This window comes from Chitinibacter tainanensis DSM 15459 (assembly GCF_000429785.1).
Lineage (GTDB): Bacteria > Pseudomonadota > Gammaproteobacteria > Burkholderiales > Chitinibacteraceae > Chitinibacter > Chitinibacter tainanensis.
Window position 1 is genome coordinate 148917 of record NZ_KE386952.1, and the last position, 55261, is coordinate 204177.

The window sequence follows — 55261 nt, forward strand, 5'->3', positions numbered from 1 at the left end:
TTCGGCTTCGGCTTCGGCTTCGGCTTCGGCTTCGGCAAATGCTGGCACAACCTCAGTATCAAATGCCAGAGCTGCAGGTGCGGCATCGGCAGCGATTTCCTCGCCATCGAGCGAGAGTTCGGCGCCACTTGCCTGCAATTCGCTCAACCGCGCCACTAAGCCCGGTGCAGTTGGTGGCACTTGCTGGTTGAAAATCATGCTCAGCATGATGTCGAGGGTGTTTACGGCATCGGCAAACAGGTCTTTATGCTCACCGGCTTCGGCACCCAGATTTTGCAGGCCATGCTCAACGGCGTAGGCCAGCTCACCCTGGGGGCGGAAGCCCGCTGTCGAAGCGATACCGCCCAGAGTATGGGCGGCTAGAATAAACTGTGGCTCGGTTTGATTGGTTTCCGCCAGCACGGCCACGCCATGCTGCAAGGCTGCGAGGTGTTTTTTGGCCTCATCGCAGAAGATGCCGAACAACACAGGCGACACAGCCACCACGCCAATTTGGATGTCGGTGTTTTCTTCGCTGAGCGCGGGCTCCTCGAGTGTTACTTCAGCCGCCGGCGCAGGCGCTTCATCTTCACCCGCTTCAGCCATACTCCGCAGGGTATTGGCCTCCAGCTCAATTGCGCTGCTCTCTACCGAGACATGCCCCTCTTTTTGCAACTGTTGTATCCAGTTACCAAAAGCGGTGTGGGTCAACTCCAGCAAGGCCAAGAGGCGTGGCGTGACTGGTTTTTCCAGCTGTAGCCATTTGTTCATCACCTGCTCGATCGACCAGGCCACTTCACCCAGTTGGAACAGTCCAACCATGCGGCCACTGCCCTTCAGGGTGTGGAAACTACGGCGGATGGTGGTGATGGCTTCGTGCTGCTGTGGATCGGTGCGCAGCACGTCAATATTCTGCTCAATGGCCGCCAGCACTTCGACCGCCTCTTCGAGATAGACCTCCAAGAGTTCGGCATCCATCGCCGCTTCAGAGACCGGCAGTGGTTTATTTTCAAGCACCGGCTCTGGCGCTTTCACTGCGACTGGCGCCTCAACAATACCCTGCACTTCCGGCTCGGCTTCCAGCGCCGCCAACGGGGCTTCTTCGATCAGAGCGGGCTGATCCTGCTCGCCTTGCAAGCGATGCAGCATCGGCAGCAATTGATTCTCTTCATCCCGTTTTTGCGCAAGATCATCGACATAGAAGCCCAATGCGGACAGCGCCTCAGCAAGCTCTTCGAGTTTGCTTTGTTCTGGCAGCTCTTCGGCTTCCATATAACTGGTGATCCGCAACAGACATTGATGGCATAGCTCAACCGCCTGCGGGCGATCCAGCATCATCAGTGCGCCTTGCACCTGATGCAGCATCGGCTCGATTTGCTCAAGCTGGTGGCGCTGCGCCGGGTCACGGAAGAATGCATCCAGAATTTCTTCGATGCTTTGCAGATTGCTGCGGATTTCATTCGACAGCTGACCCAGCAACATCCGCTCCTGAGCTTCGCGGCTCACTTCATCCAGCTGCGGTAATTCGTGGCTAGCCGCGGGGTCTTGCAAGCGTGCGAGCAGCGCATGAACTTGCTCGCTGAAATCTTCGGCCTGACTTGGGTAAATCAGCAGCGCATTTTCGGCCAGCAAGAGCCCGGTGGCGATTTCCAGCGCCAAGGTGTCGGCCGCTTGCGGGCTATCGCTTGCCGTTAGCAAACCTTGCAACAAACCTGCAAAGCCATCAATTTGCAGCGCTTCGCTCTTGGCCAACACTTGGCGCAAATGATGCTGCACTTGGCTGCGTTTTTCTTGATTACCGCTGGCTACCCGCGCCCACAGATCTTTGGCTTGGCCCAATTCGTCGCGCAAACTGCGCGCGAGCTGTTGCCCAGCAACGCTTTCGGCCGAGATGACGTCCTGCTCATTCGGCAGCATGGCCGCCAATTCAAACTGCTGCGCAAGACCTTTTGCCAGCGCGCTATCGGTATCGAGCTGGACCAGTACATACAGCAAATCACGGAATAAGCGCTCGGCCACCTTGCTTGAGCCATCGGCCAAACGCCGAATTTGCAAATTCAAGCGCAGCAGGAGCTGCTTAGGCTCAAGATCCAGCCCGGCGCGGTTAGTACCCAGGCCATCAATTACCGCCGCCGCGGTCCACCAGAAAGCACGCGGAATACTTGATGATTGGGCTTTGGCCAGCTCCGCCAAAGCGGCGGCCATCACTGGAGTAACCTGATTTTGCCCTTTCAGCCAGCGCAGCAGGCCGCTCTCATAGCGTTTGCGCTGCTCGCGGATCAGCGCGGTAAGCGCTTCGGCCGCCAGCGGATTGCTGGGCAAGCCCACGGGCAAATCCAGCATCAGTTGCGGAAAAAACAATTCCGCCCCTGAGGCACTGCCTTTGCGCAACTGTGCCAGCAGCCGGAAGGTTGGCAGCAGGCTCAGTGGAATATTCGGCATGCCAGCCATCAGCCGTTGCAGATACTGATTGATATCGGCCAGGCCTTGCTCAATGGTGGGCAAGCTTTCGGCGGTGAGATCGCCGCGCTCAAGGGCAAAAATCACCTGCTCAATTTCTTCGCAGAATCGCGCCACCCCAGTCAGCTCAACCAGCTCTAGCGCACCATAGGCTTGGTGCAAATAACTAGCGGCATGTTTGAGATGGGAAGCATCGGATTTATCCTTGAATTGCTGCAAGGATTGCCGGGCCTGAGCCAGCGTATTCTCGATTTCTGCGTTCACCCACAGCAACGAGCTTTTATCGAATTCAGTATGCATGCTCATGGCAGAATCCCATGAAAGAAGGGTTGAACCAATGGTTCAACCCTGTCAGATCAGAAAAAAATCAAGACAGCTTGAAGCCGGCCACCGAAGACTTCAGCTCAGAGGCCAGGCCAGTCAGCTCACCAACCGCTTCAGCCGACTGTTTGGTACCTTGGGTGGTTTGTTCAGTAATGGCCAAAATGTCACGCATGGTGTCGGTTACTTTGGCCGCCAGTGCAGTTTGACCCTCAGTTTCGTGGGCAATCGATTCAATCAGACGAGCCAGTTCACGTGATACGCGACCGATCTCTGCCAGCGCCGTACCGGCCGAGTCAGATAGTTTCGCCCCTTCCACTACCCCTTGCGTCGACACTTCCATCGCCGCTACCGCATCGTGGGTATCGGCCTGAATTGTTTTCACAATCGCGCCGATCTGTTTCGTTGCTTCACCAGAGCGCTCCGCCAGTCGCTGAACCTCTTCCGCTACCACCGAGAAGCCACGGCCAGCTTCGCCGGCGGCGGCAGCCTGAATCGCTGCATTCAAAGCCAGTACGTTGGTCTGTTCGGTAATGTCGGAGATCAACTCTACGATCTCACCAATCTCTTGCGACGATTCGCCCAGACGTTTAATCCGTTTTGCAGTTTCCTGAATCTGCTCGCGAATCTCGTTCATCCCTTTAATTTGGTTATTTACCGCATCCGCACCCTGCTCTGCGGCTTGCAGCGAGGTTTGGGCTACATCTGCCGATTGGGCGGCGGTGGATGATACGTCCTGAATCGACTGTACGATCTGCTCAACATTACGGTTAGTGGTTTCAATCTCGCGCGATTGACGCTCAGCGGCTTGCAGCAGCTGCTCAGAAATTTGCTGCGCCTGGGCGGTCGAAGAATTTACCTTGTCCGTCGCACGGTTAATCCCCGTAATCAGCGTCCGCAGCTCTTCAATCGTAAAGTTAATCGAGTCAGCAATCGCACCGGTCAGGTCCTCGGTTACCGAGGCACGAATCGTCAGATCACCATCGGCCAAGTCACCCATTTCATTCAGCAAGCGCAAAATCGCGTCCTGATTTTTGCGGTTCTCTGCCTCGGAGGCCAAACGACGTTTTACCGACTCTTGGTTGAATACCCGCACCAGTAACAGCAATGAGCCCAAAGCCAAACCAATCAACACCAGCTCCAAAGCACCCACAATAAAACCACCGGTTTTATTGTCATACTGGGTTGCAAGTTCAGCGGTATCGGTCAGCAGCTTATCCGAATCGCGCACAATCGCCTGATTAGCCAAGCGAGTATTCACCAAGGGCTGCATATTGGTAGAGAACGAAGCAACCACCACTTCAAAATCTTTAAACAGACTTTGAATCTGTTCGATTTTCTCTGCCAGTGCGGTGGTTTCTACCGCGCGAATTTGCAGCTCTTGATTGCCTTCGGCAAAGCCTTTCAGGATTTCTTTGAACGTCGATACGTCTTTACCCAAAAGGAATACCACCTCAGGGTTGATCAGCTCAGAAGCCAGCATCGCATTGGCGTTTTTCGACATCCGCTGCGACAACATCGACAGCTGATTGGCGTAATCAAGCTCCCGCGCGTTAGCACCGCCATCGGCCAGCATCGAAGTCAGCTGCTGGGTTTGCTCGAGTAGCTTGGCATCATTGACGTTAATACCATCCACACTCTTACCGATGGTAATCAGCTGGGGTTTTTGCTTAAGAATCGTATCTACCGTTGGCCGGCTTGGATTAGGGCGGTAAGACGCATTCCAAGTTTCGGTAATCTTGCCGATGAGCTCAGAGCCAGAAACTTGAAACAAATTCCAAGAGCCTTGGGCATCGGTCAGTTCGGTCAAGTTGGCATCGAACTTGGTATAGGCGTCTTGCAAAATGCCGAACGCTTCTTCATTACCTTGCACCGCCTGATTGGAAGCCCGTGCCAAACGCTGCGAAAGCATCTGCATTTCCGTCGCAATCGCTTGGTGGTTGGCATTGGTTTCCGCTGAGCGGAAAGACAAAAATGCGGTCAGTGCAAACAGCAGCAAACTGAGCACCATCACCAGCAGCAAGATGGCCATCTGTTGCCGTGATGGTAGATGCCCGATCAGCGGCAGCGGCTTAGCCAGCTGTGAAGTATCACCTTCCGGCAGGCGGATTTTGTCCAAGATCCACGTTGTTCTCGACGGATCGAACGATTGCTTTTTCGGTTCGGCCTTTCCAGCCTGATCGCTACCCGAAAAGAGCCCCTTGATTTTATCCACCACTCCCATTGCTGCCTCCCAAACCACACCCAATAGTGATCGTTTTTATGCAATACCTGTTTGCAAAAAGCTTGGCTGTTTCGCCAGCTCTTCAATAATTAGTGTTTTCCATTCTGCCCCTGCCGCATCTCGATACCGATCACCCAGCCAAGGTGGCGCATCGGTCGCCGCAGGCTCAGCGCTAAAATCGGCCAAGTGTTTCAAGCCCAGCATTTTATTGACTAGGATTGCCGCATGCGGCAAATGCCGAGGCTGCAACATTACCAGCCGCGACATATTGTTAAACCCAGGATGGCTCAAACCCAAAAACGCGGGCAGGTCAGTTACGCTGACCAAATTCCCGCGCACATTGGCGATACCCTTAAACCAAGGATGAGCCAGCGGCACCCCCGCGACCAAGGGCAGCGGCATCACTTCAGCGACGTCACCTAAATCCACCAGCCAGTTTTCCGTACCGATCTGAATCCCCAAGCGCGCATCGACCTGAGCCACTGCGGCAGCAGATTGCAAGCGGTCCATTACCCCTTGCTGGTACTCTCGCAAACTAATCCGTTTTGCCATGCTGAGCCCTACCTAGAATTACAGACTGGCAATTTTGCTAAGCAACTCTTGCGAATCCACAGGTTTTACTACGTACTCAACCGCTCCCTGGCGCTTCGCCCAGACCATATCGGTTTCTTGATTTTTCGAGGTACACATGATGATGGGGATATGCTTAGTCGCTTCATCGCGGCTGATGGTACGGGTAGCTTGAAAGCCATTCATGCCCGGCATTACCACATCCATCAGGATCAAATCAGGCATCAGGTCTTTGGTCTTGGCAACGGCTTCTTCACCCGATTCCAAAGTCATAATCTGAAAACCGTTTTTCGTTAGCAATTCACCCAAGAAATGACGTTCGGTTGGAGAATCATCAACGATCAGGATTTTTTTGATGGCCATTTCGGTTTATCCACAAAGTAAATTCAATCAACAAATTAGGCTAAGCCAGCGTGTGAGCGCACCGCAGTCAACAGGCTGTCTTTGGTAAATGGTTTGGTGAGGTATTCGTCAGAGCCCACCATGCGCCCACGTGCACGGTCAAACAAGCCATCCTTAGAAGACAGCATCACCACTGGGGTTGACTTAAAGCGCGGGTTCTTTTTGATCAAGGCGCAGGTCTGATAACCATCCAGACGCGGCATCATAACATCGACAAAAATGACATGCGGATGATGATCGGCAATTTTGGCCAAGGCATCAAACCCATCTTCAGCCAAGATCACTTCACATCCGGCCTGCCCTAGGAAGATCTCGGCACTGCGGCGGATGGTGTTGCTATCATCAATCACCATCACTTTAACACCCGCTAAACTCGACATCTCAACCTCCCCGATTCCATTGCCGCGCGCGGCACACGGCTGACACTGCAACGATAGCACAGGCGCTTTAAAGCGCGTGTTATCTAGTTGATTTTCTATTAAGGCTAAAATCTTATGCTGGCGGGAAGGATTTAGACAAGGCTAATACAGAAAGCGTAGAAAAAAAGAAACCCCAGCCGAAATTATCCTTGACTGGGGCCACATAGATGCTCCAAACGGAGCCCCGCTCAGGGAGGAAAAGCGGGAGGTGCAGGGGCGCACCTAGAGTTCAAAATAGCCGGACTGACTCATTAAGCAAGGAAATTTATTCCCCGTCCATCGGCTCTTTATCCTGCTCGGCTGCCATCGCAGCTGCAAACCAAGCCCCCACCACTTGCTCGACTTCATCAACACCCTGTTTTTTCAAACTAGAAAACAGCTGCACCGTGATATGCGGGTAATCGGCGAATTCTTTTTTCACCGTGCGCAGCGCTTGGGTTTTCTCTTGGTTATTGAGCTTATCAGCCTTGGTCAGCACGCAATGAATCGGTTTGCCGGTCGGCATAAAAAAATCGAGCATCAGCCGATCCAGCTCGGTCAACGGGCGGCGGCTATCCATAATCAGCACGAGGCCAATTAGATTCGGGCGGGTTTCCAGGTATTTACCCAAAAGTCCCTGCCAATGCAGGCGGATTTTTTCAGGCACAGCAGCATAACCATAGCCGGGCAAGTCCACCAGTCGCCGCAACTGGCCAAAATCGAAGTAATTGATATGCTGAGTACGACCTGGTGTTTTTGAAACATATGCAAGCCGAGTGTGATTGGCCAGCGTATTGATTGCACTGGATTTACCAGCATTAGAACGACCAGCAAAGGCCACTTCTAGCCCGTCGGGTGGAAGTGCTTTTAAATCATTGACGGTAGTGAGAAAAGTAAGGCCTTGAAATAGGGACATCTGAAAGCGCCATAGTGGTTTGTATCGGGGTCTTGCTATAGAATACCAGCATTTGATAGACCATCGTCGGCAACAACCGGACAAAAGTCCACCCAAAGCACCGACAAATACGCACAATTACGGGAGCGGATTTATGCGCAGCACGACTGTAGCAATCAAGCTAGCAGCACTTTTGATGATGGCGCCGGCAGTTTTCGCCGCCGGCAGCAAAGGCGACCCCAGCAAGGGCAAAGTGATCGTCGATCAAGTTTGTGCCGCCTGTCACGGCGTTGATGGCAACAGTGTCGCAAGTGCAAACCCGCGTCTGGCTGGCCAGCACCCAGAATACATTGTGAAGCAGCTACATGAATTCAAGACCCAAAAGCGTAAAAATGCCGTGATGCTGGGTATGGCTACCCCGCTGTCAGATGCCGATATGGCCAATGTGGCCGCTTATTTCAGCCAGCAAAAACCGAAAGCTCAAGGCGCTTCAAATAAAGAGTTGATCGAAGCCGGTAAGAAAATCTACCGCGGCGGCGTTGCCAGCAAAAACGTACCTGCCTGTATGGCCTGTCACGGCCCAGCAGGTTCAGGTATTCCTGGCCAATACCCACGCCTGAGTGGTCAACATGCGGCTTACACTGCGGCCCAGCTGACTGCATTCCGTGTCGGCGAGCGTAACAACAACCAGCCGATGAGCGAAATCGCCGCCAAATTGTCTGATCAAGAGATCAAAGCGGTTTCTGAGTACATTCAGGCACTTCATTAATCATTCGCGCAGGAACTTGCGGTTCCTGTTGCTTACCAAGAGGGGTCAAGGTCAGCACGACCTCTGCCCCTTTTTTAGTTTATGACCCAAGCTTCCCGCCATTTGCCCTTCCGCCGCGCCTTGTTTGACCTGCTGTCATCCATGCGCTTTGCCATCAGTCTGCTCACCATTCTGGCCATTGCGTCCATCATCGGCACCGTTTTAAAACAGAACGAGCCCTATGTGAATTACCGGGTGGAATTTGGTGAGTTCTGGTTCAGCATTTTCCAGCCTTTGGGGCTGTTTGATGTTTACCACGCCAGCTGGTTTCTGGTTATTCTGACCTTCCTCGTGGTATCGACCAGCTTATGCATCTGGCGTCACTGGCCGGGCGTTGTGCGCGACTTCAAAGGCTATCGCGAAAAAGCCAGCTTAAATTCGCTGCGCCTCATCAGCCACCACGCGGAACAAGCGAAGCGCCTAGAAACCAGCGCCGTTGAAAGTTACCTGCAACGCGAAGGTTATCGTTACAAAATCCGCCACGAGGGCGATACCACCCTGCTGGCGGCTAAAAAAGGCAGCTGGCAAAAACTGGGCTATCTTTTTGCCCACTTGGCGATTGTGGTGATTTGTATTGGTGGCTTGATGGATGGCAATTTGCCATTAAAACTACTGGAAACCTTTGGCCTGAAAGCCCCGGAAGTACGGGATATTCCACAAAGCCAGATTCCAGCCATCAGCCGGCTCGAGAGCAATAATCTGTCTTTCCGTGGCAATGTCACCTTAAGCGAAGGGAGCAGTGCTTCAGTCGTGTTTCTGAATGCCGGCAATGGCTATTTTGTGCAAGAGCTGCCCTTCGCGCTCAAACTCAAGAAATTCCATATCGAGCACTACTCCACCGGAATGCCCAAGCTGTTTGCCAGCGATATTGATGTGCTGGATCTACAAAGTGGCAAAGTCATCCAAAGCGGCACGGTGAAAGTGAATCACCCGCTGATCGTTGATGGGGTAGCCATCTATCAGGCCAGTTTTGGCGATGGCGGCTCGGGCCTGGAATTTATGCAATGGGATCTGGCCAGCGGCAAAACCAGCCCACTCAATACTCGCTCGCAAACCAATCAAGCCCTCACCTTAGCTGGCCGCAAATATCAACTGGAAGTCGGCGATCTGCGGCCGTTCAATATCGAAGATCTTGGCAAACCCGCCGAAGGCAGCACTTCGGCCGTCGCGGTGGATAAACTGCAAGAGCGGCTCGCCAGCGCGCAAGCCGTCACCAGCAGCAAAAATCTGCGCAACCTTGGCCCTATGGTGCAATTCAAATTGCGCGATGACACCGGCCAAGCGGTGGAATATCAAAATTATATGACTCCGTTTTTTGAAAATGGCGCCAGCTACTTTGTGACGGGTATACGTCGGGAAGTATCAGCACCATTTAGTTTCGTGCGTATACCCCTAGATAGCGACAATCAGATTGCCAGCTTTATCCGCCTGCGCCAAACCTTGCTCGACTCAAGCCTGCATGCCGAGATCGCTCGCCGCACCGCGGCCAAAGCCCAAGCGGGTGGAGGCGTGTCGGCACAAAGCCAAGCTCAGTTTGCCGAAGTCACCCAAACGGTACTCAGCCAATTTGCGCAAGGCGGCCTGCCAGCGATTGATCGCTTCTTGGCCGAAAAAGTCCCCGATGACAAACGCCAAGCCGTGGCGCAAACCTATTTAAAAGTCCTGCAGGGTGCGGTGATTGATGCCATGGATGTGGCCACCGGCCGCGCGGGCCTGCCACAGTTGCCGATGAATGAAGCCAACTATCGCTTTCTGATGGATAGCTTGGTGGCCACCAGCCAGCTGTTTGATTACGGCAGCCCGATTATCCTGCAACTGAATGGCTTTAACGAGGTCAAAGCCAGCGGCTTCCAGCTCACCCGCTCACCCGGCAAGAACGTGGTGTATCTGGGTTCGCTGCTGCTGATTCTGGGCGTATTCTGCATGTTCTACATCCGGGAAAACCGGCTGTGGGTGCATCTGAGCGAGCAAGGTACCTTGCTGGCGATGAGCAGCAATCGCAAAACCCCGGATCTGGATCGCGAATTTGCCCGCCACCAGCAACAACTGCTGGGGCAGAAACCTACCGAGCAAGAGTCTGACGCATGAATGCACTTACCCCCGCCCGCAACTGGGCCGACTATGGTTACGCGGCACTAATTGTGCTGGCTGGCTGCCTGACTTGGCAGCTCTATCACGGCTATCTGGATTATTACGAGCAAGGCATCTTGCTGGGGTCGGCCGCAGGCCTGATCTGGCTGGGCTGGTTCTGGAAACCCATGCGCTGGTACTTCCCGCTCACGGCCTTGCTGGCACTGGCGGCCATTGGCTTGTATCAGGGCGAGCTTGCCCGTGGGCAGAGCGCTTTCTGGCTCAAGTACATCCTGTCTAGCCAATCGGCGGTGATGTGGATGTGCGTGCTGTTTTTCTTGGCAATGTTTGTTTACTGGCTGGGCCTTTTTAAACGCTCGGCCACCGCGCTGCGGGTTGCCACTGGCCTAACCTGGGCCGCCGCCGTCATGGCCATGACTTCCAAGCTGGTACGCTGGTATGAAAGCTATTTGATCGGTGCCGACATTGGGCATATTCCGGTCTCGAACCTTTACGAAGTATTTATCCTGTTCTGCCTGATCACCGCGCTGATGTATCTGTATTACGAAGCGAAATTTCAGGCTCGCTCCATGGGCGCGTTTGTATTGCCGATTATCTGTGCGGCCGTCGCCTTTATCATCTGGTACACCTTTGATCGGCAGGCGCATGAAATTCAGCCGCTGATTCCGGCACTGCAATCGTGGTGGATGAAGATCCACGTGCCAGCGAACTTTGTTGGCTATGGTGCGTTCGCGATCGCCGCCATGTTGGGCATTGCTTGGCTGTTGGCCAGCCCGAAAGCCATCCAGCCCGCCACTCGCAAAGGCCTGCTGCTGGGCTCGCTGGCCGTGTTTGCACTCACGCTGCTTGCCCACCTGAATGCCGCCAGCCTCGCTAGCGACCCAAATAACCTCACCGGCGTTGGCTTTGCGGCGAAATTTGGCTATAGCATTGCCGGCCTGCTGCTGGTTGCCGCCAACCGTGGCCGCCTGCAACATGTCTTCCCTAAGCCCGACATGCTGGAAGAAGTGTCATACCAGGCCATTGCCGTCGGTTTTCTGTTTTTCACCATCGCCACCGTGCTGGGTGCAATGTGGGCGGCAGATGCCTGGGGCGGCTACTGGAGCTGGGATCCGAAAGAAACCTGGGCCCTAATCGTGTGGCTGAATTACGCCACCTGGCTGCATATCCGGCTGGTGAAAGGCTGGCGCGGTGAAGTGCTGGCTTGGTGGTCGGTGGTCGGGCTGTTTATTACCACTTTTGCCTTTATTGGCGTGAATATGTTCCTCTCCGGCCTGCACTCCTACGGCGGGCTGTAAACCAGAACCATTTGACGCCAACAGGCCACCCGCGGGTGGCCTGTTTCCATTTTGCAACAATCGTTTGAAACTGCCCGCCAGCCAAAAGCGCCAGCAAATCAGCGCAAAAGCCTTGTTAATACAGGCTTTGCATCATCATTTGCTTATTCTTGCGCCGCCGCAACATACCCCGGTAACATTTCCACACACCCACGGGTGCAAGGTCGGCGATAACATGTTCGCTCGCTATGCTGCTACGCCACAAAAAGGCATGTTTACACCATGGATAACAACACGCTATTCATCCGCACGGAACTCGGTAACCACGAGCTGCAAAACCGCTCGGCCGGCTTCCCGATCAAGCAGCGTCAACTGCTGTTTCTGATTGATGGCCAGAACCGGATCGCTGATCTGGCCGCTTTTAGCCCAAATCTAGAAGAGCTCAAACTCCGGCTGGTTAAGCTGATGGAGCTGGGTCTGATCGTTGAAGAAGGCGCGCGCCAGCCACCTGAGCGCCTGCCCAGCATCTTCGATCCAACGGTACAACCCACGATTCCACCGCCCGGCTCAACCCCGCTCAAAGGCCTGCCCAGCGCCAAAGCGCTACAGAATGTGCGCCGGATCATCAGCATGACCGACCAGACCTATCTGGGCGGCAAGCTGGAATTTATGCTGCAGGATGTATTTGATGTGATGAGCACACCGGAAGAGCTGCAGTTTTGTATTGACCGCTGGCAGCGCACCATGCGCGACGCCGGCCTCAACGACATGGCCGATTCGTATATGTGGCAGGTGCGCAGCGCGCTGAGCGATTAACGTTTAGCGACGCGGCGTCATGATCGCCGCCAAGAGTTGTGCTTCCAACAGCGCCCAATCGGGCGCTGTTGTGCTTTCTACGATCACCTCAAATCGACTATCGCGACGGTAGGCGCTAGGCGCGGCCCCCACCATTCCTTCCACCCAGTCAAAGCGATACCAGTCGCGCTCGGTCTGAAACACCCCTTTGGCCCGGCTCAAGCCCACCAGCCCAAGGTTATCGGGGGCTTGCAGCGCTTCAAACAAGCCCGCCACCTGAGCACTGGCAAACCAAGTCTCGGGCGAGAAAATCCAGCCGCAGCTATGCGAGCCAAGGCTGGATTGCGTTTTGCGCACCGGCCACACGAGGGGCTGCTCGCTGGCATCCGCAGCTGGAGCTGCCTTGCGGCGCGGCAGCAAACGATGCCCCTGCGGCGCTGCCACGGGCTCTGCTGGCCAGCGCTCGGGGTGCAATTCCAGATCCAACAAATCAGCCGCAAAAACGCCCTGCCGCGCTCGCTGTACAGCCAGTTTGGGCGGAAACTGGGCGGCCGCCATCTGCTCGGCCGCCGTGATTTGCGCCTCATCGGCCAGATCACATTTATTCAGCACCAGCACATCGGCCAATTGCAGCTGATCGCGCCACGTTTCGTGCGTGGTATAGCGGCTATCGGCCAGATGCCGCGGATCAAGCAAAGTGACAATCGCACGCAATTCAAAGGCGCTAGCGAGCATTGGGTCGCGCAATAAATCCACAATACCCGCGGGGTGTCCCAGCCCAGAAGGCTCGATTAATAAGCGCTGCGGACGAATACCCCTAGCTAACTTGGTGAGTGTGACCCGCAGCTGCGGGCTGGTGGTACAGCAAATACAGCCGCCAGGCACTTCCGCCACCTGCAAGCCCTCGCCCGCCGCCGACAGGCTCGCGCCATCAATCCCGACCTCACCAAATTCGTTCACCACAATGGCCCAATATTCATCGGCCGGTTTATTCGCCAGCAAATGCATGAGGGCGGTAGTTTTACCCACCCCGAGAAAACCGGTAACGATGTTGACAGGGATTGGGGCAGCGGTAGTGGACATAGCAGGCTCGGTGTTTATTCGGATTTCGGGGCCGGTTTGTGTTCGCGTTTCTTGCTTTCATCGGTATGCAAGAGGCTCATCGCTTGGCCACTTTGCCCGGCCAACAGCTTGGGCAACACGCTCAAGGCCTTGATCACGGCCTTATCGATTTCTTCCTGCTCTTCGCGCCGCGGCGGTTTCAGCACAAAATTAGCCACCTCGGCCTTATTGCCCGGATGCCCGATACCTAAGCGCAGGCGCCAGTAATTGGGCGTACCCAGATGGGCCTGAATATCGCGCAGACCATTGTGCCCGCCGTGGCCGCCGCCTTGCTTGAGCTTGGCCAGGCCAGGCGCCAGATCCAGCTCATCGTGTACGACCAAGATCTCGTCAGGCAGAATTTTATAAAACTGCGCCAGTGCCACCACCGCCAGGCCACTGCGATTCATATAGGTTTGCGGCTGCAATAGCCAAACATCATGGCCAGCCAGATTCACCCGCCCCACTTGGCCGTGAAACTTGCTGTCCTGTCGCAGCATAATTTTGCCGTCGCGGGCTAGCTCATCCACCAGCCAGAAGCCCGCATTGTGACGGGTGGCCGCGTATTCGGCGCCCGGGTTGCCCAGGCCCACAATCAATTTGATGCTCATGATTTCATACTCTTTGCACAGCCCGCCATCATAGCGCGAAGCGCCACGGCTCGCGATGCGAGCGAACATAAAAAAACCCCGCCGAGGCGGGGTGGGTTTGGCTACTGCCAACGGAGAAAAGCTTAGCCTTTCGCGCCGTTCAGCAGAGAAACCGCCAGGTCTGCACCGCGCAGCAGTGAAACCAGTTGTACGCCTTCTGGCAGAACCAGATCTGACAAGTGTACAGACAGGTTGCCTACAGCCAGGTTGGCTTGGTCAACAGTGATGTACTCTGGCAGTTTAGAAGCAGCACAACGAACCATTACTTCTTTCAGTACGTTGCTGATGCTACCGCCTTGCAGTTTAACGCCTTGGCAAGTATCGCCATTCACGAAGTGCAGAGGTACTTTCAGCTCAACAACGGTGTCGCTGTTTACGCGCTGGAAGTCAACGTGCAGTACTTGCTGTTTGAACGGGTGGTATTGCACCGCGCGCAGCAGAACTTGCTGAGCCGCTGCACCGTCAACTGACAGGTTGATCAGGGCAGTGTGGAATTTCTCGTCTTGCAGCGTGTAGTACATGCTGTTGTGATCGAGGGCGATAGCTTGAGGCTCGCCTGCACCGTAAACGATGGCTGGCAGTTGGCCAGCTTTACGCAGGCGGCGGCTCGCACCAGTACCCTGCAGTTCACGGGCTTTAGCTTGAATTTCGAAAGTCATTTTTAAAACTCCAGTTTGGATAACAACATACGCCCCCCGCGACCAGAGAAGCATATGATTCAGAGGGTATATCCTCAGAATGCTTTTACTACAAAGCCTGCAGGGCAATACCTACAGGCTGTATAAATCAATTAATCAACGAACAGGCTAGACACCGACTCTTCGTTATTGATGCGGCGCATGGTTTCCGCCAAGAGGCCCGCAATCGAAACAACGCGTACACGGCCGCTGGCTTGCGCTTCTTCCGACACCGGAATGGTGTCAGTCACTACGACTTCATCCAGCGCCGACTGCAAGATGCGCTCTACCGCCGCGCCCGAGAATACCGGGTGAGTGGCATAAGCCATGACCTTTTTCGCGCCGAATTTTTTCAGTGCTTCAGCGGCTTTACACAGGGTATTGGCGGTATCGATCATGTCGTCGATGATGATACAGGTGCGATCTTTCACATCACCGATGATGTGCATCACCTCAGCCACATTGGCTTTCGGGCGACGCTTGTCGATGATGGCCATATCCACACCCAGCTGTTTCGCCATCGCACGCGCGCGCAATACACCGCCCACGTCAGGAGAAACAATCATCAGGTCTTCGTGGTTTTTCGCGCGGATATCAGCCAGCAATACCGGTGTGGAATAAATATTATCCACCGGAATATCGAAGAAGCCTTGAATCTGGTCGGCGTGAACATCGACCGTCAACACGCGATCAACGCCGGCCACTTGCAGCATATTGGCTACGACTTTAGCCGAAATCGGTACCCGGGCTGAGCGCGGACGACGATCCTGGCGGGCATAACCGAAATAAGGGATAGCGGCGGTAATCCGGCCGGCCGAAGCCCGTTTCAGCGCATCCACCATCAGCATCATTTCCATGATGTTGTCGTTGGTCGGCACACAAGTGGATTGCAATACAAATACGTCACGACCACGGACGTTTTCCAGCAACTCCACCGTCACTTCTCCATCCGAGAAGCGGCCAACAGTGGCGCGCCCCAGAGAGATGTCCAGGTGATTCACTACACGCTCAGCAAGCCTTGGGTTGGCATTGCCGGTAAAAACCATGAGGCTGTCGTAAGCCATTTTCGATTCCTGAAAAACGAAAAGCGTGTAACCGGTGATTACACGCTTTTCTTTTTATAGGTGGCAGGGGAAGAAGGATTCGAACCTTCGCATGCCGGAATCAAAATCCGGTGCCTTAACCAACTTGGCGACTCCCCTAACGAATTTGCCGCTGACTTAGTCAGTCGCAAAATCGAGTAACTGGTGCTGACTTATTGAAGAGCAGGTAAACCCGGTCATCCCTTCAAGAAGGCAGGATATTACTGCATCCGCCTGATTTTGTGAAGCGTTTTTTTGCGCACTTTGCCGCGCAAACGCTGCAAACACACAACTGCCCGACCCCGTCATTCTAGCGGGCGCAAACTGATTGAGCCAGTCTAACTGCGCGCCAATCAGAGGGAATTTTGCCACCGCAACGGCTTGCAAATCGTTGTGCAATTGCATCCAGTCGACTTCACCTGCCAGTAGCGCCGCCTTCACCGAGGCCGTATTCCGCGGCAAATCCGGGGCGCCGAAAATCGCGGGAGTGGGAACATGCACGGCCGGGTGCAGCACCACGAATTGCTGCTCGGGCACCGCTATCGGCGTCATAATTTCGCCAATGCCTTCTACCAGCGCCGTGCGCCCAAACAGAAAAAACGGCACATCAGCGCCCAGCTGCACGCCCAGCGCCATTAAGGCCGCGCGGGATAAATTCAGCTGCCAGAGCCGATTGAGCGCCAGCAACACCGTGGCCGCATCGGAGCTGCCGCCGCCCATGCCACCGCCCATCGGCAGCACTTTATCCACCCGCAGATCCACCCCTAACTGACAGCCCGTGTGTTGCTGCAACAGGCGCGCCGCGCGCACGGTGAGATCACTCTCGGCCGGCACCCCCGGCAGTGGGTTGTGATGCACTACGGCAGTATCGGGCCGCACGCGCAGCCAGATCGTGTCTTGCCGATCAACCAGCTGAAAAATCGATTCCAGCAAATGATAACCATCGGCGCGACGCCCAGTGACGTGCAAAAACAGGTTTAACTTGGCAGGGGCCGGATAGGCCTGAAAGCCCGCCGCATCAACGACGGGAAGATAAGAAGCTGTGCTCATGGTTGTGCGGCGACGCTCGCCTGCTGCCATTCATTGATCAAAACGCGGATTTTAATCGCATCCTGCGCGCTGTCGAGCCGTTGTAACTCGATCCGATAGGGCCATTGGCCGCCCCGGTAATCGCTAGGGCTAATCCGCCAGCCAGCCTGCACGAGGGTGTCGCCCTCGCGGCTAAATGCTGCCGTGGGCGCAGGCAAGCCACGCAACCACCAGCGCATACCACTAACTGGCAACTGTACGCCGGTCAATTCCAGCAATAATGCTTCAGGGTCGCGAGCCGTGCGGCGCTCGGTGCCGCGATCGAGCTCAGCCTCGACCACCACATCACGCTCATAGCGCAAACGCAACTCGGCTAGGGTATTACCCAACGGGGTATTCAGCGCCAGCGTGTCACGCTCGGCGCTGGCCTGCCAGACAAACTGCACGGTATCCGCCCGCTCTGCCTGGCGAATATTCACCCGCCCACTGGCGGCAAAGCCTTGCGATGGCGGCGCCAGCGGCGTCGAACTACAGGCTGCCAAGCACAAAGCCAGCAGCGCCAATCCTAGTTCTTTCATCCGCTCAAAGCCCCAGGCGCTGGCGAGTTTCCAGCGCAACCTCATCATCCGGCTGGCGCGCCAGCGCTTCATCCAGCAGCGCTTTGGCACGCGCGGTGTCGCCTTGCTGCGCCAGCACTTCAGCCAGGTGGGCGGCGACTTCAGCATCCGGCATCTGCCGGTAGGCGCGCTCTAATAATTGCTGCGCCTCGGCCACCTTACCCTGCTTAAAGCGCAACCAGCCCAGCGAATCCAGAATCACCGGATTATCCGGCTGCATCGCAATGGCTTGCCCCAGGTAGGTATCCGCTTCAACGAGACGATCAGTACGGTTCGCCAGGATATACCCCAGGGCATTGAGCCCATTCACGCTATTGGGCTGCTGGCGCAGAAATTCGCGCAAATCCGCTTCTGCTCCGGCGTAATCGCCAGCTAGATCACGATACAGCGAGCGATCATAAAATAGCTCGGCCTCATCGGGCTGCGCCGCAACGGCTTTATCCAGCGCGGCCAATGCTTTATTCAGTTGCCGGCGCTCGCGCCAAACCTGCGCCTCGATTTGCGCTTTGCTGGCCTGCTCTTTCGCGGTGGCGACCGGTAGCGCCGCCAGCGCCTGATCGGCCTTGGCCTGCTGGCCGAGCTTGGCATACAGCCGCGGCAAGCGTGGCTGCAGCAAGGCTTGCTTATCGGCGCCCGCTTTCAAATACCAATCCACCGCATCTTGATATTGGTGTTGCTGCTCGGCCACCTGCCCCAGATACGGGGCCAGCTGGCTGGTGGCCGCGGGGTTGAGCGTGACCGAGCGCAGCAGGCTGCGCTGCGCCTTAGCCACTTCATTGAGTTGCATGGCCACCAAACCATGGCCGATCAGCGCTTCGAGCTGATCCGGGTTTTTCGCCAGCACTTGCTCGTAGGCGCTCAGGGCCGGCACTAATTCGCCACTATCTGCCGCCAAGCGCGCTTGCGCGAGTACCACGCCCAGCGATTGCGGATTATTTTTTGCAGCCTGCGCCAGTAGTTGGGCTGAGGCTTGCGGGTCTTTGCCTTCCAGCAGCTGCACTTTATACAGCACCGCTGGCTCCCAATCTGGCCGCTGCTTCAGGGCCAGATTCAGCTCGGCCAGCGCCGGGTCGATTTGCTTGGCGCCACCATAGCCAACCGCGCGCGCAAAATGCGCCTCGGGCAGATTATCGTAGCGTGCAGTTAGCTCGAGCGTGAGATCGAGTACGGCTTGGCGATCCACTTCTTTGGGCCACAGCTGATGCATTTGCAGGAAAAAGGGCGCCACTTCGCTGGGCTTAGCTGCAAACATCGCTTGCAGATGCGGCTTGGCTTCAATCAGCCGGCCACTACGCAGTAATAAGCTCACCATCAGCTGCCGTGCCGCGAGCGCCTCGGGGGCGGCGGCAATCCAGATTTCGGTCGCTTCCTGTGCCAACACCAATTGCCCCGACGCCACGGCAAGCTGAGCCGCTCGCTGCGCCACGCGTGGGTCTTTGGATTTGCGCGCCAGATCCACCCAGGCTTCGGCGGCGAGGCCAAATTGACCACGTTGCGCTGCGATATCACCCACTAGGAAGCGCAACATCAGCTCATCGCTCATTTCCAGCTTGGGTAGCTGCGCTTCGCTGTATTGGGGCAGCGCATCGGCATCATTATCGGCGGCAGCCGGCGTCGGGCTGGGGGTGGCCGCTGGCGGCAAGGTACTGGCGCAGCCACCCAGCCATAAACTCAGGGAAACCAGGACAGCACGAAGGGGGAAAGTCATGAATGCTCCAACAGTGAGCGGCGACAAACGGAATGTCGATATTAGGTAAACTAGGCAGCAAAGTCCAACTGCAGGCCCTGCCCATGCCCGAACTCCCCGAAGTAGAAACCACCCGCCGCGGAATTGAGCATCATCTTTTACAGCAAACCATTGCTGACATCATAGTGCGCAACCCGCGGCTACGCTGGCCTGTGCCGGCCGAGCTGGCGCAGATTTTGCCCGGGCAAACGATTTTATCGGTGCGCCGGCGTGCCAAATATTTACTACTCGAAGTAGAGCGCGGCACCGTGCTCATTCACCTCGGCATGTCGGGCAATCTGCGGGTATTAACCGAAAACTATCCGGCCGAAAAACACGACCATATCGATCTGATGCTCGCTAATGGCCATTTGCTGCGCTATCGCGACCCTCGGCGTTTTGGTGCCTGGCTGTGGCTAACTGGCGATCCGCTGCTGCACCCGCAGCTCGCGGCACTCGGCCCCGAGCCACTAAGTGCAGCGTTTGATGCCACTTATCTGGCTAGCCAGCTTGCCAATAAGCGCACCCCGATCAAACCCAATTTGATGGATAACCACATCGTGGTCGGCGTCGGCAATATTTATGCCTCCGAATCACTGTTTCGCGCCCGCATCAACCCGCAGCGCCCGGCCAACAGCCTGACCGCAGCCGAAATCAGTCGCCTAGTAAATGAGATCAAGCACACACTTACCGAGGCGATTACTGCTGGCGGCAGCACTTTAAGGGATTATGTGGATACCGATGGCAAGGCCGGATACTTCATGATTAATAGCTATGTCTATGGCCGCGCGGGCCAACCTTGCCGGGTGTGTAGTACTGCAATTACAACAATCCGGCAGGCGCAGAGGGCGACTTTCTATTGTCCGCGCTGCCAAGATTGACAAGCGCCAGAGGGCGCGGCATAAACAGAGAATAATTAAGGCAAGCTGCCAGATGCGCCCGGCGCACAAGGGGACAAAATGAGCACCGATTATCTGCACCAGGAAGAAGTCGCGGCCAACGATCATCTGATCGCCAATTTTCAGGCCTATAGCCAATGGCGCGGCACGCTGACGCATTCGATTGCCCAGCTGTCCCGCTGGCTGAGCGATCAAGACCTGAATGACACGCAAACCACGCTGCGCATTCAGGCCATGATTGAGCGGCTGAAAGAAGACAAACTCAATATCGCCTTCGTGGCCGAGTTTTCGCGCGGGAAATCCGAGCTGATTAACGCGATCTTCTTTGCCCATTATCGCAAGCGGATTTTGCCATCCAGCGCTGGCCGGACCACCATGTGTCCGACCGAGCTGCTGTTTGATGCCAGCAAACCACCTTGCCTGCAGCTACTGCCGATTGAAACCCGCGCCGATAACGTCACCACGGTGGAATACCGCCGCTATCAAGACGAATGGCACACCATCGCGCTGAATATCGACGATGCCGATTCGATGCAGGAAGCCTTCAAAGAAATCGGCCGCACCCAGCGCGTCAACATCGAAACCGCCAAGAAATTCGGCCTGTACGATGAAAACGACCCGGATCAGGTGATTACGGTTGACCAACGTGGTGAAGTAGAAATCCCCTGCTGGCGCCACGCGGTGATTAACTTCCCGCACCCGCTGCTGGAGCAAGGTCTGGTCATTCTCGATACCCCAGGGCTGAACGCCATCGGTACCGAGCCTGAGCTGACGCTGAACCTGCTGCCTAACGCCCACGCTATTCTGTTTATTCTGGCTGCCGATACTGGCGTCACCAAATCGGATATCGAAGTATGGCGCAACCACATTGTGCGCAACCAGAGCGGCAAACGTGGTCGCTTGGTCGTGCTGAACAAGATTGATGGCCTGTGGGACGACCTGAAAACCAGCGCCGAAATCGAGCAGGAAATCGCCAAACAGGTTAAAACCACCGCGGATCTACTGAGCCTGCCACCGCAGCAGGTGTACCCTGTGTCAGCACAAAAAGCGCTGGTGGCCAAAGTTCAGAACGATGACGCCCTGCTGGTGCAATCCCGCCTCACCGCGCTAGAAAAAGCGCTTTCGGATGATCTGCTGCCCGGCAAGCAAGATATCGTGCGCGATGCCACGCAAAGCGAAGTGGAAGACGTGGTCTCTGCCGTGCGGGCGATTTTGCAAGCCCGCCAGGAAGGCGTGAGCGAACAGCTCACCGAGCTCACCGGGCTGCGCGGCAAGAACCAAGATGTCATCTTGCAGATGATGGACAAAGTACAACTGGATAAAAAACAGTTCGAGCAAGGCTTGGTGCGCTTTCAAGCGCTGCGCTCGGTCTTTACCCAGCAAACCAACAAGCTGTTTTCGCTCTTGGGCAAAGACGCACTGAAAGCCGAAATCGACCGCATTCGCGACCAGATGGAGCGCAGCCTGTTCTCGTTTGGGGATGGCGGCTTGTCGGCCACGATGGATAAATTCTTTATCGATGTGAATGGTTCGATTTCCAAATCTGCGGAGCAGATCGCCGAAATTCAGGCCATGATGGCCGCGATGTATAAGAAATTCAGCGAAGAACACGGCTTGGGCACCGCCACGCCGCCACCGTTCTCAACCCTGAAATACCACAAAGAGTTGGCCCGCCTCGAGAAATCATTCCGCGAGCATTTCAATACCGTGGGCAATCTGCTCACCACCAGCCGTGGTCGCCTCACGCATAAATTCTTTGAAACGGTGGCCAGCCGGGTGGTGTATGTGTTTGAAGTGGCCAATCGCGACGTGGAAAACTGGCTGAAAGCCGTGATGGCACCGATGGAAACGCAGGTACGCGAGCATCAATTGCAGCTGCGCCGCCGGCTGGAATCGATCAAACGCATCCACAAAGCTACCGACACGCTGGAGGATCGTATCCTCGAGCTAGAAGAAATCGATCGCCAGTTGGCCGAGCAAATGGGTGAGCTCAACGGCCAATTGCGAAATGTTTACACTGCGCTGCAGGCCGAAATGCAGAGCAAAGTGGCATAATCAACCCACGCATTGACCCCAACGCCGCAGCAATGCGGCGTTTTTTATGGGCGCTCGCGCCCACACGAGGAGGAACGCATGGATGATCTGCAACTGGAAATTTGCGCCGGCTCGGTCACATCGTGTCTAGCGGCACAGGAAGGCGGCGCGCACCGGGTCGAATTTTGCGACAACCTACTTGAAGGTGGCACCACGCCCTCTTATGGCCAGCTGGCAGCCGCGCGCGATCGGCTCTGGATCACGCTGAATGTTATTATCCGCCCACGCGGCGGCGATTTCCTGTACAGCGATCTGGAATTCGAAGTGATGGAGCGCGATGTGCTGATGTGCAAGAAGATAGGGGTGGATGGTATTGTCATCGGGCTCTTAAACGCCGATGGCTCCGTCGATATACCCCGTACTCAGCGCCTGGTTGAATTGGCCGGGCCGTTGCCGGTGACCTTCCATCGTGCCTTTGATGTTGCGCGCGATCCGCAGCAAGCGCTGGAAGACATTATCCGCTGCGGCTGCACCAAACTGCTGTCGAGTGGGCAAGCGCCCACGGCGCTGGAAGGCGCGGCATTGCTACGCGAATTACAGCTGCAGGCTGGCACGCGCCTGCAGGTCATGCCGGGGGCGGGCGTGCGGGCCCACAATATTGCCGAGCTGGTGCGCGCCACCGGCTGCCGCGAATTTCATAGCTCCGGCCGCGCCGCCGCTGCCAGTGGCATGCAGTATTTCAACCCGCAGGTCAAAATGGGCGCACCGGGCCAAGATGAATACAGCCTAGTGGAAACCCGCGCCGATCTGGTACGCGAATTACTCGCCAATGCGCGCAGCGCGCTGAGCGCCGCCTAAACCTTAAATTACGGCGATGCGGCGCCCTTCGGCGCTGCTTTGCCGAGCCAGATCGAGGATATGCATCACCTCACGGGCTTGATGCCCGGGCACCGGATTAGGCGCCTCGCCCAGAATCGCCTGGCGGATCTGGCGGTAGTAGGCCAGATAATCGCCGGCCGGCAATGGCAATTTATCTACCAGGGTATCGTCGCCTGAGGCTTGTAGAATATCGGCCTGGCGCGTATCCCTACCCCAGGTATCTTGATCTGGCCGGGCGCCGTCTTTGAGCCAGCCTTCCTGATGGTCAAGACCATTGACCTTAAATGCCGCCTGACTACCCTGCACCAAAAAGCGCGGGGTACCGCCATGCACCAAGGTACCGGCCGAGAGCACGGCGCGCATGGTCTTGTAATGCAGCACCACGTGAAAATCATCGACCGTGAGCGCGCCTTCACGGCGCAAGCTTAAGTCGGCGCTCACCGCCTCGGGGGGGCCAAATAATTGCAGCGCCTGATCCACCAGATGCGGGCCTAAGTCATACCAAAGCCCGGCGCCCGGCACATCGGCCTCGCGCCAGCGCGACCGCACCTGTGGGCGGAAACGATCAAAATGGCTGGTAAACGAGACAATATGCCCCAAGCGACCCGCCCGTACGCAGGCGGCCAACGCCAGATAATCGCTATCCCAACGGCGATTGTGAAACACCGACAGCAAGAGTCCGGCGGCATCGGCTCGCGCCACCAGATCATCGGCTTCGCGCAAATCCAGCGTAAATGGCTTATCGATCACCACATGCTTGCCCGCCGCCAGTGCGGCGCGAGCCAGCGGATAATGGGTTTCATTGGGGGTGGCAATCACAATCAGATCGAGCCCCGGATGCGTAATCAGGCGATCGGGCTCGGTTTTGATCACGCAATCGGGCCAGTCGGCGATCACATCGGCGGGGCGGGAGCTGGCAATCGCCGTGAGCTGCAAACCGGGGCAACTATCAATCAGCGGCGCGTGGATCGTTTTTCCGGCATAGCCATAGCCAATCAATCCGACTTTCAATACTGCGGCATCCGTCACAGCCAACTCCTGCATCAAAACAGCCGCCACTGTATAGCGATTCAGGGCGTGTGTCAGTAAGGTGTTTACGGTGTTTTGCTGCACCGCAACCCCTCTTCAAACCCGCAATGTGATGTAGTTCAAACAAAAACAAGGCTTTAGCTTTCTTTACAATCACAAGCAATGCCAAGCAAAGCTTACGCCACGTCAGGATTTCATCGCCTCGGACTCGCGCAGCATATCCACATGCTCAATGCCATCTTCATCGTAAAGCGCCGAAATCGTCACAAAACCATGCCGACCATAAAAACCTTGCAAGTGGGCTTGCGCGCCGATTCGATTGCCTTGCCCCGGATAGCGCTGGGCAGCAAAACGCAGCCCTTCGGCGATCAGCGCGTGGCCAGCGCCAGTGCCGCGCCAAGCCGGGGCCACCACCACGCGCCCCAGGGAAGGCTCGGCAAATTTCTCGCCAGGCGGCACTAGCCGCAAGCAGGCGGCCAGCTGCTCACCATCCCACCCCAGCAAATGATCTGCACTCAGATCGAGCGCATCCAAGTCGGGGTAGGCGCAGGCCTGCTCCACCACAAACACGGCCTGACGAAGTTGCAAATAGTGATAGAGGGTTAGCGAATCGAACTCAGGCCAGCGTCGCCATTGCCATTGCAAATCCATCTCGCGCTCCGGGCAAAAGGCTTATTCTACGCGGGTGGCGCCGCTGCCGCAGCCTTAGTGTGCGCGTTGCGGGGCGGCCACCGGCAAGCGCAGGATAAAGCGGGTGCCCTCACCCAGCGTACTTTCCACCCGGATATCGCCACCGAGCACCGAATGCACAATGTTGTAGACAATATTCAGCCCGAGGCCCGACCCCCCTTGCCCCAGTTTGGTGGTAAAGAAGGGCTCGAAAATCCGTGAAAGATGCTCGGCGGGGATGCCACAGCCATTGTCCGCCACCACCATTTCCAGCTCGCTAGGGCTCACCCGCCGCGCCGTCACCGTCACCCTGCCATCATCGCGGCCGGCAAAGGCGTGGTTTTCGGCATTGGCGATCAGGTTATTCAGCACCTGCGCCAGTGCCCCGGGGTAGCTATCCAGCCACAATTCGGCCGGCACTTCGCTAGACAGCCGCTCGGCCGAATACAGCACGCTCATGGTTTGCATCACCTGCTGCACAGATTCGGCCAGCTCGAAGCGCCGACGCTGATCGCTGGTTTGATCCACCGCCACCTGCTTAAAGCTACTGACCAATTGCGCCGCCTGCTGCAGATTGCGCATCAAGATCTGCAAGCCCTGCTCGGTAACCTCAACATATTCGGTGAGGGCTGCTTTGCGCAGCGTTTGCTGCGACAGCTGCTCGGCCAGCTCGCGATTTTTCTCCTGCAAGGTTGAGCCCATGGTGACCCCGACCCCAATCGGGGTATTGAGCTCATGCGCCACCCCGGCCACCAGATTGCCCAGCGCGGCCATTTTCTCTGATTCCACCAGCATGCGCTGGGTGGCTTTGAGCTGGGCGATGGTGTCTTGCAAGACAGCATTGGCCTCGACCAGCTCCCGCGTGCGCTGGGCGACAGTTTCTTCCAGATGCTCGGCATGGTGAGTGACCGCATGCAGATAGCTGGCCCGCTCGCGAGCCGTGGCTGCCACTTGGTGAAAACTATCCTGCCAAGCTCGCGACACGGATGGCGCTTCGCTGTCGGGCGCGTTTTGTACCCGCCCCACAAAATCCACCAACCGTAGTGCCGGCCAGGCAAAAAAGTAAGAAATCGCCCACGCTGCACACAACAGCAAGGCCAGTAGCCCCACCATCACCAGCGAGGTGGCTTGCTGGGTGCGGGCATTGGCTTGCTGCAATTCCAGCGCCGAAAAATACACCAGCAGATGCCATTGCTTGCCCTTCACCGGCAGCCCCAGCCAATACCAGTTACCGGCCTGCTGAAAGCTGCTGCGCTTGCCAGCCACTAGGCTAGCCAGCGGAATCTGCCGCAAATCCGCCGGGAGTATATCGCCCAACTTGAGGATATCCTTGGCATTCAGCACCATACCCTCATCATCGGCCAGTACATTGCCCACCGAATCAACGACCAGCGCGTGCCCGAGCAGGTTTTGCTCATGCCGCAACACATTGGCGAACATCTTGAGCGTGACATCGGTGCCCACCACCCCGGCATACTGCTGCTCGACGTACAGCGGGTGCAATAAGCTCACCATCGCGCCCTTGCCGCCCGCATCGTAATACGGCGTCGTCCAGCGCATTTCGCGGTTGGGATTGCGGGTGGGCGACATCAGCTGGACCGGGCGAGTGCCACCGGCATCAAACACCACTTTGAGCATGCTGGCGGTATCTTTGGTGCCTGTGGCCTGCCATAGCTCAGGCTCGGCGATATGCGGATAAATTGAAGAAAAATCTTCGCGTGGCGAGTAGTAATACGACCACTGAAAAAAGGGGTGAGCCTGATGCGTCGCATGCATCAGCGCAAAGGCGCTCATGGCGGCGTCTACTTCCCGCGCCAACTGCGGCTGGCTAAGCGCTTGTGGCGCCACCAGCGCCTCACCCAGTCGTTCACGCCACCAGGGTTTGAGCTTTTCCCCAATCAACGCCCCGCTACCACTGCGGCGCACCCCCTGGCTGCTGAGCTCTTGCCACACAGCGGGCGACCAGCCGAGCGCGGGCTTTTGCAACACATCGGTCATTTGCTGACCCAAGCGCTGCAAATGACTGGTGGCCACCTCGGTTAGCTGCTCGAACGACAGCCGTTGCTGCTCGGCCCGCGCCTGCGTCAGCGCCAGTAGCCGCGCCTCGCCGGCGGCTTCGGTGTGTTGCTGGTAATACCACAGGCCTGCCAGCACGGGCAGTACCATCGCCAGCAAAGAGAGCACAAATTGCCGCTGCAAGCGCCGCAACGGCCGGCCGCTGGCCGGGGCAATGGCAGGAGAGGAAGGGGTATGCATGGCCAGCTCACCAGTGACGGGTCGAACAGCTCAGTTATAGACCGCCCACCTGCCGCGGCCAATAAAAAACCCGGCCAAGGCCGGGTTGGTCGCACAAGGCATCAGCTTAGCCGCCAATGCGCTCGCGCCATTTAGCGACTTGCACCAAGACCTGGAATGGCGCAGTACCGCCCACGTGGTTGCGGGCGTCGAGCGAGCCTTGCAACGTCAGCACTTGCTGCACGTCGTCTTCGATCAGTGGCGAGAAGGATTTAAGCTCCACCAAGGTCAGATCAGCCAAATCTTTTTTCTTCTCTTCGGCATACCGCACCGCCAGTGCAACCGCTTCGTGCGCGTCACGGAATGGCAGGCCGCGTTTCACCAGGTAATCGGCCAGGTCAGTTGCGGTGGCAAAGCCTTGTTTCGCAGCGCGTTCCATCGCTTCCGGTTTCACAGTAATGCCACGCATCATGTCGGCGTAAATACGCAATGTGTCGGTCAGCGTATCAACGGTGTCAAACAGACCTTCTTTGTCTTCCTGATTGTCTTTGTTATACGCCAGCGGCTGGCCTTTCATCAGCGTGAGCAAGGCAATCAAATGGCCATTTACACGGCCAGTTTTCCCGCGCACGAGCTCAGGCACGTCGGGGTTTTTCTTTTGCGGCATGATCGAGCTGCCGGTACAGAAACGATCAGCAATATCGATAAAGCCGTAGCGTGGGCTCATCCACAAAATCAATTCTTCTGACAGGCGCGACAAATGCGTCATGATCAGTGCGCCAGCGGCGGTAAATTCAATCGCGAAGTCACGATCTGACACAGCATCGAGCGAGTTTTCGCAAATGCCTTCAAAGCCCAGCAATTTCGCGGTAATGCTGCGATCGATCGGGAAAGTGGTCCCTGCCAGTGCCGCAGAGCCCAACGGCATGCGGTTCACGCGTTTGCGCGCGTCGGCCAAACGCTCAGCATCACGGCCCAGCATCTCAACATAGGCGAGCATATGGTGGCCAAACGTCACCGGCTGCGCTACCTGCAAATGGGTAAAACCGGGCATAACGGTGCTGGCGTTTTTCTCGGCCAGATCCACCAATGAGTGCTGCAGATCACGTACCAAGCCCAAAATCAAATCAATCGCGCCGCGCAGATACAGGCGGATATCGGTGGCCACTTGGTCATTGCGGGAACGGCCAGTGTGCAGGCGTTTACCAGCGTCGCCGATTTTATCGGTCAGGCGGCGCTCGATATTCATGTGCACGTCTTCCAGATCCAGGCTCCACTCGAAGCGGCCGGCGCGGATATCATCCAGAATGTCGGCCATGCCGCTTTGGATGGCGCGCAGATCTTCATCCGACAACACGCCCACCTGATTAAGCATGCCGGCGTGCGCCAGTGAGCCCTGAATATCGACTTCCGCCATGCGGTTATCAAAAAAGACCGACGCGGTATAGCGTTTCACCAGCTCAGAAACGGGCTCGTTAAAACGGCCAGACCAGGTTTTATTGGCGGAATCAGACATTGCAAGGTTTCCGGAAAATAGATATGAGAAATCAGTGGCGATTATACGGGAAAATCCTGCCCCTCGCGCAGCCGGCGCAGTACGCGCCCATGCCGACGTGTCGACACCAATACTGCCACAGGTATTAAGCTGCAAAGCAAGATAATCATAGCCTTGGCAGCAATACCCCTAGCCCTGCCGTTGCAAAATCGCCAGCTCGGCCTCGGAGAGAAAACGCCATTCGCCCTCGGCCAGATCAAGATCGGCCAGCTGCAGCTCGCCAATCGCGGTACGCGTCAGCGCCGCACAGTGATTGCCCGCGGCGGCCAGCATGCGTTTCACCTGATGATATTTGCCTTGTTCGAGCACGATTTCAATCTCGAACTCGCCCAGCTGGCGCGCGCTCAGCGCCGCAATTGGCGCGGGCTCGTCAATCAGTTGCACGCCTTTCAGTAGGCTTTGCACGAGTGTCTCATCCACCGGGCGGGCGGTGGTGGCGCGGTAGGTTTTCGGCTGATGGCGCTTGGGCGAGCTTTGCGCATGAATAAACGCGCCATCGTCTGATAGCAGCAACAGCCCAGTGGTGTCGTGATCCAGCCGGCCTACTGGCTGCACATCGCGCCATTCCATGTTTTCGGGAAACAAATTCAAAATCGGCGGGTGATGGCTGGGCTTGCGCGAACATTCGTAACCGCTGGGCTTATTGAGCACCAGATACACTTGCGCGCGGTATTCCCACTCTTCGTCAAACACGGTGAATTTCAGCCCTTCGGGGATAAATTCGGTTTTCCAGCTGGTGACCGTTTCGCCATTTACGGTGACTTCACCGTCTTCGATCAGCTCACGACAGCCTTTGCGCGAACCAAAGCCCTGGCTTTGCAAAATCCGGTCTAAGGAAAGTTTTTTCATACCCTGCATCCTGAATAGTCTGCCGCCATTGTAAAGCAGCCACGCGTGGCTTACGACCACGCCGATCGGGGTGATCCCGACTGGTCTGGCGGCGCCGCGCCGCTTAGACTGAGGCTTTGCCGATTCAGCGAGTGCACCATGCCGGTAGTTCACTGCACCCTTGAGCGCCATGGCGCCGCCATTTTGGCCATTTTGAACGACGCCATCCTGCACAGTACGGCGCTGTATGACTATCAGCCGCGCAGCAGCGAGCAGATGGCCAGCTGGTTTGCCGCCAAAATCGCCGGCGGCTATCCGGTATTGGGGCTGGAAAACAGCGCTGGCGAATTACTGGGCTTTGCCAGCTATGGGCCGTTTCGGGCTTTTCCGGCGTTTAAATACACGGTAGAGCACGCGATTTATGTGGCGCCCGGGCAGCGTGGGCAAGGCATCGGCGAGCAATTATTGCGGCTGATTATCGCCGCTGCCGAAGCCGACCAGCGCCACACCCTGATCGGCGCAATCGATGCCGCGAACCACGCCAGCCTCGCGTTGCATCAGAAACTGGGCTTTGTCGAAACTGGGCGCCTGCCGCAGGTGGGGTTTAAATTTGGCCGCTGGCTCGATCTGGTGTTGTGCCAGCTCACACTCAGCACCCCGGCGCAGCCGCAAGACGGTTAAATATCACGAAAGCATATTGAAATCGTGGCGCAATCTCTGCATGCTATCAGGTTGTTTGTGAGAAAACCTGCAGGACACCCTAGCATGCCGCACCCCACGCGCCGCTGGCATCCAAAAAAATTGCTACGCAGCAAATGGACCGCCGTACAGCCGAAAGAAAAAGAGAAGCACTTTATCGTTGTGCGGGTCGAAACCGACCCGAATAATATCCAGCGCATGACCGACATTACGCTGGAGGCGGTGTTTACCCGCCGGCACTTTACCGTGCACTGGAGCGAGCTGAGCAACACCGAGCACTGGAAGGTAGGCTGGGTATAAGCCCATCGGCCTTTAAAATAAAAGCCTAGAGGCCTATACCCTCAACACAAGATAGCTTAGCCGCGGGTTTCCACGATCAGCAAGTGGTAGCCAAACTGGGTTTGCACCGGGCCTTGTACTTCATTCAGCGGCGCGCTAAACACCACTTTATCGAATTCCGGCACCATCATCCCCGGGCCAAATGAGCCCAGATAGCCGCCTTGGGCGCTAGATGGGCAGCTAGAATGCTCGCTGGCCACCGCGGCAAAATCCGCCCCGGCCAGAATTTGCTCTTTCAGCGCCAGACATTGGGCTTCGGTATTCACCAGCAGGTGACGGGCGGTAGCTTGAACCATGAAATACTCCTGAGTAGATAGAAAAACAGCGGCACAAGGCCGCTGCGGTTAGGGAATGTATATGGGCGCAGGGCGGTTTTTCAAGCCAAGGCGCGCCTAGGCGCAGTGCGGCTCAAACAAATTCATCGGGCTCAATGGCCGGATCGAAATGATGCAGCACCAGATAATCATCCCAGCCCTCATCACCCTGGGCGATCGCCATGCTGGCACGCTGCAGCTGAAAAGCCAGCAGCGAACCATCATAAATACTGCTTTTCACCTCATCCCACAGCGCCGCCAGATCGTCGGTTTTGTATTCAAAATTCAGATACGGGCCTTCTTCTTCGCCCTCGGTGACCCGCGAGCCACGCACCAGCGGGTGCTGCGCCAGCTTGGCAAAAGCCGCCCGCGCCTGCTCCAGATTCAGCGTTGGCACGCGCTGCGGGTGAAGTTGAATCAGCAAAATGCGGGGTTCCATGAGGCATCCTTGGCGGGCGAAGCAAAACCGACATCCTACCCCAAGCCGCCATCGCTGTGCTTGCCGCCGCGCCGCGCGCATCGCAGAATAAGCCGCATCAATCCGGGAGCAAGCCATGGCACAGTTTCAGTTTTTCATCATTGGGGATGAAATCCTCAGCGGCCGTCGCCAAGACCAACATTTTACTCAGGGGCTACAGGCGCTCCAGCGCCATGGCCATCAGCTGGCGGGTGCGCGCTATTTGCCCGATGATCCGGCCGTGATCGAGGCGGCCTTTGCCGCCACGCTGGCCTCCGGGGCCAATGTAATCAGCTTTGGCGGTATTGGCGCCACCCCCGATGACCACACCCGCGCGGCGCTGGCCCGCGCCGCTGGCGTAGCGCTCAGCCCGCAACCCGAAGCAGTAGCGCTGATTGAGGCGCGCTTTGGCAGCGACGCCTACCCGCATCGCATCCGCATGGCCGAGTTTCCGGCTGGCAGTAGCCTGATTCCCAATCCGGTCAATCAGGTTGCCGGGGCGTGGTTTCGCCAGCATGCCTTGCTACCGGGGTTTCCCAGCATGGCCTGGCCGATGCTGGAATGGGTGCTGAGCACGCATTTCAGTGATGGCGAGCTGGCCACCGTGTGTAGCGTGGTCGTGCCCGATGCGCGCGAGGGCGATCTGATTACCCTGATGGAAGAATGGGTGCAGCGATATCCGGCGCTGGGCTTTAGCAGCCTGCCCAGCTTTGGCAATGCGCGCCACCCTAGCCCGCATATCGAATTCAGCTTTAGCGGGCCGGCCGAGCAAGCCGAAGCGGCGCTGGCGAGCTGGTGTGAGGCGCTGGATGCGCGTGGCCTGGCCTGGTTCCGGCCGGCCCCGGCGCAATAGCGCTGCCCATGTTTCCAACTTGGGCTATTCGTTTTTGCCCCTTCTGCGATGGGGGGCAAGGGGAATTAAAGCCCTCATCCATCGGCGAGGCATGAATCAACACGGGTGGATTACATCACTAACAATCAGTGGGTATCCAGCCACAAGCCTTATAGTTAAAAGCGTAGCCGCGCATACCCGAGCCCAATAGCACCACTTCACACGGATTTCATTTGTGCATCGCAGCACATAGGCTTACAGTCAGCTTTTTACTTGCAGAGAACATCATGTCAGCCCCCCATGCCAAACGTGCCCTGATCATCAGCGGCGGTGCGCCCAATGCCACACTGGTGGCGGGGGCACTGGAAGCCTTTTATGAGCTGGGGGTGCAATTTGATGTGATTTCGATGGCCGGCGCGGGCGCGCTATTGGGCCTGATGTATACCGCGCCGAAAAACGGCGACCCGGTCAGCACTCTGCGCGGGCTGCAGGAAATGGGCATTGCCGACTGGCTATACCGTGCGTTTCCGGTCAATTTCAAAGTCTTTAACAAACCCGGCCCAATGGCGGCGTGGTATCGCTCGCTATTAAGCAGCAACCCTTTTCTGCAAGCCGCCCAGCATTGGCCGACCAGCGATCCGCTGAGCCAGCTGGCCAAAGACAGCGCCAACCTCATGCTCGCCAGTGCCTGCCCCAGCGATCTCACGCCCAATTCGCTGGGCCTGTGCGCCCATGTGCCCTTCGCCGAGCAGCTGATCGATTTTAGCCAGCTGGCGAAGAGTCCCACCGCCTTGTGGATCAATGCCTACAACCTGAGCCAGCGGCGGATGGAAAACTGGTCGCAGATGGAAATCGACCCACCGCGCCTGCAGGCGGCGCTGTCCTTCCCGCTGATTTATCCGCCCACCCAGCTGGGGGATGATTTTTACATCGAGGGCGCGGCGATTGATTGCCTGAATTTCAAAGCGCTGATCGAGCATTACCCCGGCGGCATTGATGAGATTGTGATTTTTGATTTACTCGGCGCCGAGCAACTATTGCGCCAGCCGCGCGATTTGTACGATGCGTGGGTGATGTCGATCATCACCCCGCTGGTGGAAATCGCCCGCGATGATGTGAAGCTCTTTGAAGCGCTACACAACCCGCACGGGCAGATTCGCCTGCATAAGGTGCCGCTGCTGGAAGCGATTGCGCCACAAGATTTGCCGGATGTGTTTGACTGGTCGCGCAGCAACCTCAGCCGCCTGTATCAAACGGGCTATGCCACCGCCAAGCAATACGCGCAGGCGCAGCTTAGCCACGCTATGACACCGCTTTAATCCGCGCCGCGATCCAGATGCCCACCAGCCCAGCCAGACAGCTCAGCAGCCCTACCCAGCCGTAGTGGGCCAGATAGCCATTGGGCTGCTGGGTAATGATCAGCCCGGCCAACAGCGAAGCGCAGCCCGAGGCGAAATTTTGCACGGCCGAATTAAATGCCATCAGCCGGCCGCGTAAATGCGGCCGTGTGGCGCCGGTAACCAGCGCCGTGGCCGGGATAAAGCGCCCGCTCACAAACACAAAAAACAGCAAGCTAATCGCCAGATGCCAGCCCAGTGGCGCATGGAAAGATTGCGTCACCAGCACAATCGGCAAGAAGCTCAGCACAATTAACGCGGCCACCACATGCCGCTTGGGGTAGCGATCACTCAGGCGACCAATCAGCGGGCGGCTGAAAATCGTGCCCGCGCCACCTACCAAATACACAAACATCAGCTCGCTTTGCGCGATACCGCTGTTGGCAATCATCGTGGGTGCGATAAAGGGGATCACCAGAAAGCCGGACACCATCAGCATCGCGGTGAGCCCCACGGCCCACCAGTGATTGATATCGGCCAACAGCTCACGGTAGTTATCCAGCCAGTTGGCATTCGGGTCGAGCCGGGCCAGATGAGCGCGCACCGGCGGCACCCACACCAGCGCCGCCAGCAACACCACAACACAAATCCCCGCCAGCGCATAAAACGGCAAACGCCAGCCCGCATGCGCTGCCAGCCACAGGCCCAGCGGCACGCCAGCAACGGCCGAAAGTGAAAAACCCAGCATCACCCAGCTCATAGCCTGCCCGCGCCGCTCGGGCGGAATCACATCGCCCACAATGGCCATACAGATCGAGCCGAGTACCCCACCAAAAATCCCGGCCAGCACTCGCGCCAACAAGAGCCAGTGAAAGTCGGTCGCCAAACCGCAGGCCAGCGTGGCCACAATCAGCCCGGCATAGCAGCCGAGCAAGCTATGGCGACGATCAAAACGATCGGCCTGCGACGAGGCCAGCAAAGACGAGGCCCCCGCGGCCAGCGAATAGGCCGAAACCAGCAAACCAAATTGCGCGGTGCTGATTTTCAGTTCGGCCATCAGGTAGGACGCCAGCGGCATCATGATCATGAAGTCGGCAATGCAGGTAAACATCACCAGCATCAGCACCAGCAAGAGGCCCAGCTCTTGGCGCGCATTCATCGGTCTTGGCATCGCGTACTCCTGATGAGGTTGGCAGGGTATCTTAACAGAAGCCAATCAGATTAAAGATTACAAGGGCATACTACTTGGATGTATCGGAGGCTAGCTGATCAAGACTGCCTTGGATCCAAGCGAGTGACCAAGAGCTGATCAATGCGGTGCTGATCAATATCGACCACCTCGAATTTAAACCCGGCATGCTCAACCGCATCGGTACGCTTGGGCACTTTGCGCAGCATATACATCATAAAACCGGCGATGGTTTCGTATTGCTCGTCATCGGGAAAATCGATCATCAATACCCGTTCCAGATCGCCAATCGCGGTCACCCCATCCACCAGCCAAGAGTGCTGATCACGCTGCACGATCAGCTCTTCATCCAGCGCCACGCGCTGATCGCCCATGATGGCGCCGGTGACATCATTGAGGGTAATCAGCCCCACCACCAGCGCATATTCATTGATGATGACGGCAAAGTCTTCTTTGGCGGCACGCAGCTGGGTCAGGATTTCGGCCAGCGACAGTGCCTCGGGCAGCACCAGCACATTGCGCAGCAAACCATCGCCGCGCAGGGTAATGGGCTGGCCTTCCAAGAGGCGTTGCAAGATATCGCGCGAATCCACATAGCCCAAAATCTGGTCAATCTGCCCCAGACACACCGGGTATTTATCATGCGGATGACTCAAGAGCTTGCGCTTGATGGTTTCTTCGCTGTCTTGGCGGTCAAACCAGATAATGCTGTCGCGCACGGTCATGGTCGATGGCGCGGTGCGCTCTTCCAGTTCGAACACGTTTTCGATCAGCTGCTGCTCTTGCGCCGCCACCCGACCGGTTTTGGCGCCTGCCGCCGCCATGGCCAGAATATCATCGGCGGTAATGTCATTGCCGCGCGCGGCCGGTAAGCCCAGCAAACCCATTACCCGGTTGGCCAGGCCATCAAAAATGATAATCAGCGGCCGCAAGAGCCAGACGCACCATAAAATCGGCCGCACCACCCGCACCGCCATTTGCTCGGAAATCACCATGCCGATGCGTTTGGGCAGCAAATCGGCCAGCAGTACAAAACCGGCGGTGACCAGCAAAAAGGCCCCCAGCGAGCCAAACGTTTGTGCCTGCTCGGCGGGTAAAAACTGCCCGAACCAGCGGGTGAAGGTGGCCGAATACACGCTCTCGCCCAAGACACCGGCCAAAATCGCCACGGCGTTCACACCGATCTGTACCGCAGTAAAAAAGTGCCCGGGTTGAGCCAAGAGCTCGAGCACTTGCGCGGCGCGTGGGTCGCCCTCATCGCGCATTTGCTCCAGTTTGACTTTACGACTGGCGGCCAGTGAAATTTCGGCCACCGAAAAAAACGCGCTGCAGCTAATCAGCAGCAAAATAATCAGGGTGCTTCCCAGCATGAGTCAGACTCAGTAATGACGATGCTTTCAGCATACCGCAGCGATGATGGCTTTTCTGTGTAATTAGTCCAGCGGCACCAAGGTCAATGGGGGCTTGACGCTAGCCTGCGCCAGCGGGCGCAGCTGCAATAGCATCCGCTCATAGCAGGCGCGCAGCGGGCAATCAGGCGCCAGCCGCGCCATCAACCGGCATAATTGGGCCACAAATTCTTCGCGGCTCAGCTCGCGCACATCTACCGCGCGCTCATCACCCCACGGATCGCGCGCAGGGCGCACGGGGGCCACAGTTTGCGGGCCTTGCAACGGTTCATCATCACCCGCCAGTAATTTATCGAGCCAGGTACGCATGGGTTCATTTCCAGTTTTTTCTGTTTATCCCCAAGATGTTAACCAAGCTCGCCGCCCACGACTGTCAACAATTGTCATCGCCTAGCGCAAGAAAAAGCCGCCGCCGGGGTAGTCAGCCGGCGGGTGGCCTGCTACACCAAAAGAGAGGCAGCCCGCAGAGCTTGCCCTATCTGCCAGGAGAACATCATGACCCAGCCGCATGGCCGTATTACCATTTCTTCCCGTATCGATTTTGTCCGGCTGGCCTCGGAACAAATCAGCGATACCATCTTGGTGCTGCTGTACGACGTCACCGACGAGCGGACCAGCAAAGGGCGCAGCACCTTGGTGACCTATCTGAAAGACATCGGCATGAATACCGTAGCCGAAGCGATTGAAGCGCATAAATCGATTGTGATGTTTGAGCTGGCCGCCGAGGCGGTGAATGTGTGGCAACAGATCAATGACCACACCAATGCTATTGGCGCACATATCTTCTGGCGCGGCCTGCAAGACGACGCCGTGCATCATGCGCTGCTGCAAGCGCGGCCAAAGGAAATCAGCCCATTGGTGCATGCCCATTAATACCCCTGCCGGGTATTAACCCCACAGGGCGTACTGACAATCCCCAGCTGACAATACCCTTGTAAGGTAGCAAGATGCAGCATTCTCAACAGGGTGAGCGATCACCCTGTTGTCATTTTTGCCGCTGATGAACGTGTCATTGTTACTTCACCAGTTGTACATCCACCCCGTACGCTATTACACAAGGTTGCAATAGCGATCGTTCTTTTCATCCACGCGCCGGCGCTGGCCGGAAAGCAGGTTAACCATGCTGAAAGCACACCCCCGCGGGCTTTATCTTTTGTTTGCCACCGAAATGTGGGAGCGTTTTTCCTACTACGGCAATCGTGCCCTGTTAACGCTCTTTATGCTGTCGGCCCTTTCGTTCGACAAACACTTCACCGCCGCCCTGTATGGCCAATACACCGGGCTGGTTTTTCTCACCCCGCTGATCGGTGGCTATATCGCCGACCGTTTCTGGGGAAACCGCCGCTCGATTATGGTGGGCGGGATTTTAATGGCCGCCGGCCAGTTTTCGCTGTTTGCCGCCGGTAGCGTTTACCAGCAGCTCAATCTCGCCATCCCGCTGTTTTATCTGGGCTTGGGGCTGATTATTCTGGGCAATGGCCTGTTCAAACCCAATATTTCCACCATGGTCGGCCAGTTGTATAGCGCGCAAGATCAGCGCAAAGACGCGGCCTACACCATTTTTTATATGGGGATTAATCTGGGCTCGTTTATGGCACCGCTGATTTGCGGCACGCTGGGCGACACGGGCAATCCGGCGGATTTCCGCTGGGGCTTTTTCGCCGCCGGCACCGGGATGCTGCTGAGCCTGCTGATCTTTGGTCTGCTGCAAAATCGCTATCTGCGCGACCCGGAAGGCCACGCCATTGGGATGGCGCCAGCCCAACGCAGCCAAACACAAACCGCCAACCATCAAGAGCCACTCACCCGTGCCGACTATGATCGGATGCTGGTGATCGGGGTAATTTCCTTCTTTGTGATCTTCTTCTGGGCCGCATTTGAGCAGGCTGGGGTATCACTGACTTTCTTTGCCAATGAAAGCCTGGACCGCGAGATTATGGGCTGGACCGTCCCCACCTCATGGTTCCAATCGCTGAACCCGGTGTTTGTCCTGCTGTTTGCGCCTTTGCTGGCGCAGCTGTGGGTGAAGCTGGCCAAACACGATCGCGAGCCGGCCTCGCCGACCAAAATGGCCTATGGTCTGTTGCTGCTGGCTGCGGGTTTTCTGGTGATTGCGCAAGCGGTTGATCATGTCGGGCCGGGGGTTAAAATTTCGCTGTTCTGGTTGGTAGCGATGTACTGGCTGCATTCGATGGGTGAGCTGTGCCTGTCACCGATTGGCCTATCTTTGGTCAATAAACTTGCCCCAGCCAAATTTGCCTCGCTGCTGATGGGGGTGTGGTTTCTCTCCACCGCGGCCGCGAACTGGTTTGCCGGTGTATTGGCTGGGTTCTATCCAGAAGCCGGCAAAGCCGCACCGAGCTTTTTGGGTTGGGAAATTCACTCGCTGAATGATTTCTTTATGCTGTTTGTGATTATGTCGTTCACCGCCGGGGCGCTGCTGCTGCTGACCACCGGCCAGCTGCAAAAACGCATGCACGGCGTAAACTAAGCCGCGCCAGCGGTAATCTTCCCGGCAGGGGCGGGTACTATGTCACGGCATAGCCCCCGCCCCTGCGGCATTATCGGGGTATGCGCGCCGTTCTATTGACCCTCCTTCTGCTCACTCTGCCTGCCGCCGCGCAGGCCAGCTGCAAAGCCTTGCACGGGCGAGATTTCCGCCTGAGCAATGGCATCCTTTTAAGCCATTTGCACGGTGATTTGTTTCGCGCCCCGGGTTTAAGCGCCGACACCTATAACGTCCAAATCAAGTCGCGCAAATATGTGTTGATGCGGGTGAGCTACGAACAGTTCAAGTGCTTTGACTAATCATCTTTCGGTTATATCGACATAACCAATCCGTCTAATTCCATCTAAAGACTCTGGCTATACTGCGCAGCATTGCTTTGCGAGCCCTAGCCATGAAAATCCGCCACCCCGATTTACGCGATACCGCCGAAAACCGCGAACACGCCGCACTCGGCCTACCACCGCTGGATACCGCCATCGAAGTAGAGCGCCGTTTCTGGCAGAGTAAGCGCTACCTTGGTCTGGCTTTACTGATTCTCGTGAGCCTGATCGGCTACACCCTGCAGCACGCCGAATTAGGCTGGCAAACCAGCTTTGCCAGCGGTGCCGAGCGGGTGCTGACCTCGCCCATGTTCTGGGCGGCGGTGGGGGTTGGCTTTGCCGCGCAGGCCATCGATGGCGCGCTGGGCATGGCTTATGGGATTAGCTCGAATACATTTTTGATCGGCATTGGCGCCACGCCTGCCTCGGCCTCGGCGGCCGTGCATGTGGCCGAAGTCTTCACCACTGGTTTTTCCGGGCTGTCGCACCTTAAATTTGGCAATATCGATCGGGCGCTGTTTAAGCGGCTGGTCATCCCCGGCGTACTGGGCGGCGTATTTGGCGCCTACCTGCTCACCAGTATTGATGGCAAGGCCATCAAACCTTTTATTGCAGCGTATTTGCTGCTGATGGGGCTGTATATCCTGCGCAAAGCATGGCTAGCGGCCAAGCCGAAAGCCAGCTCCGGCGAAATCCGTCATGTGAGCAAACTGGCGCTGCTAGGCGGTTTTGTTGATGCGGTTGGGGGTGGCGGCTGGGGGCCGGTTGTAACCAGCACCCTGGTGGGCCGTGGCAACGATCCGCGCCGCACCATCGGCACCGTAAATGCCGCCGAGTTTTTCATTGCCTTTAGCACGGCCGGTGCATTTTTGCTGTGGGCCGAGATGGATCATTGGCTGCTGGTGGCCGGCCTGATCGTGGGCGGCCTGTTTGCCGCGCCATTTGCCGCTTGGCTATGCCACAAGCTGCCTGCCCGCAGCCTGCTCTGGCTGGTGGGTACGCTGATTTCTGCGCTGAGCGTGTTTAATCTGTATCAGGCGCTGCGCTAAGCGGCACGGGCGAGCGGGCGGCCAGCTCGGCAGCCAAACAGGCGGGGCACCAACAGCTTGCCGCTGCGCTAGGCACCGCCAGCACCGGTGGATATTGCTGGCACCAGCATGGCTGCTCCGCTACGACCCCACAGCTAAACTCCGCCCCGCAGCGGCTACACTCGCTCACTGGCCGGCCTCAGCAAGTAAATCATCCACTAGCTGAGTAACTGCGCCGGTCAAGGCCTGGATCGAACCGGCAAAATCCCAGGCCTCGTCACTGATTGCGACCGGATTGGATACCGCCCGCAGCTCAAAAAAACGCACCTGCTCTGCCAAGCAAACCTGAAAAAAAGCCGCGCCTTCCATGTTTTCTAAATCAACCCCGCTCGTCTTCACAAACGGCGCCATCGCGGCATTGAGCGAATTACTGTGCGCTAGAGGCCAGCGCGGCTGCGGCGGCTGATGTGGCGACACCCAGCGCGGCATACGGATGAAATCCATCTCTAGGGGCAGATCGGCCAACTGCATAAAGCCTTGTGGGGTAAAAAAGCCCAAGTCGGCCTCACATTCACTCTGCACCAGCGCCACTTCGCCCAGCTGCAAAGCCGAGACCGGGTACACCCCAGCAATCCCCGCCAAAATCAGGCAATCGGGCTGTGCACGCATAATTACCCGCAGCGTATTGGCCGCTGCCGCACTATGGCCCACCCCGCAAATCGCGACGTCCACCCGAGAGTCGGCAAAAAACTGCGCCTCGGTGGCAGTGGGAAACAAAACCGTGATTTTCATGCTGAGCACACCTTGGCAAGGCTATTGCGAGAGCTGCATTTTAACGAGACGGCTTGCTGCGCAGCAAACGCAACAAGCGTGCGACATTCATCAGAAAAAAGTAATTATTAAGAAATCTTTAACGTAAGATAAGCGGTACTAAGCAATAACCCTAGGTGTGCGTATGGATCGGAAAGCCGCGTTGCAGGATTTTTTTGAAGCATTTGGGCTGGCCTACTCGGCCTTGAATGTGGAGGCCACCTGTGCCACCTTTGTGATGCCATTTACCACCAATGTGCAAGGCGATATCACGCACTGGAGCGAATTCGAGCCGCTGCGACAAACCACCGAAGCGCTGTTCATGTGGTACTACCAGCAAGGCTTTCGCAGTGCGCGCTACAAGGTGCTAGAGCAGGTGATGGTGGGCAGCGATCACGCCACCGTGCAATTGCGCTGGTATGTGGCGCGTGAAGATCGTCATTACTGGGTGCACGAAACCGGCTACCAGCTGCGCTGGGTGAATGAGGGCTGGAAAATCTGCGGCATTATGCAAATCACCAGCCCCGAGCGCAGCGACCTACTGCTGGATGAACAAACCGCCGAAGCCTGGAGCCCACTCGCGCTAGCCGATGAAGCCATTGGCGGCCATCTACCCATCCCGGGCCGCGAAATCAATCAGCTGCAATAGCGCGGCCTTGGCGTAAAAAAACGCAGTCATACCCGCCTAGGTATTGCTGCGTAACGCGCATTGAGTAAGGGCTGTGGCCTTATACGCTATCGCTAGTGCCTAGCGCAGTTAGAATCGTCTCGGGCGATTCATGCTCGATCAGCACTTCGCGCAAACGATTAAAAGCGCGGGCGGCTTCCTCTGGGTATTTGCCAAACGAAGTCAGGTTGCTGTGCTTCCAGCCGGCGGCATGCAAGACCTGATTGCGAAACTTTGGCCCATCCATCCGTCCCTCGGCCATCTGTAGCAGCGCCCGCTCGATCAGCACATGGGGAAAGGGGTCGCGCGAAATGGTGCTGAAATGTTGTGGCAGAACTTCATTGAATTGCATACGGCACCTTCGTGGATTCAGTGAACTGGTTTATCCATCTAAGGCGATATGGCGCACTTTTGCCAGCCGATTTGCAAATAAATCATCCGAATCTTACATTTTGTCCTGTGGCCAACGCCAAGCCAGCAAGCGGCTGACTTTTTGCCCCTGACTCATTGGCAACACCCGGACTTCGGCCGCGCTATGCAGCGCGCGCTGTAGGGCAGGTAAATGCTCGCTTTTTGCCACCAGCGTGGTAAACCAGCCCACTTGGCGGGCAAATTGCCGGCTCTCTTCGATCATCCGGCCAATAAAGGCCAGCTCGCCCCCGGCGCACCACAGCTCATTGCTCTGGCCGGCAAAATTTAGCGGCGCGGCGCCCGCCTTGGTCTGCTCCAAATTGCGCACTTTGCGCGCCGTCCCGGCATTGGCTTCGGCGGCATTGCGGTGAAACGGCGGGTTGCAGAGGGTAAAGGCAAAATACTCGCCGGGCTCAATCACGCCCCGGAAGATCTGCTTGGGCTCACGTTGCCAGCGGGTGACTAAGCCATCCGCCAGCACCGGATTCGCGGCAAAGATGCGCGCCGCATTACTGAGCGCCGCGCGATCGATATCAGCGCCGACAAACGACCAGCCATAGCTCACGCGCCCTAAGAGGGGATAAATGGCATTGGCCCCTACGCCGACATCCAGCACCCGCACCGTTGGGCCGCGTTGCGGCTTGCCAGCAGAATCCAGCAATAGATCAGCCAGGGTATGGATGTAGTCAGCGCGACCAGGAATGGGTGGGCACAGATACCCCGGGGGGATATCCCATTCGCCAATCCCGTAATGCAGCGCCAGCAAGGCGCGGTTGAGGGTCTTTACGGCATTCGGGTCGGCAAAATCTATGGTCGGCTCCCCGCGCGGATTGGTGCGCACCAGCGCGGCGAGCTCGGGTAGGCAGGCGGTGAGCGCAGCAAAGTCATAGCGCCCTTGATGCGGATTGCGTGGATGCAGCTGCCCTTTGGGTGCAGAGCGGGCCGACAGTGGAGCCCGCGAACGGGGCTTGGGGGCAGTGGAGCGAGACATGAATACCAACCAGAAAAACCCGTTACGGGCACAGCTGCCGCCAGCCTAGCAGAAAAACCACGCCCGCCGGCCAATTCTTGCGCCAAAACACACACACGCCGCAGCGGTGCTGCTAGACTTGCCGGCTTGAATTGATTGTCTTGCAGGAAACTCACATCATGCGCAGCACCCGTGTTTTAACCGGCATTACCACCACCGGCACCCCGCATCTGGGCAACTATGTGGGCGCGATTCGCCCGGCCATCGAGGCCAGCCGCAATCCCAACACCGATGGTTTCTTTTTCCTTGCCGATTACCACGCCCTGATCAAATGTGACGACCCTGCCCGCATCGAACGCTCGCGCCTCGAAATCGCCGCCACCTGGCTGGCCGCCGGGTTGGATACCGAGCGCGTTACGTTCTATCGCCAATCGGATATCCCGGAAGTCAGCGAGCTCAATTGGCTGCTGACCTGTGTGACCGCCAAAGGCCAGATGAACCGGGCTCACGCCTACAAAGCCAGCACCGATGCCAACGAAGCCGCTGGCGAAGATCTGGATCATGGCGTGACCATGGGGCTCTTTTGCTACCCGATCCTGATGGCGGCCGATATTCTGCTGTTTAATCCGCACTTGGTGCCGGTAGGCCGCGATCAGATTCAACACATCGAAATGGCCCGCGATGTGGCCGCGCGCTTTAATCATCTCTTTGGCGCCGGCAAAGAGCTATTTGTGCTGCCCGAAGCGCACATCGAAGAACACGTGGCCACCCTGCCGGGGCTGGATGGCCGCAAGATGAGCAAGTCCTACGACAACACCATTCCGCTGTTTGAAGGCGGGCCGAAAGGGCTGAAAGACGCTGTTGCCCGCATTGTTACCAACAGCCTGCTGCCGGGCGAACCGAAAGACCCAGATTGCCATCTGGTTACCATTTACGAAGCGTTTGCCAGCGCCGAGCAGGCCAAACAGTTCCGCGCCGATCTGGTTGCGGGCCTGGGTTGGGGCGACGCCAAGAAGCAACTGGTGGAGCTGATCGAAGCCCACGTGGGCCCAATGCGCGAGCGCTATGCCGAGCTGATGGCCCACCCAGAACGCATCGAAGAATTGCTGCAAGCCGGTGCAGCCAAAGCCCGTGCCACCGCCACCCCTTTCATCCAAGAGCTGCGCGAAGCCGTCGGCTTGCGCCGCATGGTGGCGATTGCCCAGCCAGCAGCCAAAGCCGCCAAAACCAAAGTGGCCTTGCCGCTGTTTAAGCAATACCGGCTGGCCGATGGCCTGTTCTACTTCAATTTCAGCGATGCCAATGGCCGTTTGCTGCTGGAAAGCCAAGGCTTTGCGCAGGGCAAAGAAGCCGGCCAATGGATTGGCCAGCTCAAACGCGAGGCCAGCATTCCCGCCGACGCACCGCTGCAACTGGCCGAGGGCGTCAGTGCCGCCGAGGTGATCGCCGCACTACAGGCACTGCAGGCTGAATAAACAGTAGCCGGGTATCTACCCCAAAGCCCTAATTAGAAAGGCACGCGACCAGATACCCACCCCTTAGCGCCGAACACTGAAAACCCGTACAGCAAAACGCACCGGGCAGGTCTAGATTGTCGACAGGTACCGGAGGGGAATATGCTGGGGCGCAGCTGGCTACTGATTTGCTACTTCAGCGGTTTGGCGGCCAGCCAAGCCGCCGAGCCACTGCGAGTGGCGATGGGGATCAGCAAAATGCCCTATGTGTCGATGGAAGCGCAAAACGGCATCGAATACGAGCTGATTACCCGCCCTCTGCTGGCCGCCGGCTATACGCTGGATGTGCAGCACATGCCCAACAAACGCGCCCAAACCCTGCTCGAGCGCGGCGAGCTTGATGCCGTGATCAGCCTGAGCGGCAACTATCTTTCCCAGCCCTATATTCGCTACCAGAACATGGCCATTAGTCGCTGCGCCAATCAGGTCAAGCTACCTGACATAGCCGCGCTAAGCCGCTATCAGGTGGGGGCATTTCACGGGGCGAGCCGTTTTCTGGGGCCGGAGCTGGCTCAAATCGCAGAAAACCGTTTGCGCTATCAGGAATTGGCCGATCAGAAACTACTAAACCGGATGCTGGCGATTGGCCATCTGGATGTCGTGATTAGCGATATCAACATCTTCCGGCATTTTGAAGCGGGCGTGCAGCCCACAGGGCCGATTTGCCCAGTAGCGCTGTTTGCCCCCACCGACTACCGGCTGGCCTTTCGCCAGGCACCAGTGCGAGATGCATTTGATCGGGAGCTGGCCAAGCTGCGCCGGCAAGGCCTGTATGAAGAACTGAACTGGCGCTATTTGCGCAGCAAAGATGCCGCGCCATTCAAACCCCAATAACCGGGGTATGGCGCGTCAGCACTGAATAGATATCGCACTCAGGGCAATACCTAATGGGGTATTTGGCTTAGACCACCAAAATGGCAGCACAGAAACGGAAAAAGCCCAGCACTAGGCTGGGCTTTTCGGATCTTGGTGCCGACGGCAGGAATCGAACTCGCGACCCCCTGATTACAAGTCAGGTGCTCTACCAACTGAGCTACATCGGCGTCAGAAGCTGCGCATTTTACCAGAGCCGTTTGAATCTGCAAGCCCCTTGTGCGAAATTTTAGCCTCCCCCTGTTTGTGCCAAAAAACACAGCCCCGCTGCACAGCGGCGCGGCTGGCCAAGTATTCGGCTGGACAAGCCCCGCCCGCAGGGAGAGAATCACGCCTCAGTAGTTTTTCCACGGTTCGCGCACGGAGATAGTATGAGCCGCGACATGAAGTCGAGTCGAAACAATTCACGCAGCAGCAGCGCCCCCAAAAGTGGCGGCAGCTCAATGCTCACCGGCCTCTTGGTCGGGCTGTTTGTTGGGATCGCCATTGCCATCGCAGTGGCGCTGTTTTTAAACGCGCGTGGTAATCCCTTCGCCAAAGATCAAACAGTACCTAGCGATGCTCTCGCCAGTGGGCCGGAAACCACCACCAGCGGCCCGGAAATCCTGCAGCCGGGCAATGGTAAAGACGCAGTGCCGGTGATCACAACGCCGCCCAAAGCCTCTGCCGCCAGCGCGGTCGCCAAGCCAGAGAGCGCCAACGCCAGCGAAGACCGTTTTGATTTCTATAAAGTCTTGCCCGAAGCTGGGGAAAAAGGCCCTGCGGCCACTCCAACTAGCAAACCTAAACCCAGCAGCAGCCCAGTGCCCGATGCAAGCAAACCAGGCTTACTGCAAGTGGGCGCCTTTCAGAATGAAAACGATGCCGACAATCTGAAAGCCAAGCTGGCGCTGATCGGGATTGAATCGCGCATTCAAACCACCGAAGTGGCCGATAAAGGCGTGTGGCACCGCGTGCGCGTAGGGCCTTTCCACGATCAAAGTGAACTTGAACGCATTCGTGCGGTCTTGAAAACCAACGGGATTGACAGCACGATCGTCAAAGTCAATTAATAATACCTGCTGGCCGCCCGCCGCCAGGGATAGAGGAGCTGAAACCAGATGTTGAAACAATGGATTAAAACCTGCCTGTTGACTGCCACCTTGCTCGCTGCTGGCACGGCCAGCGCCGCCATCACCGAAGGCAAAGAATACAAAGCCCTCGCCAAGCCACAACCGGTGGCTGTAGCGGGCAAACAAGAAGTGATCGAGTTTTTCTGGTACGGCTGCCCACACTGCTTTGCCATCGAGCCGCATGTGGAAGCGTGGGAAGCCAAGCTGCCGAAAAACGTGAATTTCCGCCGTGTGCACGTGATGTGGGATGGCCGCAATGATCTGGAAGGCCACGCCAAAATCTTCCTCGCACTGGAAGCCATGGGCCTGACCCGCAAGCACCAGATGGCCGTATTCAAAGCCATTCAGCAAGATCGCATCGAGCTGCGCCGCGAAGAAGCCCTGTTTGAGTGGATCGGCAAGCAAGGCATTGATGTGAATAAATTCAAAGCCAATTACAACGGCTTCTCCACCAAAGCTCAGCTGAACAAACTGAGCGCAATGAGCCGTGATTACAATGTGGATGGCGTACCGATGTTTGTCGTGAATGGCAAATGGGTGACCAGCCCATCGATGGTGGGTAAAGAAGACGACACCATTACCAAGGTGATCAACGAGCTGCTGGCCAAAGACAAAACCGCGCCAAAATCAGCTCCGGCTAAAAAATAAGCCCAAGCTCACGCCAAACAAAAGCCACCGCATGCGGTGGCTTTTGTGTTTTCAGGCTCACGGCAAGAGCCTTGACCTATACCTCGCGGTAGGTTTTCTTATCAGCCGATTTCATTTTTTCGTATTCATTGCGCAAGATGCACACCAGCTCGCCCTCACCGATCCCCCGCACTGTCACTTCGCGGGTTAACAGGTAATCGGTAAAAAACGGTGTGGTACGCTCATCATCCAGATCAAAACCGCGGCGATTAAAGGCAAAGGTAATACCGGGTAGCTTTTGCAGCCGCGCAGCCATATTGATGCACGAGCCCACATAATCATTGCCTTCCCCGACCGAATACACAGTGCCTCGCGCTAAACCGACACGCAAGCGGTGCGGTGGCTCGGCTACTTTGGATTTCAGATTGGGCAGAAATTCGTGATGGTATTTTTTGCAAATACTGTAGCTACTGGCAACCACATTGCGCATGGCCGCTTGCGAGAGGCCACGGCAGCCCCATAAAACCAGCAGGCCATCGCCCAGAAACTTGGTAAAGAACGGCAAGGGGCACCACAGCGCCACGCCTTCGGCCTCATCTTTTTGCTTCATTTCATTGCGCAGCTCATTCATCAGCCAGCTGAGAAACGGGTGCAAGAAACTGGGTACGGATAAGTGTGGGTCAATCTGGTTGCAGAATTGGGTAAAGCCTTCCAGATCAAACACCGCCGCGATCGCGTCGGTGGATTTAGATTCCAGCGACAAATCGCCCAAGCCCAGCATCGAGGCATTAAATTGCTCGAAAGATTCATGCTTCAGCAGTTTACGCCGCTGGCCATCAATCTCGGTGCGGACATAATCACTGCTGCGGGGCTTGTAGGTGGGCATAGCAGATCATGCAGAACGTGTAACAGCCGTTGATGATAAAGCCTGCGCAGCGGAATCGAAAGTCATTCCAGCGCACTGTGCTAAACACCTGCACCGCTGAATGCCACGAAGCCACCGCGGCGATGGCCAGCTTGGCAAATAGGGTATTGCCCCCTAAACATTATTTGATAATAGCTAGCGAGCGATACCCTGCCATACACTCACCTAAACCTGCGTCTCAACCATATTGCCACGGGGGCCGCCGGTAGGCAGCTGGCTTTGAAAAGCGGAGAGGAAATCCTGCAACGAAGCCTGGCTACTATCGCCTCCCAAGGCCTGCACCAGCGCACTAAAGCTGCTTTGCAACTCACTCACGCTGTCGTCGCTACTGCCCGCGCTTACCTTTTGCAGCAGGCTTTGCAGATCAGCCGCCATATCGGGCTTGCCGCCCCCCATTCTGCCCGCCACGGACATCGAGTCGCCCTCCGCCTCTGCGCCTTGGCTTTGTGCGCGCATCGACTGCATCAGCGTTTGCATAAACTGCCCCAGCGCCTGCTGGACGCTGCTGGTGGCGCTACTGCTGTCGGTGCTGTCACTACTGCTGGCAGCACTGGTGGAGCTACTGGTACTGCTGGCCCCATCCAGATTCAGCCCCAACTGCTGTAGCGCCGAACTAATGGCCGACTGCAGCTTGCCGCCCCGCTCGCCCGCCGGCGGTGGGCCGGGTGGGGGTGCTGGGCGGGAGCCACGGGTTTCACTGCTGCTACTGACCGAACTGAGCTGACTTAGCCAGCTACTATTACTCACACTGGAGATACTCATGATGAACTCCCAAAAAATAAACACAGCCCGCCGGGCATGGCCGCCCGGCCTAGGCAGCCAGGCCTAAGCAAATCATCGGCCAAAACCTGCCAAATTCAGCCCTGCAAGGTGTAAAAGCGGGTAAAGCTGGGTTAAGGTCACGCGGCCTGCTCCTGTTTGGGCCGGGCATAATCTGCTACGACGCCCGTTCAAACCGCTATTTCAGGCCCATGCTGCGGCGCTAGCCCGCCCGCGGCAGCAAGGCGGCAAGGCGGAGCGGCAACTTTGCCGCCCCGTCTACCCCAGCGCCAACAGCGCTTGGCCCGCCGAAATAAAAAAAGCAGCGGCAAAATTCACCGCTGCCCAAGGTCGCCAAGCGACCACACGAAGAAAACCAGCCCTGCCGACGTATCAATGCCCGCGCGCTTGTGGCGGGCGCGCCAAATTGGCACGGGCTTGCTCTTGCTGCGCGGGGGTCAGCAAGGCATAAATCTGCTGCTCTAGCGCCAGATGAGCCAGCATGGCCCCGGCCTGCTTGGCTTGGTGCTGGGCGATCAGCACCCGCGCTGCCTGCGAATCGAATTGGGGTGCGATAATGAGCGCGGTCAGCTCTGGGTTGGGTTGCGGTTTGGCTGGCGGCTGCTGCTTGGCCAGCAAGGCCTGTAACTGACTTTGCTGGCTGGCGCTGAGTACGATGCCATGCAGCAGCGGGCTGCGTGGTGGGTGCATCTGCCCTTGAGCGGGCGGCTCGGGCGGCATGGCCAGCGCCGAAGTGGGGGTCGCCACGGCACTTAAGGTGGTCAGCAAGACCGATAACAGGGCAGTACGGGAAGTAGAAACAGGCATGATGAGCTCCAGACTGCGTTCCGGCCCCTGCCGGATCACGTGTACTTAGTCTGCGTGGCTCGCACGTTAATGGCGGTTAAAGAGATGTAAAAAGCCGTAAAGGTCGGCAAAGGCCGCGCATAAATCCGCTATCCTGAGCACAAACAAGGGGAACACCATGCCAGCCGCCGTGTTATTAGTGGATGATGATGTCGAGCTAGTCAGCCTGCTGCGCGAATATTTGCAGCAAGAGGGTTTTCGCGTAGGCGTGGCCCATGATGGCCTCAGTGGCGCGCAGGCCGCGCTATCGGGCGAGTATGCAATTGCCGTGCTGGATATCATGATGCCGCAGCTCAACGGCATCGAGACGCTACGCAAAATTCGCAGCCTGAGTAATCTGCCGGTGATCTTACTCACCGCGATGGGCGACGACGCCGACCGGATTATTGGCCTCGAGCTTGGCGCGGATGATTATGTGCCCAAGCCCAGCTCAGCCCGCGAAATCACCGCCCGCATTCGAGCGATTTTGCGCCGTAGCCAGCAAACCGCCAGCCCGACGGTGCTCAAAATTGGCCAGCTGGAAATCTGGCCGGGCGAGCGCCGGGCCAGCTGGGCGGGTCAGCCACTGGCGCTCACCAGCACCGAATACAGCTTGCTGGAAGTACTCGCTCAGCATGCCGGCCGGCCGGTGAGCAAAGAGCAGCTATCGCAACTGGGCTTGGGCCGACCGCTGGCGCGTTTTGATCGCAGCATTGATGTGCACCTCAGCAGCATCCGGCAAAAACTGGGGCTGTTGCCCGATGGCCGCTCCTGCATCCAGACCGTGTACCGGCAGGGCTATCAGCTGCTGCGGGAGGCCTAATGGGGCGGCTATTTTGGAAGTTTTTCGGCTTTTTATTTCTGGCGCAGCTGATCACCATTTTTGCGGTGGGCCTCACTTTCTGGCTGCGCGCACCAGCCGACTGGCGACACCCGCCGCCACCCGCCGCCCATGCTGGCAGCGATCACCCCCAGCCTCCGCCACCGCCACCGCCAGCGAGACCACCGCATCGGGTACCGCTGGAAGCCATGATCGGCGGCGTACTCACCAGCCTGCTGTCGGCGGCGCTGCTCGCGCGCTATGTCGCCAAGCCGATTCGCGCCCTGCGCGAAGCCTTTGCCAATGCCGCCGCCGGCGAGCTGAACTTGCGCATCGGCGGGCCACTGGCACGGCGAAATGATGAATTGGCTGATCTGGCGCGTGATTACGACCAGATGGCCGAGCAACTACAAGCCCTGCTCAGCGGCCAACGCCGCTTGCTGCACGATGTATCGCACGAGTTGCGCTCGCCGCTCGCGCGGCTACAGCTGGCCATCGGGCTGGCGCAACAAAACCCAGCGCGGCAGGCCGACGCACTGCCGCGCATCGAGCGGGAAGCCCAGCGCATGAATCAATTGCTGGGCGAATTGCTCACCTTATCGCGACTGGAAGCACGCGTGAGCGAGCCACGCCAATGGCTGGATTGGCAGCAGCTGCTGAATGAATTGATTGAAGACGCCCGCTTTGAGGCCCAGGCCAAGGCGCAGATGATCGAGTGGCACAGCAGCGGGGCTGCGGGGGTGTGGGGTGATCCGGAGTTGCTGCGCCGGGCAGCGGAAAATATTTTGCGTAATGCGATACGCTATAGCCCGCCGGAAAGCGTGATTCAGGTGAATTTGCAGGCGGTAGCCGGCGGCCATCAGCTCAGCATTAGCGATCAAGGCCCGGGTGTCACGCCCACTCAGCTCGCGCAAATTTTTGCACCGTTTTACCGCACCGAAGCCGGCCAGACTAGCGGCTTTGGCCTAGGGCTCGCGATTGCCGAGCGGGTAGTAACCGCTCATGGCGGGCAAATCTGGGCCGAGAATGCCACCATCACGGGTTTGATCGTGCACATTCGTTTGCCGGCGGCTGCGCCGGCGAGCGAGGTAGATACATAGGCTAGGTATCAAGCTGAAACCATTATTTAGCAATGGTTTTAACGTAATACCCATAAAAAAAGCCCTGCAGCGCAGGGCTTTTTTTATCGCTTAGTGCAGTACCACATCTTCGTCGATGCGCACCAGATCATTCAGGTATTCGTAGGTTTTTTCGCCTTTAGGCCAGCAGACCCGTGCGCGGTCGCCTTCGATTTTCAGCACGCGGCCATCGTAGCGTTCGGCGGTAAAGCGGCCGGCGAGGTTAACGCGAGCATTCACTGGCAGCTCGTTTGCCACGCCGGAAAATCGTTCGATCAGTGATGAGATCAGCATTAACATGATGGGCTCCTGGGTAGTCGGTGACGACTGTTTGTGTAGTTGATGCACGTATATTATGCGCATTTACTACGTAACTCAACTACATTTTATTGTCATTTTTACCCAGATGACCAACGGCGCTATGGCGCATACTGCTTGGATCACTTCTTCAGCCCTCTCCTGCGAGGTTTCATTCCGCCTGCTGTAGTGATTCCTGCAAATGCTGAATGATGCCGCTCAAGCGATTTTGCAGCCCGCTTTCATCGCTATAGCTGGTGGCGATTTGCTCCCAGGTATCGCGCACGATATTCAGTAGCACCGCCTCTTGCGCATCGCTTAGACCCAGCCCGGCAAAGGCGCGTTCCAGCTGCATCATGCCGTTACTAAAACTGATACCGCGGTTTTGATTCGATAAGCGCTGTTGCTGATCGAGGCTATCAAGCGCGGCGGTCAGCGATTGAATCGAGCGCAGCACTGTTTCTTGGCGGCGCAAGGCGGTTTGGGTGATATCGATGGCTTTCAAGCTGGTATCGGCAGCCTCAATCAGGATGGCCAGATTGTCGCGCAAGCGGCCGCAGCGCTCGGTATCGTCGGTAGGCAGATTATTGATGATAAGCCGCACCTGCTGAAAATGGATGGAGAGCCGGTTACTAAATTGCACTACCCGCTCCATCGAAGACATCCGCTGCAAAATCGCGGTTTCCAGCTGGCTGGCCGGGCCATGCATATTCAGGGCATACAATTGCTGCCGATCCATCACCCCCACGACGGCTTCAAGCTCAAAGCCGCGAATCGCCTCGATAATCTGCCGGCACAAGGCCTGCGGAGTGCGGGCACTGTTAAAGGCTTTCAGCGCCTGCAGCAGTGCGCCGGTTTCGCCGACGCTGCTCATGGCGGTAAAGGCAGTTTGAGTGGCAAATTGCAGCTGCGACTGCATCAGCGCCCGATCGGTGGATTGCTGCAGCATGTGCGCGAGCTGGGTTTTCAGCAATTTGGGATCGAGCGGTTTGGTGATAAAGCTTTGCCCCCCCACGTCGTACACTTGCAGCAGCTCATCCAGATATTCGCTGCCGGACATCATCATCACCGGAATCGCCTGCCAGCGTGGATCGGCGCGCATGGCCTGACAAAGACCCAAGCCGTCGAGGATCGGCATTTTGATGTCGGTGAGCACCGCCGCGACCGGCTCTTGCTCCAACACCGCCAAAGCCAGCTGACCATGCTTGGCGGTGAGCACCCGATATTCGCTGCTGAGGTATTCCTGCACCAGCTGCAAGATCAGCCGATCATCATCCACCACCAGCACCAGCGGCAATGGCTCTGCCGCGCCACCCTGCTCCAGAAACAAATCCATGCTGCGCCCCTTGTTGAATCAGTGCTTTCAGCCTAGACCATGCCTAGGTGAAGGATAGGTCGATGTTGCAATGCGGCAGACCCAAGGGCGTAAAATGCAAAAAGCCTAGAGGTATATCCCTCTAGGCTTTTCTAAACATTGGATAGCAAGCAATACCCCTAGTATTGATTCAGCGCCTTCGCGATAAAATGTTTGGGCACAGTCGGGCGCGGCACGCGGATTTCGAACCAGCTGCGCACGTCTTCATCCAGCAGATTGCCATGCATATAGTTGTACAGCGCTTTATTCAGGCCACGCCCCATCAGATCGTGATCAATCGGGGTGCGATCGATAAAGCCCACATCGTTTTTGGCGAAAGTGACTTTGGGCAGCGGCACCAGCTCAACGCCGTATTCTTCCGGGTTTTGCCCCACTGGCGAATGCACGGTACAGGCAAAGCGGTGAAAGAAGCCCGACTGAATACAGCCGGCGGCAAACAGCTGGCGCACGTATTCCAGCGCATCCACGGTGTCTTGCACCGTTTGGGTCGGAAAGCCGTACATCAAATAGGCATGCACTAGGATACCGGCCTGCGCAAAGCCATAGGTCACGCGCGCCACCTGATCAACCGAGACGCCTTTTTTCATTAATTTCAGCAGGCGATCCGAGGCCACTTCCAGCCCGCCCGAAATGGCAATGCAGCCACTATCGGCCAAGAGTTGGCATAGCTCCGGGGTAAAGGATTTTTCAAAGCGGATATTGCCCCACCACGAAATCGTGACATTGCGCCGCAACAGCTCTTCGGCCAGCGCTTTAAGCATTTTGGGTGGCGCCGCTTCATCCACGAAATGAAAGCCGGTTTGCCCGGTTTCGGCGATGATGGCCTCGATACGATCCACCAGCATTTCGGCGGTGGTGGTTTCGTAGCGGGAAATATAATCCAGCGTAACATCGCAAAAGCTGCACTTTTTCCAGTAACAGCCATGCGCGATGGTGAGTTTATTCCAGCGCCCATCGCTCCACAGCCGGTGCATGGGGTTGAGCATATCCAGCAGCGACAAATACTGATGAATCGGCAGGCCATCCCACGTAGGCGTGCCGACCTCGCTAAAAGGCACATCCGGCTCGGGCCAATTGATGTATTCCACTTTGCCAGCCGCATTGCGGATAAAGGTACGCACCAAGCGCTGCGCGCTGCGCTCGCCACGCAAATGCGCCAGCAAGGCCAGCAAGGGGCGCTCGCCATCATCCAGCGTAACAAAATCAAAGAAATCAAACACGGCTGGCTCGGCCAGCTCGCGCAGCTCGGTATTCACAAAGCCGCCACCCAGGGCGATTTTCACCTGTGGGGCATGCTGGCGGATCGTTTGCGCAATCCGGAAAGCCGCGTACACCGCGCCGGGAAAAGGTACCGACAGCAGCACCAGCGTCGGCTGATGCCGCGCCAGCGCGGCCAGAGTCAGCGCCTGCAAAGTTTGGTCAACCAGATTGACGGGGGCCGCCAGTGCGGCGGCCAGCGGCGCAAAGCTGGGCTGCGACATCGCCAGCGATTCGGCATAGCGGACAAACTCAAAGCGCGGATCAATCGCTTCGCGCACCACGTCGGCCAGATCATTCAGATACAAAGTGGCCAAATGCCGCGCGCGATCGTAGCTGCCCAGCGCACCAAAGGCCCAATTGAGCGGATCACCCGAGCCATCGTCCACATAGCTTTCCAGCGCGGCAAAGCGCGCGCCTTCGGGCAGATAGGTGCGATTGGCAATCCGGTGCGCCAGTGTATTGTCACGCCCCTGCAAAAAGGCCATGACTGGGTCAATGGTGCTGTCGTAATGGCTGAAATTGAGCAAGAAATGCTGTACGGCCAGGCTACGCTGCTTGCGCGGTAGCTTTTCGCATTCACGGCGAATCTCGCTGAGCCCCACGCGGGAAAACAGCCTGAGCACCAGCGCCAACGCCAGATCTTCCTGCACCGCAATTTCTTGATTCGCTCGCAAAAAGCCGGTGATATACGCCGTGGATGGGTACGGCGTATTGAGCTGCGTCATCGGCGGAATCAGCGAAAGAATGCGAAGTTCAGACATCAGGACACACCAGTAAAAACGCCGCCAGCTGGCGGCGGGATTGTTGCCACAGCGCGGCCATTAGGCCTTTTTCACAAATTCGGATTTGAGCTGCATCGCGCCAAAGCCGTCGATTTTGCAATCGATATCGTGGTCACCTTCGATCAGGCGAATGTTTTTCACCTTGGTACCCACTTTCACCACCGAGGACGAGCCTTTGATCTTCAGGTCTTTGATCACGGTGACCGAATCGCCATCTTGCAGCACATTACCGTTCGCGTCTTTCCAAACTTTCGCGACTTCAGCGCTGGCGGCGGTATCGGCCGGATTCCATTCGTGCGCGCACTCTGGGCAAATCAGCAGGCTGCCATCTTCATACGTGAACGCCGAGCCACAGGCCGGACAGGGGGGCAAAGCAGACATGCTGATTCCTTGTACAATAATAAAGAGTTCGCCACATTATACCCCGAGCAG

Annotated in this window: 56 protein-coding genes and 2 tRNA genes; 22 read left to right on the plus strand and 36 right to left on the minus strand. The window is 57.2% G+C overall.

Going from position 1 to position 55261, the window contains the following annotated elements:
- From G482_RS20450 to yihA, 6 genes are all read right to left on the minus strand, one after another.
- Positions 1-2745 (minus strand): FimL-related protein (locus tag G482_RS20450; protein WP_034619737.1); only part of this gene is annotated, 2745 nt, incomplete at its 3' end.
- 61 nt (positions 2746-2806) lie between these two features.
- The gene (locus tag G482_RS0113065; protein ID WP_028450399.1) at positions 2807-4984 is read right to left on the minus strand and encodes a methyl-accepting chemotaxis protein; all 2178 of its coding nucleotides are present in this window, start codon (positions 4982-4984) and stop codon (positions 2807-2809) included.
- Positions 4985-5020: 36 nt separating this feature from the next.
- The gene (locus G482_RS0113070; protein ID WP_051259019.1) at positions 5021-5494 is read right to left on the minus strand and encodes a chemotaxis protein CheW; all 474 of its coding nucleotides are present in this window, start codon (positions 5492-5494) and stop codon (positions 5021-5023) included.
- Between the two features lie 60 nt (positions 5495-5554).
- Positions 5555-5917: a response regulator gene (locus tag G482_RS0113075; protein ID WP_028450401.1), complete on the minus strand. Its 363-nt coding sequence runs from the start codon at positions 5915-5917 to the stop codon at positions 5555-5557.
- A 35-nt stretch (positions 5918-5952) separates the two neighbouring features.
- Positions 5953-6336: a twitching motility response regulator PilG gene (gene pilG / locus G482_RS0113080; RefSeq protein ID WP_028450402.1), complete on the minus strand. Its 384-nt coding sequence runs from the start codon at positions 6334-6336 to the stop codon at positions 5953-5955.
- Positions 6337-6640: 304 nt separating this feature from the next.
- The gene (yihA, locus tag G482_RS0113085; protein WP_028450403.1) at positions 6641-7270 is read right to left on the minus strand and encodes a ribosome biogenesis GTP-binding protein YihA/YsxC; all 630 of its coding nucleotides are present in this window, start codon (positions 7268-7270) and stop codon (positions 6641-6643) included.
- Positions 7271-7403: 133 nt separating this feature from the next.
- Here yihA and G482_RS0113090 point away from each other — a divergent pair, with 133 nt between their 5' ends.
- The 4 genes from G482_RS0113090 (at position 7404) to G482_RS0113105 (ending at position 12241) form a co-directional block, all read left to right on the plus strand.
- Complete coding sequence (locus G482_RS0113090; protein ID WP_034619738.1) at positions 7404-8018, plus strand: c-type cytochrome; 615 nt, start codon at positions 7404-7406, stop codon at positions 8016-8018.
- Between the two features lie 81 nt (positions 8019-8099).
- Entirely contained in the window at positions 8100-10145 is a 2046-nt protein-coding gene (locus G482_RS0113095) for a cytochrome c biogenesis protein ResB (RefSeq protein ID WP_028450405.1), read from the plus strand.
- The gene (gene ccsB / locus G482_RS0113100) at positions 10142-11446 is read left to right on the plus strand and encodes a c-type cytochrome biogenesis protein CcsB (RefSeq protein WP_028450406.1); all 1305 of its coding nucleotides are present in this window, start codon (positions 10142-10144) and stop codon (positions 11444-11446) included. Before G482_RS0113095 ends, ccsB begins: the two co-directional genes overlap by 4 nt.
- Positions 11447-11707: 261 nt before the next feature.
- On the plus strand, positions 11708-12241 hold the full coding sequence (locus tag G482_RS0113105; protein WP_028450407.1) for a hypothetical protein: 534 nt from the start codon (positions 11708-11710) through the stop codon (positions 12239-12241).
- A gap of 3 nt (positions 12242-12244) precedes the next feature.
- On the opposite strand, the gene G482_RS0113110 is transcribed toward G482_RS0113105, so the two are convergent.
- The 8 genes from G482_RS0113110 to G482_RS0113145 form a co-directional block, all read right to left on the minus strand.
- On the minus strand, positions 12245-13303 hold the full coding sequence (locus tag G482_RS0113110; protein WP_028450408.1) for a CobW family GTP-binding protein: 1059 nt from the start codon (positions 13301-13303) through the stop codon (positions 12245-12247).
- A gap of 14 nt (positions 13304-13317) precedes the next feature.
- Positions 13318-13932: an aminoacyl-tRNA hydrolase gene (gene pth, locus G482_RS0113115; RefSeq protein ID WP_034619792.1), complete on the minus strand. Its 615-nt coding sequence runs from the start codon at positions 13930-13932 to the stop codon at positions 13318-13320.
- Positions 13933-14054: 122 nt separating this feature from the next.
- Complete coding sequence (locus G482_RS0113120; protein ID WP_028450410.1) at positions 14055-14630, minus strand: 50S ribosomal protein L25/general stress protein Ctc; 576 nt, start codon at positions 14628-14630, stop codon at positions 14055-14057.
- Positions 14631-14761: 131 nt separating this feature from the next.
- Positions 14762-15712 carry a ribose-phosphate pyrophosphokinase gene (locus tag G482_RS0113125; protein WP_028450411.1) on the minus strand — a complete coding sequence of 317 codons (951 nt, stop codon included), beginning with the start codon at positions 15710-15712 and terminating at the stop codon, positions 14762-14764.
- Between the two features lie 61 nt (positions 15713-15773).
- Positions 15774-15850: transfer RNA gene (locus G482_RS0113130), tRNA-Gln, on the minus strand.
- 18 nt (positions 15851-15868) lie between these two features.
- Positions 15869-16780, minus strand: coding sequence for a 4-(cytidine 5'-diphospho)-2-C-methyl-D-erythritol kinase (gene ispE / locus G482_RS0113135; protein WP_028450412.1), 912 nt, complete (start codon positions 16778-16780; stop codon positions 15869-15871).
- Positions 16777-17376, minus strand: a complete 600-nt coding sequence (locus tag G482_RS19735; protein ID WP_051259021.1) for an outer membrane lipoprotein LolB — start codon at positions 17374-17376, stop codon at positions 16777-16779. The genes ispE and G482_RS19735 overlap by 4 nt, the downstream gene beginning before the upstream one ends.
- Positions 17342-19084 (minus strand): tetratricopeptide repeat protein, encoded by a 1743-nt coding sequence (locus G482_RS0113145; RefSeq protein ID WP_028450413.1) that lies wholly within the window; start codon positions 19082-19084, stop codon positions 17342-17344. Before G482_RS0113145 ends, G482_RS19735 begins: the two co-directional genes overlap by 35 nt.
- An 83-nt stretch (positions 19085-19167) precedes the next feature.
- On the opposite strand from G482_RS0113145, the gene mutM reads away from it, so the two are divergent.
- The 3 genes from mutM to G482_RS0113160 all read left to right on the plus strand — a co-directional run bounded on the left by mutM (position 19168) and on the right by G482_RS0113160 (position 22893).
- Positions 19168-19983, plus strand: coding sequence for a bifunctional DNA-formamidopyrimidine glycosylase/DNA-(apurinic or apyrimidinic site) lyase (gene mutM, locus G482_RS0113150; RefSeq protein WP_028450414.1), 816 nt, complete (start codon positions 19168-19170; stop codon positions 19981-19983).
- A 78-nt stretch (positions 19984-20061) separates the two neighbouring features.
- Positions 20062-22056 carry a dynamin family protein gene (locus G482_RS0113155; RefSeq protein WP_051259022.1) on the plus strand — a complete coding sequence of 665 codons (1995 nt, stop codon included), beginning with the start codon at positions 20062-20064 and terminating at the stop codon, positions 22054-22056.
- Between the two features lie 78 nt (positions 22057-22134).
- Positions 22135-22893: a copper homeostasis protein CutC gene (locus tag G482_RS0113160; RefSeq protein WP_028450416.1), complete on the plus strand. Its 759-nt coding sequence runs from the start codon at positions 22135-22137 to the stop codon at positions 22891-22893.
- 3 nt (positions 22894-22896) lie between these two features.
- Here G482_RS0113160 and G482_RS0113165 read toward each other — a convergent pair whose 3' ends face one another.
- From G482_RS0113165 to G482_RS0113185, 5 genes are all read right to left on the minus strand, one after another.
- Positions 22897-23958 (minus strand): oxidoreductase, encoded by a 1062-nt coding sequence (locus tag G482_RS0113165; RefSeq protein WP_156905406.1) that lies wholly within the window; start codon positions 23956-23958, stop codon positions 22897-22899.
- Between the two features lie 171 nt (positions 23959-24129).
- Positions 24130-24594 carry a GNAT family N-acetyltransferase gene (locus G482_RS0113170; RefSeq protein WP_028450418.1) on the minus strand — a complete coding sequence of 155 codons (465 nt, stop codon included), beginning with the start codon at positions 24592-24594 and terminating at the stop codon, positions 24130-24132.
- 54 nt (positions 24595-24648) lie between these two features.
- Positions 24649-26868: an ATP-binding protein gene (locus tag G482_RS19740; protein ID WP_051259023.1), complete on the minus strand. Its 2220-nt coding sequence runs from the start codon at positions 26866-26868 to the stop codon at positions 24649-24651.
- A 106-nt stretch (positions 26869-26974) separates the two neighbouring features.
- Entirely contained in the window at positions 26975-28363 is a 1389-nt protein-coding gene (argH, locus tag G482_RS0113180) for an argininosuccinate lyase (protein WP_028450419.1), read from the minus strand.
- Between the two features lie 168 nt (positions 28364-28531).
- Positions 28532-29251 carry a pseudouridine synthase gene (locus G482_RS0113185; protein WP_028450420.1) on the minus strand — a complete coding sequence of 240 codons (720 nt, stop codon included), beginning with the start codon at positions 29249-29251 and terminating at the stop codon, positions 28532-28534.
- 138 nt (positions 29252-29389) lie between these two features.
- Between G482_RS0113185 and G482_RS0113190 the strand changes: the two genes are divergently transcribed.
- On the plus strand, positions 29390-29911 hold the full coding sequence (locus G482_RS0113190) for a GNAT family N-acetyltransferase (protein ID WP_028450421.1): 522 nt from the start codon (positions 29390-29392) through the stop codon (positions 29909-29911).
- Positions 29912-29995: 84 nt separating this feature from the next.
- Entirely contained in the window at positions 29996-30229 is a 234-nt protein-coding gene (locus G482_RS0113195) for a TIGR02450 family Trp-rich protein (protein ID WP_028450422.1), read from the plus strand.
- A gap of 56 nt (positions 30230-30285) precedes the next feature.
- Here the strand turns inward: G482_RS0113195 and G482_RS0113200 are convergent, their stop codons facing one another.
- Both G482_RS0113200 and G482_RS0113205 read right to left on the minus strand, forming a co-directional pair.
- Positions 30286-30564: a peptidylprolyl isomerase gene (locus tag G482_RS0113200; RefSeq protein WP_028450423.1), complete on the minus strand. Its 279-nt coding sequence runs from the start codon at positions 30562-30564 to the stop codon at positions 30286-30288.
- A gap of 112 nt (positions 30565-30676) precedes the next feature.
- Complete coding sequence (locus tag G482_RS0113205; protein ID WP_028450424.1) at positions 30677-31021, minus strand: hypothetical protein; 345 nt, start codon at positions 31019-31021, stop codon at positions 30677-30679.
- Between the two features lie 115 nt (positions 31022-31136).
- Between G482_RS0113205 and G482_RS0113210 the strand changes: the two genes are divergently transcribed.
- Positions 31137-31892, plus strand: coding sequence for a competence/damage-inducible protein A (locus tag G482_RS0113210; protein WP_028450425.1), 756 nt, complete (start codon positions 31137-31139; stop codon positions 31890-31892).
- A 266-nt stretch (positions 31893-32158) separates the two neighbouring features.
- Positions 32159-33190, plus strand: coding sequence for a patatin-like phospholipase family protein (locus tag G482_RS18705; protein ID WP_034619739.1), 1032 nt, complete (start codon positions 32159-32161; stop codon positions 33188-33190).
- Here G482_RS18705 and G482_RS0113220 read toward each other — a convergent pair.
- The 3 genes from G482_RS0113220 to G482_RS0113230 form a co-directional block, all read right to left on the minus strand.
- Entirely contained in the window at positions 33174-34379 is a 1206-nt protein-coding gene (locus G482_RS0113220) for an MFS transporter (protein WP_028450426.1), read from the minus strand. The genes G482_RS18705 and G482_RS0113220 overlap by 17 nt on opposite strands.
- A 98-nt stretch (positions 34380-34477) precedes the next feature.
- Positions 34478-35767 (minus strand): polyamine export protein PaeA, encoded by a 1290-nt coding sequence (gene paeA / locus G482_RS18710; RefSeq protein WP_034619741.1) that lies wholly within the window; start codon positions 35765-35767, stop codon positions 34478-34480.
- Positions 35768-35830: 63 nt separating this feature from the next.
- On the minus strand, positions 35831-36115 hold the full coding sequence (locus G482_RS0113230; protein WP_028450427.1) for a hypothetical protein: 285 nt from the start codon (positions 36113-36115) through the stop codon (positions 35831-35833).
- Between the two features lie 186 nt (positions 36116-36301).
- Here G482_RS0113230 and G482_RS0113235 point away from each other — a divergent pair, with 186 nt between their 5' ends.
- From G482_RS0113235 to G482_RS0113250, 4 genes are all read left to right on the plus strand, one after another.
- On the plus strand, positions 36302-36679 hold the full coding sequence (locus tag G482_RS0113235; RefSeq protein WP_028450428.1) for a hypothetical protein: 378 nt from the start codon (positions 36302-36304) through the stop codon (positions 36677-36679).
- Between the two features lie 247 nt (positions 36680-36926).
- Positions 36927-38297 (plus strand): peptide MFS transporter, encoded by a 1371-nt coding sequence (locus tag G482_RS0113240; protein ID WP_028450429.1) that lies wholly within the window; start codon positions 36927-36929, stop codon positions 38295-38297.
- Positions 38298-38377: 80 nt separating this feature from the next.
- Positions 38378-38614, plus strand: a complete 237-nt coding sequence (locus G482_RS0113245; protein WP_028450430.1) for a hypothetical protein — start codon at positions 38378-38380, stop codon at positions 38612-38614.
- A 92-nt stretch (positions 38615-38706) separates the two neighbouring features.
- Positions 38707-39684 (plus strand): sulfite exporter TauE/SafE family protein, encoded by a 978-nt coding sequence (locus G482_RS0113250; protein WP_028450431.1) that lies wholly within the window; start codon positions 38707-38709, stop codon positions 39682-39684.
- On the opposite strand, the gene G482_RS20940 is transcribed toward G482_RS0113250, so the two are convergent.
- A complete protein-coding gene (locus G482_RS20940; RefSeq protein ID WP_084414689.1) occupies positions 39659-39853 on the minus strand; it encodes a cysteine-rich CWC family protein in 195 nt (64 codons plus the stop codon). The genes G482_RS0113250 and G482_RS20940 overlap by 26 nt on opposite strands.
- Complete coding sequence (locus tag G482_RS0113255) at positions 39850-40455, minus strand: phosphorylase family protein (RefSeq protein ID WP_028450432.1); 606 nt, start codon at positions 40453-40455, stop codon at positions 39850-39852. The genes G482_RS20940 and G482_RS0113255 overlap by 4 nt, the downstream gene beginning before the upstream one ends.
- A gap of 163 nt (positions 40456-40618) precedes the next feature.
- Between G482_RS0113255 and G482_RS0113260 the strand changes: the two genes are divergently transcribed.
- The gene (locus G482_RS0113260) at positions 40619-41122 is read left to right on the plus strand and encodes a DUF6841 family protein (RefSeq protein WP_028450433.1); all 504 of its coding nucleotides are present in this window, start codon (positions 40619-40621) and stop codon (positions 41120-41122) included.
- A 79-nt stretch (positions 41123-41201) separates the two neighbouring features.
- Here the strand turns inward: G482_RS0113260 and G482_RS0113265 are convergent, their stop codons facing one another.
- The gene (locus tag G482_RS0113265; protein ID WP_028450434.1) at positions 41202-41492 is read right to left on the minus strand and encodes a hypothetical protein; all 291 of its coding nucleotides are present in this window, start codon (positions 41490-41492) and stop codon (positions 41202-41204) included.
- A 93-nt stretch (positions 41493-41585) separates the two neighbouring features.
- A complete protein-coding gene (gene rlmF / locus G482_RS0113270; protein ID WP_084414691.1) occupies positions 41586-42542 on the minus strand; it encodes a 23S rRNA (adenine(1618)-N(6))-methyltransferase RlmF in 957 nt (318 codons plus the stop codon).
- A gap of 158 nt (positions 42543-42700) precedes the next feature.
- Between rlmF and G482_RS0113275 the strand changes: the two genes are divergently transcribed.
- Both G482_RS0113275 and G482_RS18715 read left to right on the plus strand, forming a co-directional pair.
- Positions 42701-43996, plus strand: coding sequence for a tryptophan--tRNA ligase (locus G482_RS0113275; protein WP_028450436.1), 1296 nt, complete (start codon positions 42701-42703; stop codon positions 43994-43996).
- Positions 43997-44137: 141 nt separating this feature from the next.
- Complete coding sequence (locus G482_RS18715) at positions 44138-44869, plus strand: substrate-binding periplasmic protein (RefSeq protein WP_051259024.1); 732 nt, start codon at positions 44138-44140, stop codon at positions 44867-44869.
- Positions 44870-45002: 133 nt separating this feature from the next.
- Here the strand turns inward: G482_RS18715 and G482_RS0113285 are convergent.
- Positions 45003-45078, minus strand: a tRNA-Thr gene (locus G482_RS0113285).
- A 213-nt stretch (positions 45079-45291) separates the two neighbouring features.
- On the opposite strand from G482_RS0113285, the gene G482_RS0113290 reads away from it, so the two are divergent.
- Complete coding sequence (locus G482_RS0113290; protein ID WP_156905407.1) at positions 45292-45960, plus strand: SPOR domain-containing protein; 669 nt, start codon at positions 45292-45294, stop codon at positions 45958-45960.
- A gap of 48 nt (positions 45961-46008) precedes the next feature.
- On the plus strand, positions 46009-46668 hold the full coding sequence (locus tag G482_RS18720) for a thiol:disulfide interchange protein DsbA/DsbL (protein WP_034619742.1): 660 nt from the start codon (positions 46009-46011) through the stop codon (positions 46666-46668).
- Positions 46669-46744: 76 nt separating this feature from the next.
- Here the strand turns inward: G482_RS18720 and G482_RS0113300 are convergent, their stop codons facing one another.
- The 3 genes from G482_RS0113300 to G482_RS0113315 form a co-directional block, all read right to left on the minus strand.
- Positions 46745-47533, minus strand: a complete 789-nt coding sequence (locus G482_RS0113300) for a hypothetical protein (RefSeq protein WP_028450438.1) — start codon at positions 47531-47533, stop codon at positions 46745-46747.
- A gap of 204 nt (positions 47534-47737) precedes the next feature.
- The gene (locus G482_RS0113305; RefSeq protein ID WP_028450439.1) at positions 47738-48334 is read right to left on the minus strand and encodes a hypothetical protein; all 597 of its coding nucleotides are present in this window, start codon (positions 48332-48334) and stop codon (positions 47738-47740) included.
- A gap of 390 nt (positions 48335-48724) precedes the next feature.
- Positions 48725-49159, minus strand: coding sequence for a Spy/CpxP family protein refolding chaperone (locus G482_RS0113315; RefSeq protein WP_034619743.1), 435 nt, complete (start codon positions 49157-49159; stop codon positions 48725-48727).
- Positions 49160-49316: 157 nt separating this feature from the next.
- On the opposite strand from G482_RS0113315, the gene G482_RS0113320 reads away from it, so the two are divergent.
- Positions 49317-50000: a response regulator transcription factor gene (locus G482_RS0113320; protein ID WP_028450441.1), complete on the plus strand. Its 684-nt coding sequence runs from the start codon at positions 49317-49319 to the stop codon at positions 49998-50000.
- Positions 50000-51097 carry a HAMP domain-containing sensor histidine kinase gene (locus G482_RS0113325; protein ID WP_028450442.1) on the plus strand — a complete coding sequence of 366 codons (1098 nt, stop codon included), beginning with the start codon at positions 50000-50002 and terminating at the stop codon, positions 51095-51097. Before G482_RS0113320 ends, G482_RS0113325 begins: the two co-directional genes overlap by 1 nt.
- A 90-nt stretch (positions 51098-51187) precedes the next feature.
- On the opposite strand, the gene G482_RS0113330 is transcribed toward G482_RS0113325, so the two are convergent.
- The 4 genes from G482_RS0113330 to G482_RS0113345 form a co-directional block, all read right to left on the minus strand.
- On the minus strand, positions 51188-51415 hold the full coding sequence (locus G482_RS0113330; RefSeq protein ID WP_034619744.1) for a hypothetical protein: 228 nt from the start codon (positions 51413-51415) through the stop codon (positions 51188-51190).
- A 169-nt stretch (positions 51416-51584) separates the two neighbouring features.
- Positions 51585-52748, minus strand: a complete 1164-nt coding sequence (locus tag G482_RS0113335) for a response regulator (RefSeq protein ID WP_028450444.1) — start codon at positions 52746-52748, stop codon at positions 51585-51587.
- 158 nt (positions 52749-52906) lie between these two features.
- Entirely contained in the window at positions 52907-54808 is a 1902-nt protein-coding gene (locus tag G482_RS0113340; protein WP_028450445.1) for a B12-binding domain-containing radical SAM protein, read from the minus strand.
- 60 nt (positions 54809-54868) lie between these two features.
- The gene (locus G482_RS0113345) at positions 54869-55210 is read right to left on the minus strand and encodes a zinc ribbon domain-containing protein YjdM (RefSeq protein WP_028450446.1); all 342 of its coding nucleotides are present in this window, start codon (positions 55208-55210) and stop codon (positions 54869-54871) included.
- Positions 55211-55261: the final 51 nt, after the last annotated feature.

Excerpts from the sequence above, each read along its gene's own strand:
- G482_RS0113265 (WP_028450434.1), bottom strand. The coding sequence starts at position 41,492 with ATGCAATTCAATGAAGTTCTGCCACAACATTTCAGCACCATTTCGCGC.
- G482_RS0113200 (WP_028450423.1), bottom strand. The coding sequence starts at position 30,564 with ATGGTTCAAGCTACCGCCCGTCACCTGCTGGTGAATACCGAAGCCCAA.
- ccsB (WP_028450406.1), top strand. The coding sequence starts at position 10,142 with ATGAATGCACTTACCCCCGCCCGCAACTGGGCCGACTATGGTTACGCG.
- G482_RS0113245 (WP_028450430.1), top strand. The coding sequence starts at position 38,378 with ATGCGCGCCGTTCTATTGACCCTCCTTCTGCTCACTCTGCCTGCCGCC.
- G482_RS0113345 (WP_028450446.1), bottom strand. The coding sequence starts at position 55,210 with ATGTCTGCTTTGCCCCCCTGTCCGGCCTGTGGCTCGGCGTTCACGTAT.
- G482_RS0113090 (WP_034619738.1), top strand. The coding sequence starts at position 7,404 with ATGCGCAGCACGACTGTAGCAATCAAGCTAGCAGCACTTTTGATGATG.
- G482_RS0113125 (WP_028450411.1), bottom strand. The coding sequence starts at position 15,712 with ATGGCTTACGACAGCCTCATGGTTTTTACCGGCAATGCCAACCCAAGG.
- yihA (WP_028450403.1), bottom strand. The coding sequence starts at position 7,270 with ATGTCCCTATTTCAAGGCCTTACTTTTCTCACTACCGTCAATGATTTA.
- G482_RS0113210 (WP_028450425.1), top strand. The coding sequence starts at position 31,137 with ATGGCACAGTTTCAGTTTTTCATCATTGGGGATGAAATCCTCAGCGGC.
- G482_RS0113105 (WP_028450407.1), top strand. The coding sequence starts at position 11,708 with ATGGATAACAACACGCTATTCATCCGCACGGAACTCGGTAACCACGAG.
- G482_RS0113205 (WP_028450424.1), bottom strand. The coding sequence starts at position 31,021 with ATGGAACCCCGCATTTTGCTGATTCAACTTCACCCGCAGCGCGTGCCA.
- G482_RS0113255 (WP_028450432.1), bottom strand. The coding sequence starts at position 40,455 with ATGAAAATCACGGTTTTGTTTCCCACTGCCACCGAGGCGCAGTTTTTT.
- G482_RS0113165 (WP_156905406.1), bottom strand. The coding sequence starts at position 23,958 with ATGCAGGAGTTGGCTGTGACGGATGCCGCAGTATTGAAAGTCGGATTG.
- G482_RS0113195 (WP_028450422.1), top strand. The coding sequence starts at position 29,996 with ATGCCGCACCCCACGCGCCGCTGGCATCCAAAAAAATTGCTACGCAGC.
- G482_RS0113315 (WP_034619743.1), bottom strand. The coding sequence starts at position 49,159 with ATGCCTGTTTCTACTTCCCGTACTGCCCTGTTATCGGTCTTGCTGACC.
- G482_RS0113275 (WP_028450436.1), top strand. The coding sequence starts at position 42,701 with ATGCGCAGCACCCGTGTTTTAACCGGCATTACCACCACCGGCACCCCG.
- G482_RS0113240 (WP_028450429.1), top strand. The coding sequence starts at position 36,927 with ATGCTGAAAGCACACCCCCGCGGGCTTTATCTTTTGTTTGCCACCGAA.
- G482_RS0113190 (WP_028450421.1), top strand. The coding sequence starts at position 29,390 with ATGCCGGTAGTTCACTGCACCCTTGAGCGCCATGGCGCCGCCATTTTG.
- pilG (WP_028450402.1), bottom strand. The coding sequence starts at position 6,336 with ATGTCGAGTTTAGCGGGTGTTAAAGTGATGGTGATTGATGATAGCAAC.
- G482_RS0113185 (WP_028450420.1), bottom strand. The coding sequence starts at position 29,251 with ATGAAAAAACTTTCCTTAGACCGGATTTTGCAAAGCCAGGGCTTTGGT.
- G482_RS18720 (WP_034619742.1), top strand. The coding sequence starts at position 46,009 with ATGTTGAAACAATGGATTAAAACCTGCCTGTTGACTGCCACCTTGCTC.
- G482_RS0113065 (WP_028450399.1), bottom strand. The coding sequence starts at position 4,984 with ATGGGAGTGGTGGATAAAATCAAGGGGCTCTTTTCGGGTAGCGATCAG.
- G482_RS19740 (WP_051259023.1), bottom strand. The coding sequence starts at position 26,868 with ATGCATACCCCTTCCTCTCCTGCCATTGCCCCGGCCAGCGGCCGGCCG.
- G482_RS0113330 (WP_034619744.1), bottom strand. The coding sequence starts at position 51,415 with ATGTTAATGCTGATCTCATCACTGATCGAACGATTTTCCGGCGTGGCA.
- G482_RS0113235 (WP_028450428.1), top strand. The coding sequence starts at position 36,302 with ATGACCCAGCCGCATGGCCGTATTACCATTTCTTCCCGTATCGATTTT.
- pth (WP_034619792.1), bottom strand. The coding sequence starts at position 13,932 with ATGAGCATCAAATTGATTGTGGGCCTGGGCAACCCGGGCGCCGAATAC.
- G482_RS0113335 (WP_028450444.1), bottom strand. The coding sequence starts at position 52,748 with ATGGATTTGTTTCTGGAGCAGGGTGGCGCGGCAGAGCCATTGCCGCTG.
- G482_RS0113170 (WP_028450418.1), bottom strand. The coding sequence starts at position 24,594 with ATGGATTTGCAATGGCAATGGCGACGCTGGCCTGAGTTCGATTCGCTA.
- G482_RS0113095 (WP_028450405.1), top strand. The coding sequence starts at position 8,100 with ATGACCCAAGCTTCCCGCCATTTGCCCTTCCGCCGCGCCTTGTTTGAC.
- G482_RS0113070 (WP_051259019.1), bottom strand. The coding sequence starts at position 5,494 with ATGGACCGCTTGCAATCTGCTGCCGCAGTGGCTCAGGTCGATGCGCGC.
- G482_RS0113120 (WP_028450410.1), bottom strand. The coding sequence starts at position 14,630 with ATGACTTTCGAAATTCAAGCTAAAGCCCGTGAACTGCAGGGTACTGGT.
- G482_RS0113290 (WP_156905407.1), top strand. The coding sequence starts at position 45,292 with ATGAAGTCGAGTCGAAACAATTCACGCAGCAGCAGCGCCCCCAAAAGT.
- G482_RS18715 (WP_051259024.1), top strand. The coding sequence starts at position 44,138 with ATGCTGGGGCGCAGCTGGCTACTGATTTGCTACTTCAGCGGTTTGGCG.
- G482_RS0113260 (WP_028450433.1), top strand. The coding sequence starts at position 40,619 with ATGGATCGGAAAGCCGCGTTGCAGGATTTTTTTGAAGCATTTGGGCTG.
- G482_RS0113160 (WP_028450416.1), top strand. The coding sequence starts at position 22,135 with ATGGATGATCTGCAACTGGAAATTTGCGCCGGCTCGGTCACATCGTGT.
- G482_RS0113325 (WP_028450442.1), top strand. The coding sequence starts at position 50,000 with ATGGGGCGGCTATTTTGGAAGTTTTTCGGCTTTTTATTTCTGGCGCAG.
- G482_RS0113075 (WP_028450401.1), bottom strand. The coding sequence starts at position 5,917 with ATGGCCATCAAAAAAATCCTGATCGTTGATGATTCTCCAACCGAACGT.
- G482_RS18705 (WP_034619739.1), top strand. The coding sequence starts at position 32,159 with ATGTCAGCCCCCCATGCCAAACGTGCCCTGATCATCAGCGGCGGTGCG.
- paeA (WP_034619741.1), bottom strand. The coding sequence starts at position 35,767 with ATGCTGGGAAGCACCCTGATTATTTTGCTGCTGATTAGCTGCAGCGCG.
- G482_RS0113305 (WP_028450439.1), bottom strand. The coding sequence starts at position 48,334 with ATGAGTATCTCCAGTGTGAGTAATAGTAGCTGGCTAAGTCAGCTCAGT.
- G482_RS0113340 (WP_028450445.1), bottom strand. The coding sequence starts at position 54,808 with ATGTCTGAACTTCGCATTCTTTCGCTGATTCCGCCGATGACGCAGCTC.
- G482_RS0113110 (WP_028450408.1), bottom strand. The coding sequence starts at position 13,303 with ATGTCCACTACCGCTGCCCCAATCCCTGTCAACATCGTTACCGGTTTT.
- G482_RS0113155 (WP_051259022.1), top strand. The coding sequence starts at position 20,062 with ATGAGCACCGATTATCTGCACCAGGAAGAAGTCGCGGCCAACGATCAT.
- ispE (WP_028450412.1), bottom strand. The coding sequence starts at position 16,780 with ATGAGCACAGCTTCTTATCTTCCCGTCGTTGATGCGGCGGGCTTTCAG.
- G482_RS0113230 (WP_028450427.1), bottom strand. The coding sequence starts at position 36,115 with ATGCGTACCTGGCTCGATAAATTACTGGCGGGTGATGATGAACCGTTG.
- G482_RS0113320 (WP_028450441.1), top strand. The coding sequence starts at position 49,317 with ATGCCAGCCGCCGTGTTATTAGTGGATGATGATGTCGAGCTAGTCAGC.
- G482_RS0113300 (WP_028450438.1), bottom strand. The coding sequence starts at position 47,533 with ATGCCCACCTACAAGCCCCGCAGCAGTGATTATGTCCGCACCGAGATT.
- rlmF (WP_084414691.1), bottom strand. The coding sequence starts at position 42,542 with ATGTCTCGCTCCACTGCCCCCAAGCCCCGTTCGCGGGCTCCACTGTCG.
- argH (WP_028450419.1), bottom strand. The coding sequence starts at position 28,363 with ATGTCTGATTCCGCCAATAAAACCTGGTCTGGCCGTTTTAACGAGCCC.
- mutM (WP_028450414.1), top strand. The coding sequence starts at position 19,168 with ATGCCCGAACTCCCCGAAGTAGAAACCACCCGCCGCGGAATTGAGCAT.
- G482_RS0113220 (WP_028450426.1), bottom strand. The coding sequence starts at position 34,379 with ATGCCAAGACCGATGAATGCGCGCCAAGAGCTGGGCCTCTTGCTGGTG.
- G482_RS0113145 (WP_028450413.1), bottom strand. The coding sequence starts at position 19,084 with ATGACTTTCCCCCTTCGTGCTGTCCTGGTTTCCCTGAGTTTATGGCTG.
- G482_RS0113250 (WP_028450431.1), top strand. The coding sequence starts at position 38,707 with ATGAAAATCCGCCACCCCGATTTACGCGATACCGCCGAAAACCGCGAA.